A 43,331-nucleotide genomic window follows, 5' to 3' on the forward strand; every position below is an offset into this window, starting at 1 on the left:
ATGACCGTTATTGGCTGTCGCGGCTTTTGACCGGAGAAAAAATCCATACCCGGTTTTATTTCGATGAAAATCATAAGATCAGCCATTGGGAAGAATTGGATTGACATCGGTCTTTCTTTAGTTTAGGGTAGAGAAAAGCGCAAATACGATCAGATAGCTGGTTGTTAATCAGTGAATCCGGCGTGATGGCGACCGCGACCCGTAGCAGGAGAGAGGTGCTACCGGATAATTGCTCCTTTATAGCTTAAAGCGGGGCAACAGATCGCTTGCGTTTCAGGGGTGTCTTGTTTTATAGATACCCCTTTTTTAATTGACTTTTGGCCATTTTTGCCGTAAAATTTCAGCAGAATGTTAAAAAATAAAAAATAAAGAGCGAATTTGCTTTTGTTTCTAATATTACAGAATTTGATAAAAATTCTTAGATTGGGATACATTGGTAGATTCGGATTATGATTATGCAAATCCAAATCAAGGCCACCAAAATCGAGTTAACCGATGCCATCCGCGATTACGTGCAGAAAAAAGTCGATATGCTGGAAAAATATCTCGGCGATATCCCCGTGATCAATTGCCATTTCGAAGTCGGGCTCGCCGTCGGCGGCCAGCAATCGGGCGAGATCTATCGCGCGGAAATCAATTTGGATCTGAACGGAAAATTGTTAAGAGTGGAAAAAACCGAAAAGGATCTGTATAAAGCGATCGATAAAGTCAAGGATCATATGGAAAGAGAGATTATCAAGTTTAAGGAGAAATTACGGGAAGTTAAATAAAGTAAGAAGTAAAAAGTAATAAGTAATAAATAAATCGTTTTTTACTTTTAACTTTTTACTTATTACTTTTTTGTTATGAGTTTTTTGACTGCGATTTTCGGCGATCCGAACGAGAAAGTTGTTAAGGAATTGGAGCCGATCGTTGCCGAGATAAATAAATTGGAAGAAAAATACGCTAAGATGTCCGACGAAGAACTCGCCGGGCAGACTTTAGTTTTGAAAAATCGCTTGTCGGAAATCACCGGCAAACGCAGCAGTCCCGAGGCGGAGACTGCTGCGGGGCCAGATGAGATTGAAACGGCCGTGAAGCAAAAATTGGATGAAATTCTTCCCGATGCTTTCGCCGTCATGCGCGAAGCGGCCAAGAGAAAATTAAATCAGCGGCATTTTGACGTCCAGCTGATGGGAGGCATCGTTCTGCATCGCGGTCAGATCGCGGAAATGAAAACCGGCGAAGGAAAAACTTTGGTAGCGACTTTGCCGCTTTATCTTAATGCGCTTACCGGCCGCGGCGTGCAACTGGTTACCGTCAATGATTATTTGTCCCGCGTCGGCGCCGGCTGGATGGCGCCGATTTATAATTTTTTGGGACTCTCGGTCGGCGTGATCGTCAATCAAGCCTCGTTCATTTATGACGCCAATTATATCAACGAAGAAGAAAAATATGATGAGCGCCTGGCCCATTTCCGCCAAGCCGATCGCCGGGAAGCCTACGCCTGTGATATCGTTTATGGCACTAATAATGAATTCGGCTTTGATTATCTGCGCGACAACATGGTTCCGACTCTCGCGGATAAAGTCCAGCGCGGCTTGAATTACGCCATCGTCGACGAGATCGATTCGATCTTGATCGATGAAGCCCGCACGCCGCTGATCATTTCCGCGGCGGCCGAGGAATCAACCGATAAATATTTTAAATTCGCCGATCTGGTGCGCCGTTTGAAAGAGAACGAAGACTATAATGTCGATGAAAAAATGCGCGCCGTCACTTTGACTGAAGGCGGCATCGAAAAGATGGAAGGCTGGCTGGGCATCGGCAATATTTACGTGGAAAAAGGCATCGGTGAAGTTCATCATATCGAGCAGGCTTTAAAGGCGGAAGTGATCTTCCATCGCGAAAAAGATTATGTCGTCAAGGACGGCGAAGTTCTAATCGTCGATGAATTTACCGGCCGCTTGATGCCGGGCCGCCGCTATAGCGAAGGCTTGCATCAGGCGATCGAAGCCAAGGAAGGCGTGGCGATCCAGCGCGAATCGCAGACTTTGGCGACCATCACTTTTCAGAATTATTTCCGCATGTATAAAAAACTCGCCGGTATGACCGGTACGGCCGTGACCGAAGCGGAAGAATTCGCCAAAATTTATAAATTAGAGGTAGTCATTGTTCCCACCAATAAAGTGATGATCACAAAAGACCTGAACGATCTGGTCTATAAAACCGAGCTGGGAAAATTTCAGGCGGTGATCAGGGATATTAAAGAGAGGCATTCGCTGGGCCAGCCGATTTTGGTCGGTACGATCTCAATCGAGAAAAACGAACTGCTGTCCGAACTGATGCGCCGCGAAGGCTTGCAGCCGGAATTTTTGAATGCCAAAAACCATGAACGGGAAGCGCGCATCATTTCCCAGGCCGGTAAACTCGGCTCGATCACGGTGGCGACCAATATGGCCGGCCGCGGCGTCGATATTATTTTGGGCGGACAGATGGAAAAGGATCTGACCCCGGAACAGCTCGCGGCCCGGAAAGAGGAAGCTGACAAGGTTAAAGCTTTGGGCGGCCTATACGTGATCGGCACCGAGCGCCACGAGGCGCGGCGCATCGATAATCAGCTGCGCGGCCGCGCCGGGCGCCAGGGCGATGAGGGCATGTCGCGGTTTTATCTTTCCTGCGAAGACGATTTGATGCGCATTTTCGGCGGCGACCGGATGAAAAAACTGATGACGACTTTAAGATTGCCCGAGGATATGCCGATCGAGAACCGGATGATCACCGGTTCGATCGAGACGGCGCAGAAAAAAGTGGAAGCCAACAATTTCGACATGCGCAAACATCTGGTGGAATACGACGACGTGATCAACAAGCATCGCGAAACGATCTATCGCCGCCGCGACGAAATTCTGGCCACCGCGGAAAATGAACCGGAAAAATTATCGAAAATAATTTTGGCAATGGTGGAAGAAGAAATTGAACAAGTGGTTTCTTTCCATACCGCCGCCGAGGATATCAAAACTTGGAATATCAATGAGATTTATGAGGTGGTGAACTCGATCTTCCCGGTTCAGAGCGAGCTGAAAGCTGATCTTACCGGCATTGCCGATGAGACGAAAAGATTGGAAAAGGCGATGGTGCGGACGAAGATTATCGAGCATCTGGTCGGGCTGAGCGGCGAGCGTTACGGCAAAATGGAAAAAGATTATGCGGATGCCGGTTTGGATTGGCGCGATATCGAGAAAAATATTTTATTGCGTTCGATCGATTCGCTCTGGGTCGATCATCTTGATTCGATGGATTATATGCGGCGGGGGATCGGTTTGCGCGGCTACGGCCAGCGCGATCCGCTGGTGGAATATAAGAAAGAAGCTTATCGGATGTTCTCGGAACTGAATAATCTGATCCAGAAAGAAGTGGTCTATGGAATTTATAAATTCGGCTCGGCGCAAGGCCTCTCGGCTTTGGGTTTTTCCGCGCCGAATCTGTTGCAGCGGGCGCGGACTTTTTCCGCTCCGGCCAAAACCGCCGAAGCCTCCGCTGATGGCCGCAGCGCCTTTGACAATGTCAAACAAAAAGTACTCAATGCCGCCGGCGAAAAAGTCGGACGAAATGATCCGTGTCCGTGCGGAGCGAAAAAATCAGACGGCTCGCCGGTCAAATATAAAAATTGTTGCGGCAGATAACTTGAGTTTTGTATAAAGCGAGCGGAGTCCCCCGAAGCTCCGCCGCGGAGCGAAGGGGGATGGATCAGGTAAGAAATATAAGAAATGTTGCGGAAAATAGAAGTAAGAAGTTAGAAGTGCGAAGTAAGAAATTTTTTTGTCATCCTGAACGGAGCGAAGCGGAGTGAAAGATCTATTATCCGAGAGGTTCGCATATTAATTTTAAAAATTTTTTTCGAGAAAATCCGCACTTACCGAAAAATAGATCCTTCGCGACACGCTCAGGATGACAAAATGAATTAAATGCCATGGAAAATAAGTCGGATAAAAAAATATTTTTTCGCAATATTAATGACCAGAAGGTGTTGCATTCTATCGTTGATATTATTCCCCGCGGTACCAGGGTTTATTTGTATGGTGGCGCGGCACGCAATGCCCTGTATCATAAATTATTCGGTAAATGGTTACCGCAACGCGATTATGATTTAGTGGTGATTGGCGATTATAAAAAATTTATCAAAAAATTAAAAACTATCGGATTTATTTCGGGGAAGAAATCAAAAGTTTTTGGGAAAATGGTTTTAAAAAAACCGTTGGTCAAAAAGCCGCGAACCCTTAATGATTGTTTGTGGATCGATATGGTGCTTCGCGAACATGGGCAGATCTTAAGTCTTTTAAAAAAGCGGGCAAATTTTACCATCAATGGAATAGCTCTGCCCATTGTCCAGGCTTTTCAAAGTGATTGGCAGAAGCATATTGTTGCCGTACCGCATGCCCTGGCCGATCTTAGAGATAAAAAGTTGCGAACCCAAGTTATCCATCCGATCGATATCTACGCCGTGATTCGCTTTGTTTCCCTTGGTTTCAGGGCGCCGACTAAGATTGAGATTAAACAAATTTTGGATAAGTTAAAAAATATTGAACGCTGGCGGTTTGAACGGGACGCTAAAAAAGTAATTAATTACGTCGGTAGCAAAGAAAAAGTTTTAAAAATTGCCAAAAAATTGGGAATAAAAATAAATATTCTTAATTATGAAAATTGTTCACGCCAATCAGAGTAAAAAATTTTAAAATAGCAGCATCAAGAAACAGATTAAACAGTATGGTGAGAATTATTATCGGAAGTAAAAACGACAAACAATACTTGAATGAAATCGAAGAGATTTTCAATAGTCTTGATGTGCCTTATATGATCCAGGTAAATTCTTGCCACAGAAATTTGCGAGGATTAATAAAATTGCTTAACAGCATACGGTCGGGTAAGAAAAAAACAGATGTAATTATCGCGCTTGCTAATTCAGCGGCGAATTTGCCCGCGGTCATAGCCGGGTATTTAAAAATTTCGGCAATTCCCGTTATTGGCGTCGGACTAAGCGGAAAACGCATTGGCGGCGCGGATAGTTTGCTTTCCATAGCAACGATTCCCCGTAATGTCCCGTTATTAAATACCGGCATTGATGAAGTGGGGATGTATAATGCGGCATTAGCATGTTTGAATCTGCTCGCAATGCGAGATAAAAATTTAGCAAAGAGAGCCGCAATATTTTTCAACGGAGTAAAATAAATTGTGATATTTAAAAATAATAATAAAATCATCAAAAATTAATTTATGAGTAAAAAAGCCGTGGTGACCGGCGGGGCCGGATTCATCGGATCCAATTTGGTCGACGCGCTCGTCGAACGCGGGTTTGACGTCCAGGTCATCGACAATCTTGTCGCCGGAAAAAGAGAATACGTCAATTCCCGGGCGACTCTGCATGTTTTAGATATTACCGAGCAGGAATTGATCAAGCCGATCTTCAAGGATGCGGAATATGTTTTTCATTTGGCCGCTTTGCCGCGAGTCCAATATTCCATCGAGCATCCGCGGGAAACGAATAAAGTCAATGTTGAAGGCACGATCAACGTGTTGCTCGCCGCTGCCGAGGCAGGAGTTAAAAAATTGGTTTATTCGGCTTCCAGCTCGGCTTACGGCGATCAGATCAAAATGCCCTTAACGGAAGACATGGCGGCTTTGCCGAAAAGTCCGTACGGTCTGCAAAAATATATCGGCGAACTTTATTGCCGCCTTTGGAGCGAGGTTTATAATCTGCCTACTGTTTCCTTGCGCTATTTTAACGTTTACGGACCGCACGAAGATCCGGAAGGCGCTTACGCTTTGGTGATCGCCAAATTTTTGCGCCAGTGGCAGAACGGCGAGGCTATGACTATAACCGGCGACGGCGAACAAACCCGCGATTTCACTCATGTGCGCGATATTGTCCGGGCTAATATCCTGGCGGCCGAAAGCGAGAAAGTCGGCCTGGGCGAAGTGATCAATATCGGCGCCGGCCATAATCATTCGGTCAACGAGATTGCCGCTTTGATCGGCGGGCCAACGGTCAATATTCCGGCGCGCTTGGAGCCGCGGGACAGCTTGGCCGATACCTCCAAGGCCCGCGAACTTTTGGGCTGGGAGCCGCAGGAAGATCTGGCCGCGGCCATTACCGAACTTAAAATTTTACTTGGGATAAAATAATTTTTATGAAACCTTTTTCCGATAATATAATTTTTTTTGATTCGGAGTTTTCTTCTTTCGATACGAAAAGAGGGGAGCTTTTGTCAATCGGGATGGTGAAGATGAACGGCGAAGAATTGTATTTGGAATTGGAATCAGCCGCGGAACCGGATGAATGGGTGAAGGAGAATGTTTTGCCTAAATTGTCCGGCGAAAAAATAAGTCTGGCCGAGGCGGTGGAAAGAATAAAAAAATTCGCCGGCTCCAGTACGCCATTCCTGCTTTCTTACATTGATAATTACGATGCCGTCTATTTAAAGAATATCATCGGTCCGGGAAAGACCAATATTTTCCATTGGATCACGATCGATATCGCCTCGATGTTTTTCGCGTTAGGGAAAAATCCGGAAGATTTCGGCGATGCCGACCGCGACGGCACTTTTGAAAAAATGGGCATTGATTGGCATAAATACCGCGAGCATCACGCGCTCGACGACGCCAAACTCTTGCGGGAATTTTATTTGAAATTTTATTATGATAATCAAACTAAATCTCGGCTGCGGCCAAAAAAGGCTTCCTGGTTTCCTTGGGGTGGATCGGATAAAAACTGAAGCGACCGACATCATCCATGATCTGGATATCCGGCCTTACCCTTTTGCCGATAATTCAGTTGCGGAAATAATGGCTGATAATGTTTTAGAGCATGTTGCTTCTTTATTGCCGACCATGGAAGAAATTCATCGCATTCTCGAGCCGAACGGAATAATAAAGATCCGCGTGCCCTACGCCAAGAGCGACGCCGCTTTCAAGGATCCGACGCACAAAAATTTTTTCACCGAAGACACCTTTTCTTATTTTTCCGATGAGCATTATTTTTCTTTTTATTCGCGGGTCCGCTTTAAGGTGGAAAAAGTGGAATTTTACAATTATTCGGTTGATTGGCGCCATCGGTTAAGAAATTTGCTTCCCGGCAAGAAATTACTGAAAATATTTTTATTCAACATCTATGACGAGATTTATTTTGAGTTAAGGTGTTTGAAATAACAGTTTGTCATTTCCGCGTCGGCGGGAATCCAGATAGATTCATAATAGATAATTTTCTGGATCATCCTTGGTGCGGGAATGACATTGACTAATTTTATGACTAAAATTATCATTGTTTCCGGTCCGGTGATCGTGGAAAACGGCCAAGTGCTTTTGAATAAGCACGGCGACACAACTTTTTGGAAATTCTGCGGCGGACAAGTCGAGGATTTTGATCTTGACCTGGAGGAAGCCGCGGCTAGAGAAGTAAAAGAGGAAATGGGGATCGGCATAAAAGTGATCGACCATGAACCTTTTATCACTCACGCGGTCAAGGAAACTCCGGCCGGAAAACTTGATGTGATCTTGGTCCATTATTTGGCCGAGCGGATCGGAGAAATAAAACCCGGCGCGGATATCCAAAAATGGGAATGGATTCCGCTCGAAGATCTAAAAGAAGAAGAGCTCGGGCCGAACGTTATTCCGGCTTTGCGGCATTTTGGATTTTGGGAATAATTTTTTAGACAAAGAAAAAAGGAACAACCGAAGTTGTTCCTTTTTGTTACAGGTGGACTTGTTTTTTTAGTAGCCGTTGGCTATTCTCATCGCTTCAGCCGATCGTTCTGCCAATTCTTTTTTCGTTTGCTCCTGGATTTCCTTCCGGGTAGGCAGACGATGGCCGGCGTTGGCAATCCGGTCTTTCCGCATCGCGAGATACGCCTTGGCCTGAAATTCGATTTCCGCTACTTCCTTGTCGGAAATCAGCGGAACCATTTTGGCCTTGACGATTTTCGGAACCGACAAATTGACCGTGTCGGTGCGGTGGGCAATGCCGATGATGGTTGCGGTCGGCATGACATTGGCCTGACCAGCCGTGGCAATGTAAGTGCCTTCGCTGACCGATACTCCTTCTTCCTGAATCACTACGTTGTTCATGTTTTCACATTCGACTTGAATGTTGGGGGAAAGGATAATCTGCGTTTCCTGGGAAAAGACAGGGCTTAAGAACATAGCGACGAATGTTATCGCAATTGCGAGAATTCCGAGCGAATCAGTAATCTTCCCCAAAATCTTTGTAAACATATACGCCTCTTTCTTTCTGCCCTTTTTTCAAGGGCTGGTTTGGTTTATGAGGAGCAAGAATTATTTTTGATATTATCAGTATAGCATAAAATATAAAATATGTCAAGAGTATTAGTCATATTGTGTCTAATTTTATTTAATTTTAGCCATATATTATTATAATGATTCTATATAATTTTGTAAATTATGGTGAGCCAAACAACCCTATTGCTTGCTTGATGTCAGCTTAATAAAGTGATAAAATTGAGTAATAAAACATTAATTTTTTATTAATTTATATGCAGAATTTTTTGGCAATCATCTTGCTTGTCGGTTTGGCCGTAATTATTTATTTATTGTTAAGTAAAAAAAGCGGCGGGAACGACGAAAAGATCGCCGCGATGATGGAGCGGCTGGCGAATCTGGGCGCGCAGAATGAAGAGATGCGCAAAGCGCTCGATGCCAAACTTTCCGAAGCCTATAAGACCACGCAGGACCAGTTCGGCAAGACCGCCGGTTTGATGCAGGGCGTGACCGGGCAGGCGAATAAGATGATGATGGAGATGCACGTCCAATCGCAGAAAGTTATTTCGGAAGTGTCAGAAAAATTGGCCAAGCTGGACGAGACCAATAAGCAAGTGGTCAACTTTTCCGGCCAGCTGCAGAATTTGCAGGACATTTTGAAAAATCCCAAACAGCGTGGCATCTTAGGTGAATTCTTTTTGGAAGAAACTTTGAAAAATGTTCTGCCGCCTAACGCTTATGAGATGCAATACAAATTGGGCAAAGATAAAGAGGGGAAAGCCGATCTGATCGTCGATGCGGTCGTCTTTGTCAAAGATAAGATAATTCCGATCGATTCCAAATTTTCTCTGGAAAATTATCAGAAGATCCTGGATACTTCTGACGCGGCTGAGCGGGAAAATTTGGAAAAAGTTTTCCGGCAGGATCTGAAAAATCGCATTGATGAAACTTCCAAATATATCAAGCAGGAAAAGGGGACGATGGATTTTGCCTTTATGTTCATCCCGAGCGAGGCGATTTATTATGATTTGCTGATCAATAAAGTCGGCGCGGTGAAAATAAACACGCGCGACCTGATCGAATATGCTTTCCGCGACAAGAAAGTCATTATCGTTTCGCCGACATCGTTCCTGGCTTATCTGCAAACCGTCTTGCAGGGCTTGAAGGCGATGAAGATCGAAGAGACGGCCAAGGAAATTCAGGAGAACGTCGAAAAACTCGGCCGGCATCTTGTCGCCTATGATGATTATTTCAAGAAGCTCGGCAATTCCTTGTCCACGACCGTCAATCATTACAATTCCGCCTATAAAGAATTTAAAAAAGTCGATAAAGACGTTATCCGCATCACCGGAGGCGAGTCGGATATTGAGCCGTTGGAGCTTGAGAGGCCAAAAATTAACGAGGAATGATTTTTAATTGTACTAAGAAGCCGGAGGCCCCGTCGAATGACTGGGGCGGGCGATGAATCAAAAATAGAAGTGCTTGAGTTGGAAAGACCAAAAGGAGAGGAATGAAGTAAGAAGTATGAAGTTAAAAGTAAGAAATTTTTCGACATTCTTTCTTTTTTGTCATCCTGAGGAGGAAGCCGTCGCGGCTGATGACGAAGGATCTATTTTACAGTAAGCGGGATATTTATTTTCTGAATTTAGAAACTCTAAGGTTGTAATAGAGCCAATCGATTAAAATCTTGTTCGGCGAAATTATATGTTTTTACAAAATAGATCCTTCGCGCGGCGCTCAGGATGACAAAAGGGAGGAGGACAAAAAGAAAAAAGGAAAAATAAAAACAGCCTTCGGTAAGTTGAAGGCTGTGTGGCGGATCATTGGATGATTGTTTATCCCGCGCTATGGTTCTTTTTTTCTTCGGTTTTAGTAGAGCCAAACTTCTCATCAAGTTTTTTCAGGATTTCTTTTTTGGCCATATCTAATCCATTTTCAGCATAGCAAAATCCGCTCACCAGTAAGCAGAGAATACTCCCGGCATAGTAATTAATAGGATGAACATGCATTATTCCCATGACAAGCAAAACGATAGTCGCAAGAAAGAACACGACGCCGAGGATGAGGTTTTGAGTTACCATTTTTTATCTCCTTTTTGAAATGTAAGGAACCAATTCTGTTATAATGGTATATTATCCATTTTTTATTAATTTTGTCAATGGTTAGTCAAGAAGACATTATAAAATCCCTGTTTTTTCTGGATATTTTCGATTATCCGCCGACCGCCATGGAAATCTGGCGGTTTTTGCCAGTGAAGGCGGAATTGGGGGAGTTGATGGAAAAATTCCCCTCTCGAGAGGGGTGGACCGCCGCCGCGGCGGGACGGGGTGTGTTAAGCATGAACGTGAGAAATGATGTTGGTGCACAATCAGCCGTAACACACCCCGCCTCGCAGGGCTCGGCACCCCTCTCGAGAGGGGATGCCCACCCCGTCCGCCCAGGGCGGACACCCCTCCAGGGAGGGGAATATTCTGGTTTTTATTTTTTGCCCGGAAGAGAGGAGTTAATCGAAAAGAGAAGGGAATTTTTTTATTTGAGCGAGAAGAAATTTAAGATCGCCAAGCGGGCCGCCTGGCTGCTGCATTTTATCCCGAGCGTGAAGATGGTGGCGGTCTGCAATAATTTTTATTATCGCCCGGAATCGGACATTGATTTTTTCATCATTACCAGTCCAAAAAGGCTTTGGCTTACTCGTTTTTTCGCTACATTAATTTTAGATCTATTTCATCGGCGAGCCCGCGGCAAAAAAACCGCCGATCGAGTTTGTTTAAGTTTTTATCTTAGTGAAGATAATTTAAATCTGGAAAATATCGCCTTAAAGCCCGCAAAATATTGCGGGCCTACGGACATGGCCGACCCGTATTTTTATTATTGGCTGGGTTTTTTGGAGCCGATCTACGGCGAAGATTGTTATAATAAATTCTGGCAGGCCAATTCCTGGTTAAAAAATATTTTTCCCAATATTTTGCCGAAGCAGCCGGTGCTGCGATGGCGAATTAACAGCGATAATGATTTAACGATCATAACACACCCCGTCGCGTCAGGGACGCGCCACCCCTCTCGAGAGGGGACTGACTGGCTTGAAAAAATCGCCAAAAAAATCCAATGGTGGAAAATTTCGCCTTTAGTCAAAAAAATGGCGGCGCTGGGCGATACGCGCGTGGTTATCAATGATCGGATGTTAAAATTCCACGAGAATGATCGGCGCGAATTTTTCAGAGAAGAATTAAGAAAGCCTGCCCGCGGATGCGGGACGCGGCCAGGGAAGAGAGAAGAAATAAACTTAATTCTTAAATCTTAATTCATAATTCCAATTTTTTGAAATGTTTCAAAAGTTACAAAAAATGATTGAATATGGATTGTATGCCTTGGTTTTCCTCTTGCCTTGGCAGACGAAGCTGATCTTACGGCAAGGAAATCTGGGCGGCGGCGATTGGGAATACGGGACGATCGCTTTGTATGGGACGGATATTTTATTGATCGGTTTATTGATTTTATTTCTTATTTCATATTGGCAGAAAAAAAGTTCAGGCGATAATAAGGGGGCTGTTGTGGAACCCGCGATAACCCACCCCGTCGCCGCGGCGGCGCCACCCCTCCCGGGGAGGGGAATTATTATTATTTTGTCCGGACTGGATTTGTTCCTTTTTCTTTCGATATTTTTTGCGCCGGATACTATTTTGGCGGCTTATCGCTATGTTTTGTTTTTGCTGGGATTGGGTTTGTTTTGGCTGATCATCAAAGCCGAATACAGCCGAACCAAATTAGCCATCGCTTTTTTTTCGAGCCTGATAATCCAGGGGGGGCTGGCAATCGGGCAGTTTTTGCTGCAGAATACTTTTGCTTTTAAATGGCTCGGGCTGGCTATCCATTATTCCAGCGATCTAGGAGTTTCGGTGATTGAAACCCTCGACGCGCGCGGCATTCCCGAGCGCTGGCTCCGCGCTTACGGCTCGCTGGATCACCCGAATATTCTCGGCGGGCTTTTGGCGATAGGACTGACAATTTTGGTCTGCATTTATTTACAAAGTTACTTTGAAAAAAACAAAATTACAAATTACCCTGGCCGCGCACCGTGGCCACGGGCAGGCAAATTAAAAATTATAAATTTTTTTACTTTTTACTTTTTACTTTTTACTTTATTTGCCGCTTTGATTTTCACTTTTTCCCGTTCGGCGGCGCTGGCTTTGGCGGTTGGCCTGATTTTATCGGTCATTTTTTATCTGTTTAAAAAGGATCGGCCGGCGTTAAAGCGGTTGGGATTAATAGCGGTTATGGCGGCTGTTTTGTTTGGCATCATTTTTTTCAATTATCAGGATTTATTCATCACCCGCGCTCAAGACACGTCTCGGCTGGAACTTAAATCAATTTCCGAAAGAAAAACGTATCAGGACGATTCGCTCGGTTTGATCAAAAAAAATTGGCTCTTCGGCTCAGGGATCGGCAATTATACCAAGGCGCTCGCGGAAAAAGATCCGCAGCGCAGCTGGGACAAGCTTAATCCGGTCCATAATGTTTTTCTGCTGGTCTGGTCGGAGAGCGGAATTTTCGGCCTGTTATTTTTTACGGCATTGCTGGTTTATTTATTCGTCGGCTCGTTCCGAAAAAAAATTATTCTAAACTTGTCGATACTCTCGATTTTAGTTATAATAATGATGTTCGATCATTATCTTTGGAGCCTGCATTTCGGAATTTTATTATTTTGGCTCTCGATCGGCTTTGTTTATAAAAGTTTAAATAAATATTATGGCTAAAGTTAAAATCGACAGATTGGATTTGAAAAAAAGAAAAGCCGATCTGGAGCGCGGACAGTTAGAGCAGCAAGTTCATATCCGGCTCGATAGTAAGGGTTCCCGGCAAACAGAAGCTGAAGAAGCCGAGACTTGGCAAGAATTGCGGCAAACCGAAGGAGAGCTGGGCCCCGGTGAAATTCCGCCTTCGCATTCTTTTTTGAATAAGGTTGAGGAGAAATTTTCTAAGATAAAAAAGAATGTGGCCAGTTTAAAAATGAGCAAAAAAAGAGAAGAGCCGCCGGAGCAGGCGGTGGTGATCAGAAGTTCCCAACCGGAGCAATTCGCCGACGAGCCAAAAGACGACAACGCGGTTAATTTGCGGCAAGTGCGGATCAGAAGCGGAGCGAAGGGCAGGAAGAGATCGGGGGCCAAAACCGCGAGCAAATCGTTTGAAGAAAAGATCGCCGAGCGTACCGCGCTAAGGATCAAAGCCGGGGATGGCGTGGAGATCGTCAGACCGCAGACTTTCGAAGCTGCCGCGGCCGGCGCGTATAACCGCAGCCTTTTGGATAACGGTTTGAAATTGATCACGGCGCCGATCCAGGGCACCAAGACCGTCACGGCGATGGTGATGTTCGGTACGGGCGCGAAGTACGAAAGCTTGTCGATGAGCGGGCTTTCGCATTTTCTCGAGCATCTGTTTTTTAAGGGCACGAAAAAAAGGCCCAATGCCCAAAAACTTTCCAGCGATTTGGATGCCTTGGGGTGCGAATACAACGCTTTTACCGCCAAAGAGTATACCGGATATTGGATCAAAGTCGACAGTTCCAAGATCGCCCTGGCCATGGATATTTTGTCCGATATGCTTTTAAATTCGGAATTTTCCAGCACCGAGATCAATAAAGAAAGAGGCGTGATCATCGAGGAGATCAATATGTACCATGAAAATCCGATGATGTACATTGAAGATGTTTTTGAAGCCTGTCTTTACGGCGATACGCCGGCCGGAAGAGAGATCGCCGGCACCAAGGCCAATATTCAGGCTTTTAAGCGCCAGAATTTCATGAATTATTTCACTTCACAATACGGCGCCAATTCGGCCGTACTGTGTCTGGCGGGAAATATCGATGAAAGAACGGAACGGCTGGCCGCCAGATATTTCGGCAAGATGCCCCGCTCGCCTTTTAAAGACAAGATCCGCACGGCTGACGCGCAAAGAGTACCGGCGGTCAGAATGCATTATAAGGAAGGCAACCAAGCGATCATTTCTTTGGGGGTGCGCGCTTATGACACTTATCATGAAGATAAAATAATTTTGAAAGTGCTGGCGGTTTTATTGGGCGGATCAATGAGCTCCCGGATGTTCAGCGAGTTGCGGGAAAAAAGAGGTTTGGCTTATTTTGTTCACACTACCGCCGAAACTTATACTGATACCGGTTATCTGACGACGCAGGCGGGAATTCCGGTCGGCAAACAAGATCAGGCGGTCAAGGTTATTTTGAGCGAATATAAAAAATTGCGCACTAAATTGGTCGGCAAGGAAGAATTGAAGCGCGCCAAGGATCTGATCAGAGGCCGCACCGTAATCGGTTTTGAGGCCTCGGACAATGTGGCCAACTGGTACGCGCAGCGGGAAGTACTGAAGGAAGCTTTGCTGACGCCGGAAGAATATTTCACTAAAATCGACAAGATCAAGGCTGAAGACATCCGCCGCGTCGCCAAAGACATCTTTAAGAATGAAAAATTGAATCTGGCCGTGATCGGGCCGTTCCAGGATGAAGCGGAATTTGAAAAAATAGTTAAATTTTGAACGCATAACGCCCCTTGCGTTATTCAGGTGTTCTTGTTATATTGTCATCAGCTTTATGGGGGCTCTTTTTTATATTCATAATGCAGTTTTGGCGGATAAATAGTCCGCCGCCGCTAAAGTTATGGCGGACAAAGGGCAATTAGCTCCCCGCCATGAAGGCGGGGCAAGCAGCTGGCCATCCGCCTTCACCTGATGGCTTCGGCGAGGCAAGCTGAAAGACGAGGTAAATTAAAATTAAATATTATAGAGAGATAAATTTTTTTCGGGCAATTAGCTCAGATGGCTAGAGCGCGTCACTGATAATGACGAGGTCGATGGTTCGATTCCATCATTGCCCACCTTCGCCTCGCCGAAGCTCGGCTTCGGTGGGCGCAGCCCACTGAAGATGAGCGAAGGCGGGACAGCTTAATCTAAAAATTTAAAATTTAAATTCATCGCGGGGTAGAGCAGTGGCAGCTCGCCAGGCCCATAACCTGGAGGTCGCCGGTTCAAATCCGGCCCCCGCAACAGAGACGGTAAAAGTAAATATTTTATTTTGAAAAGACTAAGCGGTCGCCGGTTCCCACCCAGAGGGTGGTCCGCCTTTGGCGGAAAATCCGGCCCCCGCAACAGAGACGGTAAAAGTAAATATTTTATTTTGAAAAGACTAAGCGGTCGCCGGTTCCCACCCAGAGGGTGGTCCGCCTTTGGCGGAAAATCCGGCCCCCGCAACTAGATCAATTATAAATTATCAATTACAAATTAAAAATTAATTTTAAATTTGTAATTTGTAATTTTTAATTGCTTGCGAGCCGAGGTAGCTCAGTGGTAGAGCAAGCGACTGAAAATCGCTGTGTTGTGAGTCCGATTCTCACCCTCGGCACAGGAGTGGTTTCGGAAGGCATCTTTTTCCTGCTGCAACCGTAAAAATCAGGCTATAATTTTTCGGATTTTCTCAACGTACGCGAGTACGTCTCGAAAAATCCAAAAAATTCTATCTCTGATTTTTCCGGTTTCGCTACGGAAACGATGCCTTCCGAAACCACATTTCCGATTTCAGATTTTCGATTTACGATTTGCCGGGCAAATGCTACGCGCCGGGCTGTAGTATAGCGGTAGTACGCGTGCTTTGGGAGCATGTAGTCTGGGTTCGACTCCCAGCAGCCCGACACAGAAAATTACAAATTATAAATTATTAATTATAAATTAATTATAGAGAAGCTGGGATTAGTCGGAAAATAAAATTTGGATTATTCCAAATTCCATATTCCCCCTCGGCCTGAGCTAGGGACGAAGGCAAATTCCATATTCTAACATAACTATGCCGAATATTAAATCTGCCGCGAAAGAGTATCGCAAGAACATCAAGCGCCGCGCCTTCAATAATAATATTGAAGTCCATATCCAGGACTTGATCAAGAAATCGCATAAGGCGATCGAGGCTAAGAATGCCAAGGCCGCCGAATTGGTCAAACAAGCCATGAAAGCTTTGGACAAGGCCGCCCAGAAAGGCGTGATCAAGAAAAACACCGCCGCCCGCCGCAAGTCCCGCCTCAATCTGCGTCTGAACAAGATGAAAAAAGCCAAATAGCTTTAAAATTTGCGCTCCGCCGCAGTCTTCCCTCGGCAAACTCGGGACAAGCCGCCGCGGGACTGCGGTGCAAAGACCGCCCTTAATCGGGCGTTTTTTGTTTGAAGATTCGGCGCAATTGACAGTTTAATTAAAAAATGATAATATTTTTCGTCAATGAATGCACGTTTACAACCTTTAACCAAATAGAAACGAGTGATAATATGGAGGCAAATTTTTTTCAAGCCCTGAAGAATTCTCCGCTCGACCAACTCGGAGACGTTTTCAAAATGCTCGCCGACAAAGTTTTCGCACATCGGCGGGAGAATAAAGGGTATGTCCCCTTGGCGATCTTTCCGTATTGCGTCGGTATCGGCGGAATCTATCCCTGTGTCGAAATGATTGTCGAGGTCCGCTCCCTGCTGGGAACTCCGATCGGATACGCCTTAAAAAAACGTTCGGCGGAAGAACAGGCCTGGCAAGGAAAGTATCAGATCGTCGGCGTCGCCGGGCGAATAACCGACCAGCCGAAAAATATTTTCAACCGGCTGACGACGGAAATTTTCGGACAAAATAAATTAGCCGAGTATAAGAAAGCCGACTTCATCGGCATCGAGATTCATGACGAACCGGAGCGCCAAGCCACCTGCTGGACGGCGGTCTGGAAAATCTCGATCCGCAAGAATCAGTTTCCGCTGCTCTCCGGCGATTGGAAAATATTCAATCAATTTGAAAATGATGGCATTATTGACCATCACCGGAAAACCTTGGGCTGGGCCGCTAATCCGGCGCGTGAAGTATTTGTCGATCTGCGGTAGGCGGTAATTTTTTTTCATTCCAAGAAAGGAGGCTGCCATGAAAGGTGATTTTTTCCTGACGACGATTGCCGGCTTGATTTTCATCAGCGGCCTGATTCCTTATGGCATAGCTATCTGCCGCCGCCAAAGCGATCCGAGAAAAATATCCTGGCTGATCTGGTCGATTCTCGACTCGGTAATCTTTGCCGGGATGATCAATCAGGGAACAGTCAACGCTCAAATCGCCGCCGCTTTTTTGGGAAACTGGATAATTTTTTTCCTGGTCCTGAAGTTTGGCTATCCCGGTTGGAAGCGGATGGATATGTTTTGCCTCGGCAGCGCGGGCGTCGGTATAATTCTCTGGATGATTTTCCGCGATTCTAATTTCGGCATATCCACTTGTCTGGCTGCCAATCTGATCGGTTCTTATCCGACTTTCGCATCCGCCTGGAAAAATCCCCAGTCTGAAAATGGGTTGGGCTGGATGATCATGTGGGTCGGTTGCCTGATTCAGATCGCGGCGGTCAAGCACTGGACATTTGCCGAAGCCGCCCAACCGCTGGTATTCCTTTCAGTCCAATCGACGATGATGTATATTCTATTCGTCCGCCCGCTTTTTAAAAAGCGGGTCGTCCGATAATTCAAACTAAAGCATTTCCCGCGAAATGCTTTTTTAATTTCAGCCGGATTGGTTTTTTTGTTTTGACTTTATCCGGGCGATATGATAATTTTGAATGTCGTCCTTTGGAAAATTGAATCAATTGATTAGTGAATAAACATTAACCAATAACCCACAGAAAGGGGTTTGTATGATTAGACCCGTGGAACAAATTAATGATCGGGTGATGGTCGAAAATGTTTTTTGTTCAGTAACGAACAAAGACAAATTGACAGCCTTGGTTAACGGATTAATTGAGGTTGTTCCGGAAGTAAATATAATTTCTACCGGAGGAACTTTTTCTCATCTCTCAACGGAGCTGGGATCGGAATCCTCGCTTTTTTTGAAAGAAATTTCCAACTACACTGGGATGAAGGAGATAGCCGGAGGCCTGGTAAAAAGCCTGCACCACAAGATGTTTTTGGGATATCTGACGGAAACTTATTGCCAGAGCCATGCAGCTGATATGGAAAGGGAAAAAGCGGTTCCCATCGATTTGTTGATAGTGAATCTTTACGATTTCGAAAAGGCCGCAGTCAATGACGGAAACCCGGCATCTTTGGAATTAGCCCGGGGCAATATCGACGTCGGCGGACCTTCAGCCTTGCGAGCGGCGGCCAAGAATTGGTTGCGCGTAATGATCCTTCCGGAAGTCGGCGACTATGATGATTTTTTACAGAAATTGAAAGAAAATAAAGGCGCAACAACTTACGAGATGAGATATAAGGCCGCTATAAAGACTTTCGGGATATTATCAGCCTATGATGGGGCCATTAATCGTTTCTTCCAGGACATTTCCGCAGCAGAGACGATTAGGGCGTACCAAGTCCGCAGGCCGAGTGGTGATTGTTGATTTCAGACCGCGCGTATAAACAGGGGAGTTTTGCCAAAAGCGAAACTCCTTTTAATTTTGACTTATCTCTGAAGTAGTGATAATTTAAGATGTTGTCCTTTTGAAAATCAATTCGTTAAATCCTATCATCAATCACTAAACCTAATGGAGGTTTTGTTATGAAGAAGTTCGCGCAATGGCTGGCTTATCTGATCGGGACGCCGTGCTTTTACTTGAGCCATTATTTGCTGGAGTTGGCTGACCGCTTGACCGGCGGGCAGTATAAGGGATTCATGGGCAGGAGACACCAGTTTTGCCGCTACGGAGAAAATGGCTGGCAAAAACCAGCGGCCATTTATCGTAATCCGTTTGTGACTGCCGATGATCCGCTCAAGCTTACCAATTTGAAGCAAGTGGGAGGATCAGCGCCGAGCTATAACAATTACAATGACTTCCAGAGAGGCGGGTTTTTGTTCACGCATCTGGTGGAATCTTTCGTCCGTAATTTCGGGGAGATACAATATTTGGTGACGGCAGTAAAGCACGGCAACCCCTGCGGTTGTGCCGTTCACGGGGATCGTGAAGAAGCCGTTATCCGGACTTTGAAAGGAGATCCGCTGGCGGTAAATGGCGCAGTGATGGACCTCAATTTCCTGGTGGATGGAAAAATAGCCGAGCTGATACTCCATTACAATAATCCGGAAGGCAGGCGGATTATTGACGGCGTTATGGCACCGGGTTTTACCGCTGAAGCCATCAAGGCGTTCGAGCGAAAAAAGGGCAAATGTCCCTTGATAGTTTGTCCGGCCCTGGCGACACTTGGCCGCGACTGTCTTGATCGGGCACTTCACTTCCGTTATCTGCGTGGTCAGGATTTCCTGCTCCAGCCTAATTTTACTTTCATTTTTCAGATGAGCATGCCGTACGTTGCCAAATACGGCCAGGCCACAATCCAGCAGGAAAAAGACATGGTATTCCTCAAAGCGATAATTGATTGCTGCACGAGCAACACCATCGCGATCGGGGGAGATTTTACCCTGTTTGCGGCGGCGGTGGCGCAACAATCAAGGATCGCGGCGGCTGATTTGGGCATTGCCAATTCGACGCGATCACTTCATGATCTGCACGGGAGTGTATCGGCCAGCGACAGCTTTTTCCTCGTAACCGATGCTCCGGGAGCGCTGATCAAAGCCGGCATCGCCGCGATATTGAGCACTAGCCGGGTTACCTCAATGTCGAAAGACCCGCCGATCATTAAATTCTGCCAGGATGCCGGCATCCCGCTCTATCTGACGCCGGACGATCAGACTCGCGGCTTTTTCCACGGCTGATCGTTATCAAGAGTTGAAACAGTTCGAGGGTTTTGCTTTAGCGAGCAAGACCCTTTTTTATTTGCTTGAATCTTTTTGCTATAATTAAAATATGCAAAGGAGGACAAAGGTTTTAATTATTTTTGGCGCGGCATTGGCTTTAATAAGTTTTTGCCTTTTTTTATTTTTTTATCATCCGCAAAAATTACTGGAAGTGGATTTTCTGAATGTCGGGCAAGGCGACGCGGAATTGATCAAAACGCCGTACGGCCAGACGATTTTGATCGACGGCGGGCCGGATAATAAAGTGATGAGTGAGCTGGGGAGAAATCTGCCTTGGCTGGATCGAAAAATCGATCTAGTCATCAATACTCATCCGCACGATGACCATGTTTCCGGTCTGATTGATATTTTAAAAAAATATCAGGTGGAAAGAATCTTGATGACGGCCGCACTTACCCACCCCGCCTCGCTGGGCTCGGCACCCCTCCCAAGAGGGGAATATGCGCCGCCGTTTGAAGAATTTTTAAAAGTTCGCGCCGAAAAAAAGACGCCGATAATTATCGTTGCCGGACCGGAAAAGATAACTTTAGGGCCTGATCTGATTTTGGAAATTATTTATCCGGACAAAAATGATTTGGGCGCGGACCTGAATGAAGACTCGATCGTCGCCAGATTGATCTATAAAAACAAAACTTTTTTGTTCGTCGGTGATGCCGGCAATAAGACCGAAGCCGAATTGCTTGCCGAAAAAATTGATTTAAAAGCTGGCGTTTTAAAAGTCGGCCATCATGGCTCGGAAACTTCCTCGTCGCTCGATTTTCTCCGCGCCGTCTCGCCGCAAATCGCCGTGATCGAATGCGGCCCGGATAATCAGTTCGGCTTTCCCAAACCGGACACGCTCTGGCGCCTCGCTAAGATCGGCGCACAAACATTCCGCACCGATTTAAACGGCACAATTAAAATCAAAAGCGATGGAAATAAAATTGAAGTAAAAAGTCAAAAGTAAAGTTTTTGCAGAAGTTCGATGATAAATTAATTTCATTACCGCGAGCATTGAAAATTTCCGTTAAGTCACGAGCGTAGAAGCCGTGCAAAATTGCGTTGTCCGAAGTCCGCTTCCTTATTATAATTTTAATAAAGAAAAGCGGGCAAGAATAGCAATTTTGCTAGGCTTCCTAGCGGAGTGATAGGAAATTTTCACCTGCGAGCAGTTTTTTGCGCTACTTTTTTTAAAAAAAGTAGCAAAGATTTTAATAATAATGTCAGGAATAAACCCACCCCGTCGCCGAGGCACTCCGCCAGCTGGCGGAACCCCTCCCCCACGCATCGCTATCGCTTTGCGGGGCAGGCAAGAAGGGATTTTTTGCCCTTGAATTTTTTACCCAAAAGGCTTAAGATGATTAGCTCGGATTAAATTGAAAGTACTTTTTGTTCATATATCAACAACCTGGAGGGATGCGCTATGTCATATTATTTCCTTGACGGCTCGGTAAAAGACGAACTTGATTTCGATCTGCGGGAAATGTTTCCCGAAAATTGCGGTGTTTTTTTCGGCTTTGACATCGACGACGCCGCCTTTAATTGCATTCGGTCACTGCGGGCATTGGAGCCCCGCGGCGAAAAAGGCGCCGGAGCCATTTCTTTGCATCACAATCAGTTTTATTCCCGCCGGCGAGTCGGCAAGGTCAGTCTGGAATTCCTCGGTTACGACAAAAAGCGCTGCCGCCAGGAGTTTCCCGGCCGGATCGTCTTGGGCCACAACCGGTATGCCACGATGGGGGGAGCCAATAAGACCAGTAACGTTCAGCCGTTTTTATTGGAAATAAAATGCGGCGAATGCGCGATGGCTCACAACGGGACATTGTATGAAGCTCAAGCGATGCGGGAAAAGTTACTTAAGCGCGGCGCGGTTTTTTCCACTAATTCGGACACCGAGATTTTCTATCATTTAATGGCACAATCCGGAGAAAATGACGTGGAAAAAGCTATCCGCTATGCGCTGAAGCGGGTTCCTGCCGCCTATTCTTTGATTGCAGTTTTTAAGGAGAAGAGTTTTGTGATCAAGGATTATCGCGCGACTCGCCCGCTGGCTCTGGCTAAACTGGGAAAAGGCTACATCGCTTGTTCGGAAACTTTCGCGATTGATCAGATTCCCGGCGCGGAATATTGGCGCGAGGTCAACCCCGGAGAAATGTTGGTTTTCGAAAAAGACCAAGTTCCGCGCAGCGTCCAATATGCCAAGCCCGATCCGCATTCTTGCGTTTTTGAACCGATCTATTTCATGCGGCCGCGCAGCCGGATCAACGGCTGCTATGTCGAGGATTATCGTTATGCTGTCGGCTTGGCCATGGCTGATGATATTCGCGACGAAGTAAAAGAGCGGGGATTCGATTGTGTCATTCCTATCCTTGATTCGGGAGAATATTTCGCCAAAGGGCTTGCCTACGGTTTGAATCTCGAATATTTGGAAGCCTTGGCGCGAACCAAAAATTTCTCCGATAATGTGCAAGACCGTTCATTCACGGCGCTTAACAATAAAGAAAGCGACCGAATTATCCGGGGCAAGCATAATTTGCGCCGCGATCAGGTGAAGGGGCGCAGTCCGATTATGGCCGATGACAGCATTGTCCGCGGCAATACTTTGCGGCGGATTGCCCGGTGGGTCAGGGAGGCGAAAGCTAAGTTGATTGGAGCAGCCGTCAGTTTTCCGGCAATAACAAATCCTTGCCACGGCGGAATGGCCTTTCCCACCAATCAGGAATTAATGGCTCATGCCCGGACCATTTCTCAAATCAGGCAAAGACTTGCTTTGGATTCGTTGTTTTACCTTAGCGTACCGACCTTAAACCGGGTGACAGCGGAAAAGCTGAATATCGGCATCTGCGATGACTGCTATCGTTGCAAAAATCGCTGCCAAAAATGAAAAGTCGATTTAATTACGTTATTAGCCGGGACCAGGGGGCCCGGCTTTTTTCTTGCATTTTTATCTTTTTTCCTTTAAGATAATATCAGAACAAAATGTTGGTTTCGGACCAATTATTTTTTTAACTATTCATCATTATACTTATGGCTATCGTCAAAAGAGAAAGAACTTTAGTGATCATCAAGCCGGACGGCGTGCAGCGCTCGCTGATCGGCGAGATCATTCGCCGCTACGAGCGGGTCGGTTTGAAATTGGTCGCTTTAAAAATGGTCATTCCTACCGAAGAGCACGCAGTCAAGCATTATCATGAAGTCGGGGGCGATGAATGGCTGGAATCGGTCGGCGCCAAAGCCCGGGCAGCTTATGAAAAAAAAGGTTTAGTGTCTCCTTATAAAACCAACCGGGATAACGGCTGGGCGGTTTTGAAATCCAATGCCAAATATTTGTCGGCCGGCCCGGTGATCTGCATGGTTTGGGAAGGGAACCAGGCTTGCGCCATTGTCCGCAAATTGACCGGCGAGACCGAGCCGCTTTCGTCGGATATCGGTACGATCCGCGGCGACTTTACCATTGATTCTTATCAGGCGGCCGATACTGACCAGCGGAGCGTCCGCAATCTGATCCACGCTTCGGGCAACCCGGAAGAATCCGCCAAGGAAATAAAGATTTGGTTTGATGACGGGGAGTTGCTGGAATATAATCATATCCAGGAAAGAATGATCTATGACGTTAATCTGGACGGAATCAAAGAGTAGTATTTAGTATCTGGTATTTAGTATTTGGTATAAAGCCCCTTAAATGGGGCTTTTTTGGTTTAGCCAGGGGATTGGGCGATGATGGCAATTTTTTATTTATATTTTGGCATAAATGTTGTATAATAAAACAAAGAGCAAGGATGGAAAAATTTAATAAAAAAATTACCAAGCAGCGTAATTTCGCGCCAATTTTTTTGATTGGCGGAGTTTTTGTTTTATGCTTTGCTTTTGCCGGTACGGCGCACGCAGCCACTCTTACTTGGACGCAATCATCTTGGCGCGGCGAAGCCACTTCCACTACGGCGATTTATCCAACTGATCAAATTAATTGGATCAATTATTCTTCGGCAACTAACATTGCCAGCTCTTCGCTCGTCGCTTCCAGCGGATTGATTTCATTTTGGCCTTTTAATGGCAATGCCAATGATAGTGTTGGTTCGAATAACGGCGTAGCTTCCGGCTCGCCGGCTTTTGTCACCGGAGTTTCCGGACAAGCTTATTCTTTCGATGGCGACAATGATTACGTGGAAGTTCCCGATAGCGACAGCCTTGATCTGACTTCCGATTTTACTATTTCCACTTGGTTTAAAAAGTCGGAAAATGGGCGGATCGAAACTATCTTGGACAAGGGTTTGTATAACCTGGGAGTTAACGCCGACGGCCGGATATTTTTTAATTTAAGCGCTGACACCGGCACTTCTTCCAATGTCGGCACCTTGGAAGGAAATACTGCCGTGGCTTTTGCTGCGCACAACAACTCTCTATACGCCGCCACCTCCAACGGACGGATCTATAAATATTTGGGCGGCAGCAGCTGGAGTTTTTTGAAAGTAGTCAATAATTATGGCATTTATGGCATTGCTTCCATGGTTTCTTTCAACGGGAAACTTTATGTGCTGACTGAAGGCGAAGGAGTGATCTATGTTTACGACGACGTTAATGATTCTTGGCAGACGATAACTACGCCCGGCCCGGCCAGATCGGCGGCGGTTTGGAACAACGATCTTTATATCGGAATGAACGAAGGCACTCATTCCTTGTATAGATATGAAGGCGGGAATAGCTGGGAGTTGCTTTATGCTTTGCCGACCGGCACTTATTTGAATACCTTGATGGTTTTTAATGGCAGTCTTTATGTCGGCGGCGGCGACGATGGCAAGATCTGGCGCTATGATCCCGGAGTCGGTTTGACCGAGGTCGGCGATACAACCGCTGATTGGACAACGGCGATGGGAGAATATAAAGGCAGTATGTATGCCGGTTTTTACGGCTCGAACACTATTTATCGCTATGACGGCGGCACAACCTGGACGAGCGTCGGCACGCCAACGGGCGGAGGCGGTATTTGGTCGCTTATTTCTTACGGGGGAGATCTTTATGCCAGCGGTCCCACAACCTATCTTAATAAATACGGGGGTGGAACGACTTGGACCCAGATCGGCGCTGTCCAGGGCGAAAGATCGATTATATATAAGGGGAAAATATATTCGGGCAAAGGCACAGTTTATTCTTACGGCGAAGGCGCCGGTCTTTTTTCCACTTCCGCTATCGGCGACGATTGGAACTATGTCGCGGTCAGTTATTCGGCCGCGACCGCGGTTTTGAGCTTAAGGCTTAACGGCCAATTGGAAGCGACCACTTCGGTTGATTTTGCTTTGGCCACTTCTTCCAATGATCTCTTTATCGGCAAGGGCTATGGAACTTTTACCGGTAATAGCGGCTCTTCCGGCGAACAGAATTTTAAAGGGCTGATCGATGAAGTGAAAATTTACAGTCGCGCTTTATCGGCCGAGGAAATATCCGGCAATTATCTGACGGAAAAGAACGGCGAGAATAAAATTTTCCTAACCAAAGCTGCCGCTGCCGTCTCGCATACCGCTGACGCTGATTTTGCCGGGACCAATGATCAGACGGTTGTTTTGAGCAACAGTATTATATTAGCCTCATCTTCCGGATATTATGCCACCGGCACTTATGTTTCCCAGGCGATAAATATTCCCAATCTTAATTTTGGCTCGGCCGATTGGACTTCGATCCTGCCCGCTTCCACGACGCTCGCGGTAAAATTCCGCACCGCGACTACTTCGGATATGGCCGCCGCCGCGCCTTGGGTGAATTGTCAGCAATACTGGAATGGCCTGGATATTTCCAACTCCTCTTGTGTTGCTGACGGGCATCCTTATTTGCAATATCGCTTGGAAATGAGCACGGCCAGCTCTTCGGCCACGCCGCAATTATCCGATATCACCTTAAATTACAATCGCTACAATACTTCGGGCAATCTTGTTTCCTCTGCTTTTGACTGGGGGAGCGACGATAGTTATCTTGAAAGTTTGTCCTGGGCGGAAAGTTTGTCTTCGGGAACTAACGCGCTTGTTTCGCTGCGCACGGCTAGCACGACAGTTAATTTAAGTTCCGCTTCCTGGAGCGAAATCAGCCGCGGCGATTGCAGTATTGTCGGCGGAACGGCGACTTGCGCTTCATCTTCGTTGCCGGCGGCCATGAAAGACGGCGTTGCTGATCGTCTCGTGCAGTATAAAATAAATTTTACCGGCAGCGGTTCATCCACGCCGCAATTATCTCAAGTTTATTTGGCCGCCGATGACGAAGTTGCCACGGCAGCTCCGACCCAGATCTACCGTTCGGCCGGCCCGGGAAATACCAACGAGCTTGCTTCGGGTACGATTTCATTTCTATTGACCATCTCAAGCAGTACCGCCACTTTTTCCGGCGGAACGCTTCCTTTTAATATCGGCGCGGGCGACGCGATCGTTTACGATTCCGATGATTCCGGAACTTTGACCGCCGCTGACGACATCGTTTTCATTCATGGCCGATCTTCTTCCACCGCTTATACCGTTAAAGATCAATTCGGCGCCAATACGGCAACGACCACGACCGGCAATGATGTTTGGGCGGTCTATCGCGCCTACACATCACTAGCCAATGCCGAGGCCGGTACAAAAAACACTTCTCTTTCTTCCTTGGGGATTACTTATGATTCCTGGTCGGACGGAAAAGATCTGACTGCCGCAACCGGCGCCAATCAGGTTTGGAACATCGCTTGTTATGCCGACGCGACAGATACCGCCGCGGTTACGGTCGACGGCTGGACGACCGGCCCGGATAATTATCTTAGAATCTACACGCCTTATCTTTCTTCCGAGGTCGGCGCGAGCCAGCGGCATTTTGGAAAATGGGATGACGGCAAATATTCTTTAGCGCCCGCTACTAACAATAACACTCTGACGATTGCCGATAGTTTTGTGCGGATCGAAGGATTGCAAATTAAATCAACCAGCTATAATTCTCCGGGCCATAGAGCTATTCGCGTCTACGACAGCGTTATTTTTCCCCAAGGTATTTATATCAGCAATAATATAATTAAGGAGGGGAATGTCGGCCAAACCGGCGGGAAGGGGATAGAGCTTAATCTTCGCTCCGATGCCACTTATTCCAATAATGTTTTTAATAATTTAGTTTATAATTTTACTTCTTTCAGTATTCAGACTTATGGAGAGAGCGCGACTGCCAAACAGAATTTATTCAACAACACCGCTCTTTTTGCCGGCAGTTATAGTTTTGATGATTTTTCCGGCACTTCCGCTGTGCTGAAAAATAATTTGAGTTATAACGAAGTAGGGGATTATTGCCCTACCGGGGTCAACGCTTCTTCCACAAATAACGCTTATATAATAAATGCTCCCGCCGGCGCCGGTAATAATATAAATCTTGGCATTGCTTGCGGCGGTTCGGCTTGCGCTTCCACCACTATTTTTATGGATCCGGCCAATGAAGATTTCCGTCTCAAAGCCGGCTCGCCAGTCATTAATGCCGGCATTAATCTTGCTGACGACCGAGGTTTTTCTTTCAACTATGATTATCAGGAAGAAGCTCGCGGCCCGGCCTGGGATGTCGGCGCGGATGAATATTATGACTTAACCGCTCCGGAAATTTCTTCTATCGCCAGTTCAACCACGGCCTATACCGCGACGATTACCTGGACCACTGACGAAGAAGCTACCTCGACAGTAAGCTATGGCCTGACTTCCGCTTACGGCTCGGCTTCTTCTTCCGATATTTTCGCTTCCACCACGCATTCTATTACTCTGCACGGCCTAACCGCCAGCGCCACTTATCATTTTCAGATCAGCTCAACCGACGCCTCGGGTAATCGCGCCACCTCCAGCGATTATACTTTAACCACCGACGCAGCTCCTCCTGCCACTCAAATCTACCGTTCGGTCGGCCCGGCCAATACCAGCGCGCTCGCTTCCGGCGATGTTGCTTTTTTACTGACAATCGGCGGCGGTACCGCCACTTTTTCCGGCGGAACGCTTCCTCTTAATGTCGGGGTGGGCGATGTGATCGTTTACGATTCCGACGATTCCGGAACTTTGACCGCGGCTGATGACATTGTTTTCATTCATGGCCGATCTTCCAGCACGAGCTATACGGTGAAAGATGAAACCGGGGTTAACACTGCCACGACTACGGCGGCTAATGACACCTGGGCGGTTTATCGCTCTTATACTTCTTTAGCCAAGGCCGTCGGCCTGAACACCGGCAATTCTCCTTATTTAACGCCAAACACCGCCATTCCGGTAATTTTTGACGATCAGCTTGGCATAAAAAATATTTCCACCAACGCGACCGGCACCAACAAAATTTGGAACGTCGCTTGCTATGCCGATGCTCCGGATAACAACAATGGCAACGCCGTCTCCACCGTCGGCTGGACGACCGATGCTGATAACTATTTAAGAATCTATACGCCTTACCTTGCTTCCGAGGTCGGTACGAGCCAGCGGCATTCGGGAATTTGGGATAATAGCAAATATAATCTCACCGACAGCAGCGCCATGCAGGTTCTGGCCATTTTATATATTTATAGCGCCTACACCAGGGTTGATGGCTTGCAAATTAAATCGGCGACTTCACCTCAATTTGCCGGATATTCTTACGGAATTTATCTGGCTGATTCGAACCCGGGCGGATCAATGATCAGTAATAATATCATCAAAGAAGGCAATGCGAGCTGTACCTATGACAGCGGCGTGTACAGCCTGCAAAATCCCATTTATCTTTACAACAATATCATCTACGGATTTAAAGGAGATCACTCCAGCGGCATTGGCAATACCGCCAGCGTCGCTTACGTTTATAACAATACTGTTTCCGATTCTTATTATGGAATTACCACTTCCTATGAAGGAGCGCTGCCGATGAATAATTTAGTCTTTGATAACGCGTTCGATTATGACGGAATTTATCTCGCCGATTTGGATTATAACGCCTATGGCAATTCGTCGCCGTATTACGAAGGGAGCGGCGCGAGAAATGAGCATGGACTTAATCTGAGCGGCATTGCCACCTCCACGATCTTTGCCGATGCGGCGGGTGAAGATTTTCGCTTAGCCTATGGCGCGCCGCTGATCAACGCCGGCACTAGTCTTTCGGCCGATCCTCATTTGTCGTTTAATACTGATATTCAAAATCAATCCCGTCCTTACGGTACGGCTTGGGACGTTGGCGCTGACGAATTTGATCACCCGCTCATTTACTCTATTGGCACCACCACCACTTCTTACACAGCGACTATTACTTGGACCACGGATGTATCTGCCAGTTCGACCGTGAGCTATGGCACGAGCGCGAGTTATGACCTGGCTTCTTCCTCTGACGAATTGGTTACCCCGCATTCCATTACTCTCCACGGACTTAGCTCCAGCACTACTTATCATTTTCAGATCAGCTCGACCGATGCTTCCGGCAACCGCGCCACATCGAGCGACAAAACATTTCGCACTTCTGACATTGCTCCGCCGGAAATTTCCTCCATTGCCACTTCCACCACCGCGACCACGGCCACCATCACTTGGACGACCAATGAATTAGCCAGCTCGACCGTAAGCTACGGCACCAGTACCAGTTATGGTTTGGCCTCTTCTTCGGATGAACTGGTTACTCCGCATTCAATCACTCTTCACGGCCTAACCGCCAGCACTACTTATCATTTTCGCGTTGAATCCGCCGACGCTTCCGGCAACCGCGCTACGACGAGCGATCACGCTTTTACTACGGCCGAGGCGCCCGCTACCACCAGCATTTATTATTCTGTCGGCCAAACGACCGCTGATCACAAGACTGGCTCGCCGACGATCACTATTGTTGATGGCGTCGCCACTTTTTCCGAAGCGCAAACAGCGGCTAACTTTGGCGTGGGCGATAAGATCTCTTACGGTTCGGCCGAGGCCACGACCACCGTCTATATTTCCGCTAAGCAATCAACGTTGGTTTGGAATGTTATTACGGCTACCGGTGGCGAACCCGAGGCCACTACCACTTCTCTGGTACTTAAAATTTCCCATGTCTTTTCTTCGCTGGCAGAAGCTTTGCCTGCTGGCGCCGGCGGAGCGAAGGGCGCCGCTTATCTCAATACTTCCGACCTGACTGCCGGAAATTATGTTTTAAATATTCCTTGCTATTATGATACCGGCGCGGACACGGCCGTTGTGACGGTCGACGGCTGGACGACCGGCGCGGACAATTACATAAAAATTTACACTCCGAACGATACGGCGACGGAAGTTAATCAGAGCCAGCGGCATAGCGGCGTCTGGGACGATGATAAATATCAGCTCGTGATCGCTGATGCTGCCAGCGGGACGATAATAACAGTCAAGGAAGATTATGTGCGCATTGCCGGCTTGCAGTTAAGATTTTTAGCCGATAGCAGCTCTGGCAATGATTTTGGAATTTGGGGTAATGCCGGCGGAAGCGATGTTGATTTTCGAGTTTCCAATAATATTATCAGGGGAACTTATAATGCGGGCGGTTATTTAGTCGGCATTGTTCCGGCTTATGAGGCCGGAAGCGGCGTGGTAAAAGTTTGGAACAATCTTATTTATGATTTTACCGGCACGCACGGCCAAGCTTTCGAAATAGAAGATTTGGAATTTTTCGGCTACATTTATAATAATACGACCGTTAATAATGATATCGGGATACGCGACCACGCCAGCGACGGGTCAGTGGTAAAAAATAATCTATCTTGTTTTAATACCGATGATTTTGACGTGCCCCGCGCCTCTTCTTCCGTTAACAATGCTTATTCCCAGGGCATTGATCCCGGTGAAAATGGCCTGGATATTTCCGCCTACGCTTCCACGACGATTTTTGTCAATCCGTCTAGCGGCGATTTCCGCCTCAAGGCTGGCTCCCCGGTTATTGATCAGGGAGTTAATTTGTCCGCTGATTCCATTATTCCTTTTAATTACGATATCCAAAACCAAGCCCGCCCGTTCGGCTCGGCCTGGGATATCGGCGCGGATGAATATTACGATTTGACTGCTCCGGTAATTTCCAATATCGCGACTTCCACCTCCGGCACCACGGCCACTATCACTTGGACGACCAATGAAGTCGCTTCTTCTACCGTAAGCTACGGCACCAGCATAAGTTACGGCTTAGCCTCTTCTTCGGATGAACTGGTCACTCCGCATTCAATCACTCTTCACGGCCTAACCGCCAGCACTACTTATCATTTCCGCGTTGAATCCGCCGATGCTTCCGGCAATCGCGCCACATCGAGCGACAAAACATTCCGCACTTCTGACATTGCTCCGCCGGAAATTTCTTCCATTGCCACTTCCACCACCGCGACCACGGCCACCATCACTTGGACGACCAATGAAGTCGCTTCTTCTACCGTAAGCTACGGCACCAGCACCAGTTATGGTTTGGCCTCTTCTTCGGACGAACTGGTCACTCCGCATTCGATCACTCTTCACGGCCTAACCGCCAGCACTACTTATCATTTCCGCGTTGAATCAACCGACGCTTCCGGTAACCGCGCCACTTCCAGCGACTACACTTTTACCACTAACGCAGCTGCTCCCGCTACGCAAATTTACCGCTCGGTCGGAGTGGGCGGAGAAAATGAAATTGCTTCCGGCACTATTACCGCGCTTTTGACTATCGACGGTTCGGGCAATCTGACTTTTTCCGGCACGACCATGCCTGATCGCGTGGGCGTGGGCGATGCGATCGTTTATGATTCTGACGATTCCGGAACTTTGACCGCGGCCGATGATATTGTTTTTATCTATAGCCGGTCTTCTTCCACTGCTTATACTGTTAAAGATCAATTCGGCGCCAATACTGCCACGACCACAACCGGCAATGACACTTGGGCGGTTTATCGCGCCTATACTTCTCTCTCCAAAGCCGAGGCTTCAACTAACAATACTTCGATTTTGCCAAGTTATGATACTTGGTCCGGTGGCAGGAACATTTCCCAAAACGCCACTGGCACTAATGAAATCTGGAATATCGCCTGCTATGGCGACGCGACTGATACGGTGGCCGTTATTGTTGACGGCTGGACTACTGCCACCACCAGTTATTTAAGATTTTACACTCCTTATCTTCCGTCAGAAGTTGGAACAAGCCAAAGGCATTCTGGGGTTTGGGATATAAACAAATATCATTTGGTTGACGGTGAAAGCATAAGATTGAACAGCAGTCATGTCAGAATCGAAGGTTTGCAAATAAGATCAAATGGTGGAGCTGGAATTGATAATTTTGACGGCCCCTATGATGATATTTATATTTACAATAATATTGTTAGGGGTAGTGCGACAGTGACAGGTGGCTATAATTGGGGAATTTGGCTTGAAAACAGTACGGCTATTAACCAGAATTTTGTTTACAACAACATAGTTTATGATTTTATTGATACTTATGGATACGGTTTGTATTCAAGCAGTCTTACTTCTCTTTATAATAATACGGTCTCTAAAAATACAAACGGTATAACCAGTTATAGTGGTAAGGCTTGGAATAATTTGTCTTTTGACAACACTACCGATTATACCGGCACTTTTAATAATGATTCCGATTATAACGCTTACGGAAATACGGCGCCCAATTTTAGCGGCGGCGGAACGAACAATGCTCACGGCTTAAATCTCTCTGGCTATGCCTCAACCAGTATTTTCGCCAATCCAGCCAACGATAATTATCTATTGAAAGCCGGCTCTCCGGCAATTAATGTTGGCGCCAATCTTTCCGCCGATCCCGATTTGCCATTTGATTACGATATCCAAAACCAAGCCCGCCCTAATGGAGCGGCCTGGGATATTGGCGCGGATGAATATTATGATCTCACCGCTCCGATAATTTCTAATATCGCCACCTCTACCGCCGGCTCCGCCGCTACCATCACCTGGACGACTGACGAGGATGCCACCTCGACGGTCAGTTATGGTCTCTCCTCCGCCTACGGTTTGGCTTCTTCTTCCGACGTTTTCGCTTCCTCTTCTCATTCCATCACTCTGCACGGGTTATCTTCCGGCGCGACTTATCATTTTCAAATCAGCTCGGCCGACGCTTCGGGCAACCGCGCCACCACCAGCGACAGGCTATTATATATTTCCGACTTTGCTCCGCCGGTCATTTCCTCCATTGCCACTTCCACCACCGCGACCACGGCCACCATCACTTGGACGACCAATGAAGTCGCTTCTTCTACCGTAAGCTACGGCACCAGTACCAGTTATGGTTTGGCCTCTTCTTCGGATGAACTGGTCACTCCGCATTCAATCACTCTCCGCGGCCTTAGTTCCAATACCACTTACCACTATCGGGTTGAATCCGCCGACGCTTCCGGCAACCGCGCCACATCAAGCGACAAAACATTCCGTACTTCTGATATTGCTCCGCCGGTCATTTCCTCCATTGCCACTTCCACCACCGCGACCACGGCCACCATCACCTGGACGACCAATGAAGTCGCTTCTTCTACCGTAAGCTACGGCACCAGCACGAGTTATGGTTTGGCCTCTTCTTCGGATGAACTGGTCACTCCGCATTCAATCATTCTTCACGGCCTAACTGCCAGCACTACTTATCATTTCCGCGTTGAATCAACCGACGCTTCCGGCAACCGCGCCACCTCGTCTAATCATGTACTTAGAACAACCGCGATAACCTACACCCTAACCTATGCCGCCGGCGCCCATGGTTTGATTACCGGCTCATCAACGCAAACGGTTAATTTAGGCGCGGATGGTTCGGCCGTTATTCCCGCTCCCGATATTGGTTATCATTTTGTCAATTGGAGCGACAGTTCAACGTCGAGCCCGCGCACCGACACCAATGTCACTGGTAACATTTCTGTTACTGCCACTTTCGCCATCAACACCTACACCATTACTGCTTCGACCGGCGCTCACGGTACGGTCTTACCCGGCGGAGTAACTACCAAAAATTACGGCGACAGCCAAATTTACACTATCGCCACTTCCACGGCCGGTTATCATGTCGCTGATATTCTGGTTGATTCAGTTTCAGTCGGCACCTCCAGCCTGACCTATACTTTCACCGATATCCAAGCCAATCACACGATCTCGGCCACTTTCGCTATCAGCACCTATACCGTCGGCGGTACTGTCAGCGGCCTAAATGGCACGGTTGCGCTGCAAAATAACGGCGGCGACAATCTAAGCATCTCCGCCAACGGGTCATTCGTTTTTGCCACGGCATTAGCTAATAGCGCGAGTTATGCCGTGACCATTTCTGGTAATCCTTCGGGCCAAACTTGTTCCGTCTCTTCCGGCTCCGGCATACTTTCGAACGCTAATGTTTCCAGTGTTTTAATTTCGTGTGCCAATAACTCCGTCGCTCCCGGCGGTGGCGGCGGCGGAAGCTCGGTTGATATCACGCCTCCGGGGATGCCCGCTAATTTTGCCGCCACCAGCTCGGGCGCGCGAATTATCCTTTCCTGGACCAACCCGACTGACAGCGATTTTGCCGGCGTGAAGCTTTATCGTAAGATCGGCTCGACCTTGACCGGACAAAACGATGCTTTGGCCCAATTGATTTATCAGGGCAAGGCGAAAAGTTTTACTGACACGGCGACTAGCGGGCTACTTTATTATTATTCCCTTTATTCCTATGATGCCCGACCGAATTATTCCCAGCCGAGAACTATTTTTATCTATCTGTCCGCGGCTCAAGGAATTTCCACCTCGTCCGTTCCGATTTTGCCGCCGGTCGCGGCCAATCCGATCAATAATCCGGTCAGCAATATTCCCGGCATTATCACCAGTTTGATCGGGGCGGATAGCGCGGCGGTAAACAAAGTGACAGCCGACGAAGCGAAAGATTTGCTGGCCGAAGCCGGATTTGACAATCTTTCGGAAGTGGAAAAAAATATTTATTCCCGGATCATCGCCCTGGCCGATAAACCGCTTTCCCCGGAAAATAAAAATATTATCGCTTGTTTCATCCACCAAGGCACCCCGACGACTAAATTTCTCGGCGCCGGCGAGCGCGGCGGAACGATCGCTTCTTTCCAAACCGCCTTTGGTCATCTGCCGGAAACTTTGGCCGAGTGGCAGGACGTGATCAAGATCGGCAACGGCCGCTGGCCGAGCGCGGAAAATAAAGAAGCTTTGCGGCTGGCCAAGGTATCTTTCCAAAATATTTATTTTCGTCCGGCCGATATGAATAATAGATTGGATAATGCCGCCGTCACGATCATGGCCTATGGCTTGCGCCCGGCGGCCAGAAAATTCGCGAGTGAAAAAGCCGCCATCATCAGCTATCACTGGATCTACAAAAGATATCCGGCCACCGCTCGTGCCTGGGACGCGGTCCGGGCAATCGCTTATTCGGGAGCGAGAAGGTGAAATACGAAAATTGGATAATTAGAAAATTTGAAAATTAGATTGTTAAAACCGGTTGTCGAATTATTGAATATTCAAGTTTTTTGTCATTGACTCGTTTTTACCTTTACTGTATAATATAAAAAGATATGAATAAAACCATTTCCAAGAATCTGATTATCGTCGTCGTGTTGGCCATTGTCTTGGTCAACGTCTTTGGAAGTGGCGCGATGATTTTCTAGGAATTAGAAAATTCACATAAATAAAGGCCGCTTCCGAAATAAGGAAGCGGCCTTTAAAATTATCTAACTATCAACGGTTCTTTCTTAAACTAATGGGAGGTTGGCATGGACGAAGGAGCGGCTGATGTCGGTGTAATAGCGGTAAAATTGGATTATCTTTCTTTGCCGGAAAGATTAATGCTGGCAGAAGAAGCGGGCAAAAAAGAAGACGTGAAAAGAATTTTAAGCCAGGTTCATTATTGCTGGCCGCAAATTGAATTGGCAAGTTAACAGGGGAGTGAAGCGATCCTTCCCCGGATTGGTAGCGGCCAGGGCAGCGATCCTGCCCTGGTCAGAACGGCAAAACCGTTTTGACTATCAGTCAGGCCCCAAAAGCTTGGGGGAGAAAACATTTTCTCTCCCATTTTATTTTATAATAAACGCATTGATTTTTTTCGAATATTGGTTTAGTATGAGATTACGGCCAAGATATATTAACGTATGCCGTTTTTTCAAAATTTATTTATAATTTATAATTTTTAATTTGTAATTGATAAAGATATGTCCGGACATTCCAAATGGGCGACAACCCATCGAGCCAAAGAGATCGTCGACGCCAAGCGCGGCGCGGCTTTTACTAAAATTTCCAACGTCATTACCATTGCCGCCAGAAAAGGCGGGGATCCGGCAACAAATTTTGCTTTAGCTACCGCCGTTGACCGCGCCCGGGGCGTCAATATGCCCAAAGATAATATTGAAAGGGCGATTAAAAGGGGTACTGGAGAATTGGAAGGCGCGACGCTGGAAGAATTGATTTATGAAGCGGTCGGACCGGCTAATTCCCAATTTGTCATTAAAATTTTAACCGATAATAAAAATCGTACGGCCGCGGAAGTCCGCCATTTGCTTGCCGCGCACGGCGCTGCGATGGGCGCAGTCTTGTGGAACTTTGATTTAAAGGGCGTGATCCGCGTCTCGGCAGCCGTTGCCGCTGCCAAAGGAATTGATTCTGACGAAGGCCAGCTGGAATTGATCGATGCCGGCGCCGATGACGTGAAAAAAGAAGCCGAGGGTTTGACGATTTTGACTACCGGAGCCAATTTGCAAAAAGTTAAAACTTATTTGGAAGGCAAGGGCATTGCCACCGAGTCGGCGGAAATTGAATATGTCGCCAAAGACACCATTGAAGTTGCCGGCGATGATTCGGCCAAGATTGAAGGGCTGACCGCGGCGCTGGATGAGAATGAAGATGTATCGGACTATTATTCGAACTTAAAATAAGTTCTTCTCTACGAATTACGAATATTAACGAATATACGAAAACTTTCGAAAATTTTTTATTTGTATTCGTATATTCGTGTTTATTCGTAATTCGTAGAGATTAACTCTATGTCCAAAATCATTCTCGGGATCGACCCCGGCATCGCCGATACCGGCTATGGGCTGATTGAAAAGCATGCGGGCGGGAAAATATCCTCGCTCGCTTACGGTTCGATCAAAACCAAGGCCGGCGCGCCCATGGCCGAAAGACTGGAAACGCTTAATGATGAATTGGAAAAAATAATCCAGAAATATCAGCCGGCGCTGGCGGTTGTCGAAGAATTATTTTTTTACAATAACGCCAAGACGGCGATCGTAGTCGGCCAGGCCAGGGGAGTGATCCTTTTGGCTTGCCGGAAAAATAAAATTCCCATCGTCGAATTAACGCCGCTGCAAGTCAAACAGACGATTTCCGGCTATGGCCAGGCCGGAAAAGAGCAGGTGCAAAAAATGGTCAAAATACTTTTAAATTTAAAGGAAATTCCCAAGCCCGACGACGCGGCCGACGCCCTGGCAATTGCAATTAGCGCGGTCAATGAATTAAAATAATATTTTTAATTGAGAAGAATTAATATACCCACCCCGTCGCCGCGGCGGCGCCACCCCTCCCGAGGAGGGGATTTTTCAGACAGACGACGCGGCCGACGCTTTGGCGATCGCCATCAGCGCAACCAATGAGCTTAAGTGACAAGGCGAGCATCAAGACAAAACATATTATTTCGGTAAATTAAATTTATGCCCCAAAAGCTGAAGATCGCTTCTGTTTCCGCCGAATTGTCGCCGTTTACCAAAACGGGCGGTTTGGCTGACGTGGCCGGCAGCCTGCCTAAAGCCTTTTTTGAGCAGGGCGCCGAGGTCATTTGTATTACGCCGTTCTACGCGCAGGCGATCGATCGCGAAAAATTTGAGCTTAAATTGATCGGGGAAAACGTGGAATTGCGGATCAACAGCGAAGAAACCGTCAATGTGAGCTATTGGCAGGGCTGGCTGGAAGAAGGTCTGCCGGTTTATTTCATCGAAAACGCCAAATATTTTTCGCGCAAAAAAGAACTTTACGGGTCGCAGCATGAGAACGCCCGTTTTTTTGTTTTTGACCTGGCCGCGCTCAAATTGCTTTCGCTCTTGAAATTTTCGGCCGACATCATCCATTGCCATGATTGGCAAGCCGGCCTGATCCCTTATTTCTTAAAAACAGATTTCCGCTACTCGGATACTTTAGCCAAGACCAAAACCGTTTATACGATCCATAATTTGGTTTTTCAGCTGGGGCATGATTGGTGGGAAGTGCCGGCTGAAAAAAGGGACTCGGGACATACGCCTTTGCCGCTGCTTGCCGATCCGGATTTAGAGTTCATTAATTTCGCCAAGCGGGCCATCCTTTCCGCCGATGCCATCACCACGGTCAGCGAAACTTACCGCGAGGAAATAATGACCAATGAATCCGGAGAAGATCTGCACCGCATTCTGACTAATCGGCAAGACCGGTTTTTCGGCATCGTCAACGGCATCAATGAAGCCGCTTGGAATCCGGATAACGATCCCGGGCTTTATTGCAATTATTCCCGAAAGAATTTCAGCCTCAAAGAGGAGAATAAAAAATCTTTTCAAAAAAAATTCGGCTTGACTGTCGATACCGGCCTGCCGATAGCTTGTGGCACATCCAGGATGACTTTTCAAAAAGGTTTTGAATTGATTCTGGAAACTCTGCCTCATCTTTTAGAATTGGATTTGCAGATCGTTTTGATCGGCGCTTGCGGCAAGGAATATCTCGGCCGCCTGAAAAAGATCGCCAACCAGCATCCGAAAAAAATATTGCTTCTGCCGACTCACGAAGATTGCATGAAATATGAAACTTTCGCTTATGCCGCTTCGGATTTTTTTCTGATGCCTTCCGAATATGAGCCTTGCGGGCTTAACCAGATGATCGCCATGCGCTATGGCTGCGTGCCGATCGTCCACCGCGTCGGCGGGCTTAATGATACGGTGAATGATTATAATCCGGTGACGGGCCGGGGGACTGGTTTTGCTTTTGACCGATCCGACAGCTACCAGTTTTATGGGGCGGTCATCCGGGCAATGGAAGAATACGGCCATAAGGAAAGATGGAAAAAAATAGTTGCCGAGATCATGGAAAAATCCAACGCCTGGGAAATTCCGGCTAAAAAATATCTCAAATTATTCCGCAAGATCATTAAGAGTTAAAAATATTTTTTGTGAATAATTATTCGATTCGTAGGGTTTGTAGTATTCGCGTATAATTCGTAGTATTCGTATTATATTTTTTATGCTTTGGATAAATTTTCTCCATCTTTATCAGCCGCCGGATTCGGAAAGCTACATCATTAAGGAAGCGACGGAAAAAAGCTATGAGCGGATCGTGGCGGCTTTGGAAAATAATCCGTCGACCAAGATCACCATGAACATCACCGGCTGTCTGATCGAACGCTGGCAAGAATTGCATTATTTTGATCTGCTCGAACGGTTGAAGAAATTGATCGCCTCCGGCCGGATCGAGCTCTGCGGCAGCGTGGCTTATCATTGCCTGATGCCTTTGGTGCCAAAAAAGGAAGTGGCCCGGCAGATCAAGGAAAATACCCGGATCTTAAAAGCGGTTTTTGGCGAGGACTTGAAATTGCGCGGTTTCTTCATGCCGGAAATGGCTTACGGCCCTGACGCGGCCAAGATAGTGAAAAATTCCGGTTTTGAATGGCTGATCCTTGATGAGATCTGCCATTCGGGAAAGCTGGGCGAAGTCGATTTCTCCAAAGTCTACCGCGACAAGGCCAGCGGGATGAAAGTGATCTTCCGCTCCCGCAAATTTTCCACTTGCTATGTTCCCAAAATGATCAATAAAAAATATCCTTATCAAGAATTGTTGATCACGGCCACGGACGGCGAATTGTACGGTTTGCATTATCGCGATAAGAGCGGCGAATTTGAAAAGGCTTTAAGTAATCCGGCCGTGCAGACCGCGACTATTTCCAGTTTTATCAATTCGCGGAAACCGCTGTATGTCGCGGAATTAGCGCGGGGTAATTGGGAGTCTTCCGAGGCGGAAATACAGGGCGATAATCCTTATTCGCTTTGGTCCGATCGGAAAAACCAGGTGCATTTGAAATTATGGCGGTTTGCCGAAATGATCATCTCTTTGGTGGAAAAATATCGCCTAGACCGCAACCGGAAATGGTCGCATTATTATTTGTCGCGCGGATTGGCCAGCTGCACTTTTTGGTGGGCTTCGGCCAAAGACTTCAGCCATTTATTCGGGCCGACCGCCTGGAATCCGGACGCGATCGAGCGGGGAGTGAATAATTTGATCCGCGCCGTGCGCTCGATCGAAGATAAGAACAGCCGCGACGAAAAGATCCGCGCTGAAGCGGAATGCCTGAAGATCAAGCAGCTGATCTGGCAGAAGCATTGGGAAGAGCACTGGGGCAACAAGAAGTGAAAAGTTGAAAGTTAAAAGTAAAAAAGTGTAATCAATATTTTATGGAAAAAAAGATTAAGGTTTTAATGGTTGCTTCCGAGGCCGCGCCGATCGTTAAGGTCGGCGGTTTGGGCGATGTGATCGGCAGTTTGCCCGCGGCGCTGGCCAAACTTGGCTGTGAAGTGAGAATAATCATTCCTTTAAGTTTGGGGGTGGATAAAGAAAAATACCGGCTGAAAAAAATATGTTCCGGCCTTAAAATAAATTTTTCCGGCAAAAGTTTTGCCGTTGATCTTTGGGAAACAAGATCGGCCGTGCCCGGAGCCATTGTTTATTTGGTGGAAAATGACCATTATTTCGGGCGCGAAGCGGTTTATCCCGCCTCTTCCCTGGCCAGCGACGCCAGCTTGGCGGAAAAATTCCTTTTTTTCGAATTGGCCGCGCTGGAATCATTGCCGGTTTTGAAATTTATCCCGGACATCATCCATTGCCATGATTTTTTCAGCGGTCTGATCCCGGTTTTGTTGAAAATGGAAAAATTTCAGCGGCTTAAAAATATTAAAACTTTATACACCATTCATAATTTCGAGCATCAGGGCAAGGTTGTTCCGAAATTATTAGAGCTGGGCGATCTGCATCCTGATAAGCTGGCTTCTTTGGCGCGGGACGCCGCCGATGGTGATATAAATTTCATGGTGCAGGGGATCATCAATGCCGATCTGGTCAATACGGTCAGCCCGGCTTACGCCAGGGAAATTTTGACCGGCGAATATTCCGCCGGCCTGGGCAAAATAACCAAGGCGTATCGGCGCAAGATTTTCGGCGTTTTAAACGGCATTGATACGGATTTCTTCAACCCGAGCACGGATAAATTGATCAAGCAGCGCTATTCCGCCAAAGATTTGGAGAAAAAAACCGTTAACAAATTATTTTTGCAAAAAAAACTTGGTTTGCCGGCGGACGGGAAAATCCCCGTAGTGGCGATGATCTCCCGCCTGTCCGATCAAAAAGGCTGGGAGCTGATCACGGAAAAGCTGATCGAGCAAGATTGCCAATTTGTTTTTTTGGGCGAGGGCGACCAGCGCTACGCCGATCTGCTTGCTGATCTGGAAAAAAATCATCCGGAGAAAGTACGGTCGATCATCGGCTTCGAACCGGTCTTGGCCAACCAAATTTACGCCGCCGCCGATATATTTTTGGTCCCGTCGCGCTTCGAACCGTGCGGCTTGACCCAGATGATCTCCGCCCGTTATGGCACCGTGATCGTCGCCCGCGCTACCGGCGGATTGAAAGATACGGTGACCCCTGACATCGGTTTTACCTTCAAAGATTTCTCTGCCCCGGCGCTATTTTTGACCTTAAAAAAGGCATTGGACTGCTATTGGTATCAGCCAAAAAAATGGCTAAAATTAAAAAATAATTGCTTAAAAAAAGATTTTTCCTGGTCAAAAACAGCCAGGGGGTATTTACATCTTTACAAAAAGCTGGTAGGATAGAACCAGTTTTGCTCTTGACTATTTTTATTTTTAATGCTATTATCTTATAACTTAATATATCAAATAAAAAGTATCAGTCGATACTTATTATTTTTTCAACGACAAGAACCCCAAGCTCTTGTTATGGGACAGCCCCATTATCTATATGGCTAACGAAAACAGCACAAAATTAAACACCAACGAAATTGTGAAAAGTCTTTTAGGCAGACTTTCCAAAAAAGAACGGGACATTATCACCCGTCGGTTTGGTTTGAAGGATGGCGAAAAAGAAACTTTGGAATCGGTTGGCGGCCTGCACAATCTGACTCGCGAAAGAATTCGCCAGATTGAGAATGCCACCATCAAGAAATTGCGCGAGGTCAAGGAGCTGAAAGAGGAATTGATTGACTTGCGCGAACTCACCAATCAGCTTTTAGTCGAGCACGGCGGTTTGGCGGAAAAGGAATATCTGTTCCATCTCCTGAACACTTTCTCTCCGGTAGAGTACCAGAGCGATGATTATGACGTGGAAAAGAATCAGTATGATTTTATGCTTTCCCGCTTGCTCCATGACGAATTCGAAGAGATCAAAGATTCCGATATCTTCAAGACTTCTTATAAATTGAAGAGCGAATCTTTGGAGCACCTGGAAGCTTTGGCCAGAGAATTAGTCAGGGGCATCACTGATTTGAAAGAAGTGATCAAGACTGATGGGGCGATCGATCTGATCACCAAGACTGATATTTACGGCGAACATAAGGATAAGTTGGCCGTGCCGTCCGAAATTGACGTTTCCAGCTATTGGAACGGCGCTTTGTTCGACGAAGATTCGGAATTGATCAATAATAATAAGATCCTTTATTCTTTGCTGGTGGCCGTCAAGGAAATCGAGCAGAACAAATTCGGCTTCTGGGGAGTTTATAGTTCGGAAGAAATCGCGCCCAAGACCATCAACCACAAGATTTATCTGGTTTTGAAGAATCAGGGCAAACCGATGCATTTTGTCGATATTGCCAAGCGCATCAACGAAGTCAGTTTTGATCATAAGACCGCCAATCCGGCGACCGTCCACAACGAACTGATCCTGGATCCGAAATATGTCTTGATCGGCCGCGGAATTTACGGTTTGAAGGAATGGGGTTATAAGGAAGGCGTTGTGGCTGATGTGATCCGCGATATTTTGACTGAAAGCGGCCCGCTCTCCAAAGAAGAGATCATCAAGAAAGTCCTGGAGAACCGGATGGTCAAGAACACCACCATCAATCTCGCCTTAATGGACAAAGATGTCTTTGAAAAGGTCGGGGAAAAGTACCAGGTCAAAAAGTAATTTACTTCTCATATATAAAAGAGAACTCGCAAGGGTTCTCTTTTGTGTTTAACGAACTCACGTAACACATAGCTCATAACCCATAACACGAAGAAAATTCCACCTTTTTATTTATAAATTAATTTCCTTATAGCGCGCATTGAAAAATTTTGGATAAGACGCGCAGCGTGGAAACCGTGCAAAATTGCGTTGTCCGAAGGCCGCTTCTTTATTATAATAAATTTATAAATAAAAGCGGACGAGTATAGCAATTTTGCTAGGTTTCATAG

Annotated in this window: 31 protein-coding genes and 4 tRNA genes; 32 read left to right on the top strand and 3 right to left on the bottom strand. The window is 46.8% G+C overall.

The annotated features are described in order from the left end of the window. The first annotated feature begins 449 nt into the window (after positions 1-449). The 8 genes from raiA to PHE24_04750 all read left to right on the top strand — a co-directional run bounded on the left by raiA (position 450) and on the right by PHE24_04750 (position 7,680). Positions 450-770, top strand: a complete 321-nt coding sequence (raiA, locus tag PHE24_04715; GenBank protein MDD4902410.1) for a ribosome-associated translation inhibitor RaiA — start codon at positions 450-452, stop codon at positions 768-770. A 75-nt stretch (positions 771-845) separates the two neighbouring features. Then, the gene (gene secA / locus PHE24_04720; GenBank protein MDD4902411.1) at positions 846-3,665 is read left to right on the top strand and encodes a preprotein translocase subunit SecA; all 2,820 of its coding nucleotides are present in this window, start codon (positions 846-848) and stop codon (positions 3,663-3,665) included. Between the two features lie 287 nt (positions 3,666-3,952). Beyond that, a complete protein-coding gene (locus PHE24_04725; protein ID MDD4902412.1) occupies positions 3,953-4,705 on the top strand; it encodes a hypothetical protein in 753 nt (250 codons plus the stop codon). Continuing rightward, entirely contained in the window at positions 4,684-5,208 is a 525-nt protein-coding gene (locus PHE24_04730) for an AIR carboxylase family protein (GenBank protein ID MDD4902413.1), read from the top strand. The genes PHE24_04725 and PHE24_04730 overlap by 22 nt, the downstream gene beginning before the upstream one ends. A 45-nt stretch (positions 5,209-5,253) precedes the next feature. Next, positions 5,254-6,162 carry an NAD-dependent epimerase/dehydratase family protein gene (locus PHE24_04735; protein ID MDD4902414.1) on the top strand — a complete coding sequence of 303 codons (909 nt, stop codon included), beginning with the start codon at positions 5,254-5,256 and terminating at the stop codon, positions 6,160-6,162. Positions 6,163-6,167: 5 nt separating this feature from the next. Beyond that, positions 6,168-6,752 (top strand): hypothetical protein, encoded by a 585-nt coding sequence (locus PHE24_04740; GenBank protein ID MDD4902415.1) that lies wholly within the window; start codon positions 6,168-6,170, stop codon positions 6,750-6,752. Next, positions 6,733-7,185, top strand: a complete 453-nt coding sequence (locus PHE24_04745; GenBank protein ID MDD4902416.1) for a methyltransferase domain-containing protein — start codon at positions 6,733-6,735, stop codon at positions 7,183-7,185. Before PHE24_04740 ends, PHE24_04745 begins: the two co-directional genes overlap by 20 nt. A gap of 96 nt (positions 7,186-7,281) precedes the next feature. Continuing rightward, positions 7,282-7,680: an NUDIX hydrolase gene (locus PHE24_04750; protein ID MDD4902417.1), complete on the top strand. Its 399-nt coding sequence runs from the start codon at positions 7,282-7,284 to the stop codon at positions 7,678-7,680. Positions 7,681-7,746: 66 nt separating this feature from the next. Here PHE24_04750 and PHE24_04755 read toward each other — a convergent pair whose 3' ends face one another. Then, positions 7,747-8,247, bottom strand: a complete 501-nt coding sequence (locus PHE24_04755) for a hypothetical protein (GenBank protein ID MDD4902418.1) — start codon at positions 8,245-8,247, stop codon at positions 7,747-7,749. Between the two features lie 278 nt (positions 8,248-8,525). Here PHE24_04755 and PHE24_04760 point away from each other — a divergent pair, with 278 nt between their 5' ends. Beyond that, complete coding sequence (locus PHE24_04760) at positions 8,526-9,659, top strand: DNA recombination protein RmuC (protein MDD4902419.1); 1,134 nt, start codon at positions 8,526-8,528, stop codon at positions 9,657-9,659. Between the two features lie 426 nt (positions 9,660-10,085). Here PHE24_04760 and PHE24_04765 read toward each other — a convergent pair whose 3' ends face one another. Then, positions 10,086-10,331, bottom strand: coding sequence for a hypothetical protein (locus tag PHE24_04765; GenBank protein ID MDD4902420.1), 246 nt, complete (start codon positions 10,329-10,331; stop codon positions 10,086-10,088). A 77-nt stretch (positions 10,332-10,408) separates the two neighbouring features. Between PHE24_04765 and PHE24_04770 the strand changes: the two genes are divergently transcribed. From PHE24_04770 to ruvC, 19 genes are all read left to right on the top strand, one after another. After that, the gene (locus PHE24_04770) at positions 10,409-11,551 is read left to right on the top strand and encodes a hypothetical protein (GenBank protein MDD4902421.1); all 1,143 of its coding nucleotides are present in this window, start codon (positions 10,409-10,411) and stop codon (positions 11,549-11,551) included. Positions 11,552-11,594: 43 nt separating this feature from the next. Then, complete coding sequence (locus PHE24_04775) at positions 11,595-13,004, top strand: O-antigen ligase family protein (protein ID MDD4902422.1); 1,410 nt, start codon at positions 11,595-11,597, stop codon at positions 13,002-13,004. Beyond that, positions 12,997-14,793, top strand: a complete 1,797-nt coding sequence (locus PHE24_04780) for a pitrilysin family protein (protein ID MDD4902423.1) — start codon at positions 12,997-12,999, stop codon at positions 14,791-14,793. The genes PHE24_04775 and PHE24_04780 overlap by 8 nt, the downstream gene beginning before the upstream one ends. Positions 14,794-15,057: 264 nt before the next feature. Continuing rightward, a tRNA-Ile gene (locus PHE24_04785) sits at positions 15,058-15,131 on the top strand. Between the two features lie 97 nt (positions 15,132-15,228). Continuing rightward, a tRNA-Met gene (locus tag PHE24_04790) sits at positions 15,229-15,300 on the top strand. Positions 15,301-15,583: 283 nt separating this feature from the next. Beyond that, positions 15,584-15,655: transfer RNA gene (locus PHE24_04795), tRNA-Phe, on the top strand. Between the two features lie 215 nt (positions 15,656-15,870). Further along, a tRNA-Pro gene (locus PHE24_04800) sits at positions 15,871-15,941 on the top strand. A 152-nt stretch (positions 15,942-16,093) separates the two neighbouring features. Continuing rightward, the gene (rpsT, locus tag PHE24_04805) at positions 16,094-16,363 is read left to right on the top strand and encodes a 30S ribosomal protein S20 (GenBank protein ID MDD4902424.1); all 270 of its coding nucleotides are present in this window, start codon (positions 16,094-16,096) and stop codon (positions 16,361-16,363) included. A gap of 203 nt (positions 16,364-16,566) precedes the next feature. Continuing rightward, positions 16,567-17,160, top strand: a complete 594-nt coding sequence (locus tag PHE24_04810; protein ID MDD4902425.1) for a hypothetical protein — start codon at positions 16,567-16,569, stop codon at positions 17,158-17,160. Positions 17,161-17,197: 37 nt separating this feature from the next. Continuing rightward, complete coding sequence (locus PHE24_04815) at positions 17,198-17,779, top strand: hypothetical protein (protein MDD4902426.1); 582 nt, start codon at positions 17,198-17,200, stop codon at positions 17,777-17,779. 169 nt (positions 17,780-17,948) lie between these two features. Further along, entirely contained in the window at positions 17,949-18,650 is a 702-nt protein-coding gene (locus PHE24_04820; protein MDD4902427.1) for a hypothetical protein, read from the top strand. A 158-nt stretch (positions 18,651-18,808) separates the two neighbouring features. Then, entirely contained in the window at positions 18,809-19,960 is a 1,152-nt protein-coding gene (locus tag PHE24_04825) for a hypothetical protein (GenBank protein ID MDD4902428.1), read from the top strand. A 91-nt stretch (positions 19,961-20,051) separates the two neighbouring features. Further along, positions 20,052-20,948, top strand: coding sequence for a ComEC/Rec2 family competence protein (locus PHE24_04830; protein ID MDD4902429.1), 897 nt, complete (start codon positions 20,052-20,054; stop codon positions 20,946-20,948). A 456-nt stretch (positions 20,949-21,404) separates the two neighbouring features. After that, the gene (locus tag PHE24_04835) at positions 21,405-22,865 is read left to right on the top strand and encodes a phosphoribosyltransferase family protein (GenBank protein MDD4902430.1); all 1,461 of its coding nucleotides are present in this window, start codon (positions 21,405-21,407) and stop codon (positions 22,863-22,865) included. Positions 22,866-23,008: 143 nt separating this feature from the next. Continuing rightward, entirely contained in the window at positions 23,009-23,620 is a 612-nt protein-coding gene (locus PHE24_04840; GenBank protein MDD4902431.1) for a nucleoside-diphosphate kinase, read from the top strand. Positions 23,621-23,760: 140 nt separating this feature from the next. Next, positions 23,761-35,316, top strand: coding sequence for a choice-of-anchor Q domain-containing protein (locus PHE24_04845; protein ID MDD4902432.1), 11,556 nt, complete (start codon positions 23,761-23,763; stop codon positions 35,314-35,316). A 323-nt stretch (positions 35,317-35,639) separates the two neighbouring features. Beyond that, positions 35,640-35,804 carry a hypothetical protein gene (locus tag PHE24_04850; protein ID MDD4902433.1) on the top strand — a complete coding sequence of 55 codons (165 nt, stop codon included), beginning with the start codon at positions 35,640-35,642 and terminating at the stop codon, positions 35,802-35,804. 270 nt (positions 35,805-36,074) lie between these two features. Further along, positions 36,075-36,794, top strand: coding sequence for a YebC/PmpR family DNA-binding transcriptional regulator (locus PHE24_04855; GenBank protein MDD4902434.1), 720 nt, complete (start codon positions 36,075-36,077; stop codon positions 36,792-36,794). 108 nt (positions 36,795-36,902) lie between these two features. Then, positions 36,903-37,382, top strand: coding sequence for a crossover junction endodeoxyribonuclease RuvC (gene ruvC / locus PHE24_04860; protein MDD4902435.1), 480 nt, complete (start codon positions 36,903-36,905; stop codon positions 37,380-37,382). A 19-nt stretch (positions 37,383-37,401) separates the two neighbouring features. Here ruvC and PHE24_04865 read toward each other — a convergent pair whose 3' ends face one another. Then, on the bottom strand, positions 37,402-37,524 hold the full coding sequence (locus PHE24_04865) for a hypothetical protein (GenBank protein ID MDD4902436.1): 123 nt from the start codon (positions 37,522-37,524) through the stop codon (positions 37,402-37,404). Between the two features lie 44 nt (positions 37,525-37,568). On the opposite strand from PHE24_04865, the gene PHE24_04870 reads away from it, so the two are divergent. From PHE24_04870 to PHE24_04885, 4 genes are all read left to right on the top strand, one after another. After that, positions 37,569-39,035 (top strand): glycogen/starch synthase, encoded by a 1,467-nt coding sequence (locus tag PHE24_04870; GenBank protein ID MDD4902437.1) that lies wholly within the window; start codon positions 37,569-37,571, stop codon positions 39,033-39,035. Between the two features lie 82 nt (positions 39,036-39,117). Beyond that, positions 39,118-40,281: a hypothetical protein gene (locus PHE24_04875; protein ID MDD4902438.1), complete on the top strand. Its 1,164-nt coding sequence runs from the start codon at positions 39,118-39,120 to the stop codon at positions 40,279-40,281. Between the two features lie 41 nt (positions 40,282-40,322). Continuing rightward, on the top strand, positions 40,323-41,756 hold the full coding sequence (locus tag PHE24_04880; GenBank protein MDD4902439.1) for a glycogen/starch synthase: 1,434 nt from the start codon (positions 40,323-40,325) through the stop codon (positions 41,754-41,756). A gap of 145 nt (positions 41,757-41,901) precedes the next feature. Further along, complete coding sequence (locus tag PHE24_04885) at positions 41,902-43,062, top strand: sigma factor-like helix-turn-helix DNA-binding protein (protein MDD4902440.1); 1,161 nt, start codon at positions 41,902-41,904, stop codon at positions 43,060-43,062. Positions 43,063-43,331 lie beyond the last annotated feature (269 nt).

This window comes from Patescibacteria group bacterium, from assembly GCA_028707065.1.
GTDB lineage: Bacteria > Patescibacteriota > Patescibacteriia > Patescibacteriales > WJLG01 > JAQTUZ01.

What these genes read in the sequence shown, in the direction of transcription:
- PHE24_04875 (MDD4902438.1), top strand. Translation starts at nt 39,118, where the DNA reads ATGCTTTGGATAAATTTTCTCCATCTTTATCAGCCGCCGGATTCGGAA.
- PHE24_04755 (MDD4902418.1), bottom strand. Translation starts at nt 8,247, where the DNA reads ATGTTTACAAAGATTTTGGGGAAGATTACTGATTCGCTCGGAATTCTC.
- PHE24_04770 (MDD4902421.1), top strand. Translation starts at nt 10,409, where the DNA reads ATGGTTAGTCAAGAAGACATTATAAAATCCCTGTTTTTTCTGGATATT.
- PHE24_04735 (MDD4902414.1), top strand. Translation starts at nt 5,254, where the DNA reads ATGAGTAAAAAAGCCGTGGTGACCGGCGGGGCCGGATTCATCGGATCC.
- PHE24_04880 (MDD4902439.1), top strand. Translation starts at nt 40,323, where the DNA reads ATGGAAAAAAAGATTAAGGTTTTAATGGTTGCTTCCGAGGCCGCGCCG.
- PHE24_04725 (MDD4902412.1), top strand. Translation starts at nt 3,953, where the DNA reads ATGGAAAATAAGTCGGATAAAAAAATATTTTTTCGCAATATTAATGAC.
- PHE24_04760 (MDD4902419.1), top strand. Translation starts at nt 8,526, where the DNA reads ATGCAGAATTTTTTGGCAATCATCTTGCTTGTCGGTTTGGCCGTAATT.
- rpsT (MDD4902424.1), top strand. Translation starts at nt 16,094, where the DNA reads ATGCCGAATATTAAATCTGCCGCGAAAGAGTATCGCAAGAACATCAAG.
- PHE24_04780 (MDD4902423.1), top strand. Translation starts at nt 12,997, where the DNA reads ATGGCTAAAGTTAAAATCGACAGATTGGATTTGAAAAAAAGAAAAGCC.
- PHE24_04775 (MDD4902422.1), top strand. Translation starts at nt 11,595, where the DNA reads ATGATTGAATATGGATTGTATGCCTTGGTTTTCCTCTTGCCTTGGCAG.
- PHE24_04840 (MDD4902431.1), top strand. Translation starts at nt 23,009, where the DNA reads ATGGCTATCGTCAAAAGAGAAAGAACTTTAGTGATCATCAAGCCGGAC.
- PHE24_04830 (MDD4902429.1), top strand. Translation starts at nt 20,052, where the DNA reads ATGCAAAGGAGGACAAAGGTTTTAATTATTTTTGGCGCGGCATTGGCT.
- secA (MDD4902411.1), top strand. Translation starts at nt 846, where the DNA reads ATGAGTTTTTTGACTGCGATTTTCGGCGATCCGAACGAGAAAGTTGTT.
- PHE24_04855 (MDD4902434.1), top strand. Translation starts at nt 36,075, where the DNA reads ATGTCCGGACATTCCAAATGGGCGACAACCCATCGAGCCAAAGAGATC.
- PHE24_04850 (MDD4902433.1), top strand. Translation starts at nt 35,640, where the DNA reads ATGGACGAAGGAGCGGCTGATGTCGGTGTAATAGCGGTAAAATTGGAT.
- raiA (MDD4902410.1), top strand. Translation starts at nt 450, where the DNA reads ATGATTATGCAAATCCAAATCAAGGCCACCAAAATCGAGTTAACCGAT.
- PHE24_04765 (MDD4902420.1), bottom strand. Translation starts at nt 10,331, where the DNA reads ATGGTAACTCAAAACCTCATCCTCGGCGTCGTGTTCTTTCTTGCGACT.
- PHE24_04845 (MDD4902432.1), top strand. Translation starts at nt 23,761, where the DNA reads ATGGAAAAATTTAATAAAAAAATTACCAAGCAGCGTAATTTCGCGCCA.
- ruvC (MDD4902435.1), top strand. Translation starts at nt 36,903, where the DNA reads ATGTCCAAAATCATTCTCGGGATCGACCCCGGCATCGCCGATACCGGC.
- PHE24_04835 (MDD4902430.1), top strand. Translation starts at nt 21,405, where the DNA reads ATGTCATATTATTTCCTTGACGGCTCGGTAAAAGACGAACTTGATTTC.
- PHE24_04820 (MDD4902427.1), top strand. Translation starts at nt 17,949, where the DNA reads ATGATTAGACCCGTGGAACAAATTAATGATCGGGTGATGGTCGAAAAT.
- PHE24_04740 (MDD4902415.1), top strand. Translation starts at nt 6,168, where the DNA reads ATGAAACCTTTTTCCGATAATATAATTTTTTTTGATTCGGAGTTTTCT.
- PHE24_04815 (MDD4902426.1), top strand. Translation starts at nt 17,198, where the DNA reads ATGAAAGGTGATTTTTTCCTGACGACGATTGCCGGCTTGATTTTCATC.
- PHE24_04750 (MDD4902417.1), top strand. Translation starts at nt 7,282, where the DNA reads ATGACTAAAATTATCATTGTTTCCGGTCCGGTGATCGTGGAAAACGGC.
- PHE24_04870 (MDD4902437.1), top strand. Translation starts at nt 37,569, where the DNA reads ATGCCCCAAAAGCTGAAGATCGCTTCTGTTTCCGCCGAATTGTCGCCG.
- PHE24_04825 (MDD4902428.1), top strand. Translation starts at nt 18,809, where the DNA reads ATGAAGAAGTTCGCGCAATGGCTGGCTTATCTGATCGGGACGCCGTGC.
- PHE24_04810 (MDD4902425.1), top strand. Translation starts at nt 16,567, where the DNA reads ATGGAGGCAAATTTTTTTCAAGCCCTGAAGAATTCTCCGCTCGACCAA.
- PHE24_04885 (MDD4902440.1), top strand. Translation starts at nt 41,902, where the DNA reads ATGGCTAACGAAAACAGCACAAAATTAAACACCAACGAAATTGTGAAA.